Consider the following 54,776-nt stretch of genomic DNA (forward strand, 5'->3'; position numbering starts at 1 on the left):
GGCCGTCGGTGTTGTCGGCGTCGGTGTCGTCTCTGACGGCGTTGGTGTCGTCTCTGACGGCGTTGGTGTCGTCTCTGACGGCGTCGGTGTCGTCTCTGACGGCGTCGGTGTTGTCATCGACGGCGACGTTGCCGTTGCTGTTTCAGTTGGTGGTGGTGTCGGCGGACAAATTGTCGGTACAGGAATAACGGCAAAGAAGAAGAATCCCGGTAATCCCGGCACTAATGGCGCCGCAATGTTAACAGGGCTGCCCGGCTGTGTACCAAATCCGCGGGCGTGAGCATTCTCTCCCGGGTTAATTTCAGTACAGGCACCATCAATAATCAGGCCGTTCTTGGCTTTGATTTTGATATGATCAGCGGTGATAACCATCGAACCCACACAACCAATGGCTAACTCACCACCGGATGTCAGTGCAAATGCACCACCAACACCCATCTGCATCGCACCACCCGTTGTAATCGAGTGGTAACCACCGACGTTAGTGGAATGCGCACCACCGACGTTGATGGCATAAGCACCACCGACGTTCAATGAGCTGGCTGCGGCAATATTAACGGCGTGTGCAGCACCAAAGTTACCTAAATAGGCGCCACCGATAACAACCGTGTCGGACATACCAACAACCCGGTTTGATAACCCGACAACATCCTGACTGTAGTTTGCACCCACAATCTCACTGCGGTTTGCACCGACCATGTTGCTCTTGTTAACGCCCACCGTTTCGCTGCGGTTCACCCCGATGGTAGAATCCGAGTTCACGCCGATTGTCTGACTGTGGTTAACCCCGATAAGCTGGGTTTCATTCAGTTTTGTCACGCGTGACATATTACGTTCGGCTTGTTCCCAGTACTCTTCGAGTCCCGGTTTATCGTCGAAACGGATACCGTTATAGTTGGTTTTGCCCCCGCCGATGGTCCGGCTGATCAAACCACTTTGTGTGCGGTTTGCCGGCAAATCCCATGGTGGCGGTGTCACGTTGTTATACAGACTGCCGATGATCATCGGACGATCAGGATCTCCGTGCAGGAAGTCAACAATCACCTCCTGACCAACGCGCGGAATATAAATCCCGCCGTAATTATCCCCGGCCCATGACTGACCTACACGGATCCAGCAGGAGTCCGCATCGGTGTTATCACCATAGCGATCCCACAGGAAACGGACTTTTACGCGGCCGAATTCATCTGTCCAGACCGTTTCACCTTTAGGACCCACAATCAATGCAGTCTGCGGACCATGAGTGACCGGTTTGCCAATTGTCTGCGGCGGACGATACACTTTTGTTGTCGGCTGAACGACAAAACTGGTGTAGATACTGAAGCCGTCGCTGTCCGTCTGCTGATTAATTTCTGTTGCACGCAACTGATTAGAAATAACCAGATATTCACGGTTTGCTTTCGACTGCGGGAAATTTGACATGGTAAATGTCGTACCACAGACCACAGAGCGGATTTCACCGGAACCGGTTGAACGGGCACCAAGACAACCTTGTTCTTCACTGCGCACACGCGCCAGGAATTCACCCATACCCGGATCATCATAGTCACCCGGCCATTGGTACATTTCAAAGTTGTTATAGTTAGTTTTACGCGGCTTTTTATCCAGTGCGGAAATATCTGCACGGGATTTTTTAAAGTCATAATCCGATGTCAGCCATTGCCCCGAGGTAATTGTTTCCTGAGCATGGAACTGATCAATATATTCCTGACCATCTTTCGGTTTATCTGATTCATAGCGCAGCGTATGGTAGGCCGGGCTGATGGTGCGTTTATGAGCACCGACGTGGTCAACCAGCACCAGGCGGTTTTTCATATCGTCATGTTCAAAGAACCAGTAAATACCCCACTCTTCCATCAGACGCTGGATGAAATCAAAGTCCGTTTCACCATACTGAACCTGGAAATCGAGCGGCGGATACATCGCCGACAAGCGCTTTTCAATCGGGAAGTGATAGGTTGATAACACTTCATCAATAATATCGACGACTGATTTCTGCTGATAAATTTTATAGTCAGACGTCAGTGTGGTCAGGTTGAGCCAGGGGCGTACGATAAACTCATACATTGCCTGATTTTCATCCCGGCCGACAAAACGGGCCCGCTCGACAAGACCTGAGATCTCACGATGACCTTTACCGGCTCCGCGCTCAGTGTCCAGCCCGTTACCATCAAGTTCGATGGTGACTGTCATCTGCTGACCGATAAATTTCTTCAGATCCAGATTTGCCGCGGTCTGCCACGGAATGTTCGGGTTTGCGGGCGTTTTCGCAACCACCTTATACTGATACAACGTTGAAAGGGCTTCCTCGCCCTCAAACGTCGATATTGCTAATCCCGGCTCACCCAGTAAGTTGGGCATTGCCGAGCAATGCAAGGTTAATGTTCGAGGCATATTCACACCTAATTGGTTTGATACAAATCAAATTTGTATTAAGCTCATAATTAAACGGAGACATCCATGTTTCTGATGTCTATTTTGACTGAGTCTAAAATGTTTCCCTGCCGATTCAGACGCCATAGCCAGGCAGAGTCAAAAGACTTAATACAATAAGGCCAATTCATCCATGGCATCGCGCTAACCCCTCCATTGTCATTGATATTACAATCCAGATAAGTCGTCTCAGATATAAGTACGTCCAGGTTGTTCTTAAACTGAAACTGTGACTTTAAGAGTACTGACTCCCATAACGGCGAGTAATATCGTTGCAGCGACGTAACCCAACTTCTTAATTTCTTTTCGTCTATCACAGTGTTTTCATTTTCGATATGAAATGCTATTATTCTGGAACACCAAAAAATAACATTAGATATATTACTCAAATTCTTAATCATCCATTTATCTGAAGTCTTTGTGTACAGAACAACGCATTTCCCATCGTCGAGAAAGCTGAAAGCACCAAGATAAAATGTGTCTTTCTTTACTGATGCCGGTACAACAAAACACCACGGAAAATGTTCAGCAATCACTTTACTATTCAGTGAATGATTTATATTCAAATGGCTGCATTGCCGGATAACACGCTGAATCACGTGATTACTCTTCCGTATTTTTTTTTCCGGAACTATTTCCTAAGCCTGAGAAAATTATTTTTATTTTCATAATGAGCAGCCATTTATCAATATAAAGAAATTGCTCCAATAATTAATAGGAAAAGTCCACAATTAAATAAGTGGACGAACAGTCTTAATTATAAATACCTATTATTAAATAGAAGTCGGACATTTAAATTTCTTTAACATTGTATTAATCGGCTTTCCTTTATAGTTCAATCCATTGATATTTATGCTGACCTTCTGATCACCAAACTTATAAACCATTACCTGTTTAGCGGCTGATGTCATTTTCTGCTCACTGGCCATATCCATCCAGCGTAATAACGACCACTCTCCCATGAGTACCCGCTCATCACTATTATCGGCATTATCGGCGGAAACGGCATTCATCGTAATCGTATTTTCAGAATCCGCCTCAGGCCATTTAAATGATTTTGGCCAGACCGGCCCGTGTTTGTACGTAAGATTCGTACCATTAATATTCATGCCAAACTGCAATATTCTCGGCGACAGGGCCGGAATACTTGCGGTAAAACTAAATGATATGTTTTCACTCATCCCATTACGAAAAAAAGCTTTTTTGATCTCCTGGGCCTGCTCGAAAAAACGCAGAACCTCCTTATCTTCATTTCCGCGGAGATCTTCGCGCTTATAGCGCCATGGTGAAGTCGTGGTATCAACCAGCTTCACCATATTCTCTTTAAAATAGGCATCAACGATGCCGTTCGGCCCGAAAAAGACTTCGAACTCCTCAAGACTGACTTCCTCTTCGCTGCTCGCAAAGGGATAGCTCCCCTGAAAAGAGGCGACACACATGTCGCCTAATTCAAGTTTTACTGCTTCATTACTCTGCGCGGTAAACTGCTGGCTGAGCTTTGTTGATATCCCGCCCAGCAGCGGCATGATTATCGCTTTAAGCGGTGCCGGCCAGAGCCTGGACTCCGCTTTCAACCGTTTTTCAGCTTCTGACGGAAATGGCAGCGCACTTCCGTCTTCCATGGTTGATTCTTTAATAACCAGATAGTTATGCTGGTCGCCTAACATGTTGATAATTTTAATTAATCCGTTATCACTGCCCTGACCGGCCTGCATCACCCGGTTGCCCGGTTTTGGTGATGTATCCAGGTTAACTAACCGGTGCAGCGCGGCAAACCGGCGATCCACATTGTCATACAGGATCTTTTTCTCACGCTGTGATAACGCATCTTTTACTGTTTTAATATCTTTCAGGTTACGGGCAACCGATCCCATTCGTCCGGTAGTCAGATTTCTGCCTGCCTGAGTCTGGGAAAGATCCGGCATTTCGGATTCCTGTTTTGCAAAATCAACCGATACCGCAGTCTCATGCGCAATCTGCGTCATCATGTCAATCAGCGGAGAATCCGGTGAGCTGAGGATTTGCAACGCATACATATCAAACGTTGTATCGTTTCCCACCGCCCCGTCCGGGACCAGTTTTTTTTAACTGGATCCCGTTAAGGAACTGATTCCACGTTGCCACATATTCCTGAAGATAGAGCTTCAGAACGGCTTCTTCGGTTTCCGTCATATAGAAGCCGTCCAGTTGCTTAATCTCAACTTTACGGCCTTCGTTTTTTTGTCCGGTGATCCAACTATCCTCAGACTGGATAGTTTTCACATACTCTGTCAGTTTTTTTTTTAAAAACCTGATGATAACCGGCATTGGTAAAAATGCCGGGAATACCATTAACTGCGAGTGTTTCATCGCTGACTTCCAGAATACTGCCTAACTGATCACCACTAAGCTTATACAAGGTTATGTTCTCAGGCGCCTCTGTCATCGCCTGTTCTTTAACCTTTTGATACAGGCGGGAGGCTAACGGCTTTTTTTGCAGAACCACACGGGCTGCCGCAACAAGACGGTCATTAATCTCTGAGTTGTACTGATTCCATTTCGGATCGTTAAACAATTCTTCCAGATGAGAAACAAAGACAATGGTCTGACCATAATTCTCAATCATATGCGTTGTCTGTGCTTCTTCTGTCAGTGATTTAATCAGGTAATCTTTATCAAATTTCCCTTCACCGTGCAGAATCAGATACGTTTTAAGCTTATCGTAAATAATGTCCTGATTATCAGTCGTCACCGCATCAAACAGGGACTTCTCTGTCATTTTTTCCAGAGAGAAAAGCAGCCAGCGTTGCAGGAAATACTGATAAATCTTGTCCGATTCTTCCTGAATATCAAACCCGACATACAGTCCGTAACGATAAGAGAGACGCGGATCTTTAAAGTCAAACACACCCAGAACCGGAATATCCTGCGTCAGTGACAACATCTTCGCCAACAGACCGTCGCTGTTCGTTTCCAGATACTCATCCACGACTGTCGATACCTGTTCGACTTTCTCGTTAGCTTCATCCAGATAGACACGGTTATTATGATAACTGTTCACCAGTGCATAACATAACCAGATAGTCAGCAGGATACACAACAGATGTCCGGCAAGCGTCTGGAAACGGTACTTCGCGGTCAGTGCCAGGTTATAGCGCACCAGATTGCGATCACGGATAAAGTTATCAAATAACTGTTTCAGGAAGAAATGCTTGCCGTTAACGGTTTCCTGAACCAGACGATCTTCCGTATCCTCAGCCTTATCGGTAATAAATTCTTTACCTTCCAGGCTGCTTGCCATGTCACGCCATTTCTGAACAATGGTGTGCGGATTAAGCAGTGACTGCATTGTTGACTGCGTGCTGCTGGCAAAATAGATACCGCGCAGTGACGTGAATTTCTGCGTGTCATCATAGCGGGACGGCGAGAAAACATTCTGACCGAACTCCGTGATGGCATCCGCCAGTAAACGGAAATCCTGTGGCAGCTGATACATGCGTTTACGCGTGGTGACATCATATTCATCCAGCATACGCGCGGTCATGTCTTTATCGAGGCGGCTCTCCAGTGCAGATAACTCATTGCGCAGGACATCGCGGATCTCGACAATAGCATCAGATTTCTTCTTCTTCTCACCGAACGGCAGTGTGAAGCCCCAGATCTGATCACGTTCTTCGAGTGTCAGAGACCGGAAATATTCATCAAAACCGGACACCATATCCATTTTGGTGATCAGCACATACACCGGGAAGCGGACACCTAACTCGTGGCGCAGCAGATCCAGCTGTGTTCTGAATTTTGACGATAATGCATACAGCTCTTTTTTTATCTCTGCCCATCAGGTCAGTGACAGGAATTGTCACAACCACACCGTTGAGTGATTTCAGCGGACGGTTTTTCTTGATGGCTTTAACTAAGGCATCCCACTCACCGCTGTTTTCATCAAGTTCATTGATGTATTTACCGGAAGTATCAACAAAAATAGCTTCGTTGGTAAACCAGCATTCACAGTTTGTAGTCGGGGTGCTCTCTTTAGAGACACGCAGCAATTGTTCCGGCAGCGGGAATTCCTGACCCGATGACAGGATAGCGGTGGTTTTCCCTGCGTCCTTCGGACCCAGCATCATGTACCACGGCAGGTCGTAAACTACTTTCTTGGGACGCCAGAAATGGCTCCAGCGGGAAATTTTGCGACCGGTGTATGCGACATACCGTGCGGCGTTGTTAATGATAGCAACAACTTCGCGGTAGCGTTCCACCCGGACTGCGTCGTCTTTTCTGCCTTTAAAGAAGCGATCCAGTTTTTCCGGATTGAAGCGCAGCATGGAGATAAGCAGCCAGACGCAATACAGCAGCGTCGCCAGCGTGATAACCCCGATGACAATCAGACGCGGAGTCGTCTCCTCAAAAGGATAGGACTCGCCGAGTAACAGATAGGGTGAGAAAACCCAGAATGTGACGCAGACCGTCAGTACCCCGAGCAGGAAACACGGAACACGGCACCATAGCCCGACAAATATGACAGCCAACAGCACGATATACGTTATCCGTGATGTGCTGTCTTCAAGCGGACGGATTTCTCCGTAGCCGAATGTCGGTCCCAGGTACCATATAATGGCGGCTAATAACAAAAAGAAGAGAAAAATCAGGACTCTTTTTGTAAACCGTAGTGCAAATGTTCTATTCCAGAATGACATTTTTAAAACTCACAGATAGGTAACATAAACTTCAACACGCCGGTTCAGCGCACGCCCCTGCTCATCTTTATTACTGCTGACAGGTTGTGAAGCCCCCATGCCTTTTGTCTGAATGTTCTGAGGAAGGATCCCGGTCTGCACAAAGAACTGACCCACAGATTCTGCCCGTTTCAGTGACAATTCTTCATTACTCGCAAACTTCGCCCGTCCGATAGGAACTGAGTCAGTATGGCCTGAAATAACCACTTTACCGTCGACGCGTTTCACTTCATCAGCCACGCGAACAAGGATACTGTCCATTTCAGGTTTAACTTCCTGTTTCCCTGAAAGGAACATGGCATCACCACGGAACGTCACAATACTTTGCGGACCTGTTTCATCCACGGTGACCAACCCTTTGGCTATCTCATCTTTGAGCAGAATAGCCAGCCGCATCCGTGGTACAGCAATTGCCAGCTGAGTATGTTTCAATTCGCCGCGTTTGAGCGAGGCGACCCGGTCATTAAATTCACCGAGATCAACCATCAGCCAGTATTTGAAGAGAGCAAACAGACTGATCAGAATAAAGCCGCTGATAATCATTGAGATACGAACAGGTAAATAAACCCGGCGCACTTCATTATCATCCTGGGTCACTGTCGCATTCGGCGATAAGGCCGCCGGTACAGAGTCTCTGGTGCTCTGCTGTAATGAAAGCAGGCGCTGACGGATTTTATTCAGCTGACGATCGCCGTTTTCAATAATACTGTAGCGACCTTCAAACCCGAGACCGAGAATACGGGAAAGGATATCCAGTACATCCGTGTATTCCTGCGGGTTCATGGATAAGCGACCAATCAGCAGGAAAAATTTATTCCCCCCGTCGTTATCCCCTTCAAAGTGGTTAAGAAGGTTACTCTGAGACCAGCCGGAGGCCAGACCCCAGGCTTTTGAGTGAACAGATTCATCGATTGCGGTACAAATGGCATAACGGATAATCGCCATTTTCTGCCACGCAATACTCACGGCATCACACACCGCCGTAAAGGTGGCAATTTCGTTCTTCAGGCTTTTTTTAAGAATTTCCACCTGTTTCAGATCAGAGACCTGATCGGGCAGTTCACTGAGCGCCCGTAATAATGGCTGCACAGCTTCAAGTAACGGATCTTCTGCCCGGCTTACACGCTGAATCCGGGCCTGGATGCTTTCACTTTTAATTGCAAGATCACGGTAATCGATCGCTTCCGCGCCCATGCCCAGCGGATCACTGTCCAGCGGGGCAAAGAAACTACCGTCATCATGCAAAAAAGCCCCCATCGACTGGGGGGTCTGCTCTTCCTGATTATCCGTTAATGCGCCGTCAGACCCTTTTTTGGTCTGATCCGGATCATCACCGTAATTGTCATTAAACAGATTCATTAATCCCTCACGCCCCAAAGCTCAAGCCGTATCCCCGGGAAGTCCCCGGCAACGTGAAGGGCAAGGGATCCACTGTTGAGAATATTTTCCCAGTAAGGCCCCTGCTTCATCAGTTCAAAATACAGATACCCGGAGGTATAGGGTATTTGTCTTGGTGGTACAGGCAGGTTACGTAAAATCAGGCCCGGCAGGTGAGAACGCACCAGTTCCTGGAGTTTATGCGGCGAACTGATCTTCGTCTGTGCCACAAACTGATGCTGCATAACATCCAGCGGTAACTGAGATGATGCGGCCAGTACCAGGTTGGAGAATCCACGCAATTCGCTCGGAATAACCGATGCAGTCCAGACACCATGCTCCTGGCGTACCAGCGGAATACTCTGACCGGAACGCACCAGCATCTGATTGAGCAGACCATGAACTTCATCCACTAACGGGCGGATAGAGGCATATAAATTGGCATGATCATAACCCGGGGCAACATTCGGCCGGCGGGTTTTTGCCCGCAGGAATGTGGATAATTCACCCGCAAACTTAGCCAGTTCTTCATAAATAATGATGGGTGCCGTTTCCGGAATATGACGCAGATGGTTTAAAATCGGCTCATATTTATTGAAAATCTGTAATAACAGATAATCCACAACTTCCGCACTGGCGCTGGCTTTACCATCACTGGATGCCAGACGGGATGCCAGCATATCCGCACGCATTTTTACCAGACCGTTTAAGTGGGTTATCCACTCCATCAGCAGGTAGTTTGCAGCGTAGCCGGTTACCGGAGGGATATGGTCTTCAAAGTGAAGCAACACGCTGCCGTCAGGCTGAATCGCTTTAACTTTTGCCAACGCAATACCAATCCATGATTCCGTCATTTCTGTTTCCGCCATCAGGCGTAAACGCATGCGCGCCAGCTGGATCGGTTTCGGTCCCTGGCGTACGGAGTTGGTATCATTAATCTCTTCTTCAAATGAATTGAAACGCGCTAATGAACTTGCATCAAATTCATCAAAAATAGTTTCATCACTGTTATCAAGACGCAGCGGTACAGCCAGATATATCATCTTTCCGAGATGCTCGGCTGTAATGGTTAAGGGTTCCGGTTGCTCATCATGACCGGGGATCCCGAATGGTGTACCATCCGGAAAAACGCCCTGCCCTGAACGTAAGACTAACTTGCCATAAGACAGCGCCTCACGGTCAATCTCGTATTGTGCAAAACCCCAGAAGAATGGACTAATGGTCGCTGCACGTTTATGAGCAATATATTCAAAATAACGTTCTTGCTGTTGGAATAGCTGAGGGCGCAGGAACAGTCCCTCACTCCATACGACTTTATTTGTTCTCACAACTCATCCATTCTCTTTGATTGACACAACTGAATTTGAAAATAAGACTTTAATTTCATGTTCAGGCTCGGTAAATAAAATGTATTTTTCAGTCCATGTTGCACCGCGCAGATTATCCAGCGAATAAACAGTGCTCCATTTGGCATTACTGATATCTTTATAAGCAGCAATTATTCCGATATAGGGATAATCTGAATTAATCTTGTAATCTATCGTTTTTGTTTCACCCGGCCTGATGATATATTCCAAAATAAGCATTTCATTTTCAGGGTTAGGCTTGTTTTTATATAAATACGTCAAATAGTCCGTACTTAAAAATGATTGTTTAGATTTAACAGCATAAACAAATATATTCAGTGGCGATGGTAACCGGTTTTTACTTTTATTAATTTCAGCACTGGCCACTAAAGTAATCTTGAGTTCTGACGCTGATTTAGCTTCAGACGGAGTTGATCTGGCAAAATTTAAAATACTGCACCCTGTTAATAACAACGATATCACAAGGACACACAAAATATTTACTACTTTAAAATCGGTATGTTTCATGACTGTATTAATCGACATATAACCATGCCTGGCATTATTGAAAATGCTTATATGTATAAATAACTAAGAGTGTGTAATAGTATTGTCCGCCATGTTAAATTGCAAACAATTAAATATGTATTAAACCGAGAGTTGGGAATAAAAACCTGCCATCCGAAAATGGCAGGTTTTAATTCAATATAAAATGTTATCAGCCAATCAGGTTAGCTTTAACATCGTAGGTTGCTGCGATAGTACCAGATTTGTTACCATCAGCATTCTGAATTACATATTCCTGAGTCATCTTAGTGAAAGAGAATTTAACCACTTCACGAGGACGGCTTTCATCTTCAACAGAACCCTGCATCGCAACATCGGTAACGATAACATCAGTAAATTTGATGATCAGGTATTCCAGTGGGGTACCACCCGCTTTACGAACGGTAAATTGGATGTCTTTGATGTGTTTACCAGATAAGCAGTAGCTCAGCAGGTTTGGACTTGCACGGTCGGTGTAGTGAACAAATGTGAAATCTTCCACAGTTGCTTTACCAGAACCACCACCTGAACCACTGTGCATGTTGGACTGCTGGTTAACACCCCAGCGCCATGACAGAACTTCAATTTCATCCTTGTGTGCGTGATCCAGTGCTTCACCGTCGATGCCTGCGATTCTTAAAAACATATCTTGAGCCATCTGTATTTCCTCTTATTAATGCATTAATCAAATTAACTTTGATAGGTAATCACGCCCTGTGATTACCGCTTTTGTTGTGCCGGATATTGAATCTGATATCCTTATGAATCTCACCGGCAACTAACTGCTATTCCCTTTGTGAAGCGAGAGAATTTTTCTTACCGATGCGGTTACGCAGCACCTTTCAGTGATGGTAATTTCGCAACCATACGTAAAGATACAGTCAGACCTTCCAGCTGGAAGTGCGGACGCAGGAAGAATTTAGCCTGGTAGTAACCAGGGTTACCTTCAACATCTTCAACAACCACTTCAGCCGCAGCCAGCGGACGGCGTGCTTTCGTTTCCTGAGAAGAGTTAGCAGGATCCCCGTCAACGTAGTTCATCAGCCAGTCATTCAGCCATTTCTGCATATCATCACGCTCTTTGAACGAACCGATCTTGTCGCGGACGATACATTTCAGATAATGCGCGAAGCGGGAGCAGGCAAACATGTATGGCAGACGCGCAGACAGGTTGGCATTTGCAGTTGCATCCGGATCATAATATTCAGCCGGTTTTTGCAGAGACTGTGCGCCGATAAACGCTGCATAGTCTGTGTTTTTACGGTGAATTAACGGAATGAAACCGTTTTTGGACAGTTCAGCTTCACGACGGTCAGAAATTGCGATCTCTGTAGGACATTTCATGTCCACGCCGCCATCATCACTCGGGAATGTATGGCAAGGCAGGTTCTCAACAACACCACCACTTTCCACACCGCGGATCAGGGTACACCAGCCGAACTGCTTGAATGAACGGTTGATATTGACAGCCATCGCGTATGCCGCGTTTGACCATGAATATTTGCTGTGATCTGCACCATCAGTGGTTTCTTCGAAATCGAATTCTTCAACCGGGTTGGTACGGATGCCGTATGGCAGGCGGGCCAGGAAGCGTGGCATTGCCAGACCGATATAACGGGCATCTTCAGACTGGCGCAGGGAGTTCCATGCTGCGTATTCCAGGTTCTGGGTAAAGATTTTAGTCAGGTCACGCGGGTTAGACAGTTCCTGCCATGAATCCATCTGCATGACAGAAGGAGATGCACCGGTAATGAACGGCACGTGTGCAGAGGCAGCAACTTTCGCGATTGAACCCAGCAGATCAACATCAGGCGGAGTATGATCAAAGAAGTAGTCAGCAACCAGGCAGCCATACGGCTCGCCACCTAACTGGCCATATTCTTCTTCATAAACCTGCTTGAACAGCGGGCTTTGATCCCATGCAACGCCTTTATAGCGCTTCATGTTACGACGCAGTTCATCTTTAGAGATGTCCATGAAACGTAATTTCAGTTTCTCGTCGGTTTCAGTATTGTTGACCAGATAATGCAGGCCGCGCCATGCGCTTTCCAACTGCTGGAATTCTTTATGGTGCAGGATCAGATTGATCTGCTCTGACATTTTCAGGTCGATTTCGGCAATGATTGACTCGATATTTTTATACGCGTCATACGAAATCGTGATTGAGTTGGCTAATGCTTGTTCAGCCAGTGTTTTAACTGCGTTCTGTACCGCAGTTTTAGACTGTTCAGTCTTTGATTTAAACTCCTGTGCTAACAGTGAGCTGAAATCACTTTTTTCCTGAGTCTGCGTCGCTTTAGCGCCCGCATTTTTTCTGATTATTTTGAGCTAACATATTTCTGGCACCCTACAATTCTTAATCGTCCTGAGACGGATCTGCAACTTTGTCTTCACGCTTTGGTGCAGACGCCAAGGTTTTCAGCAGTTCTTTATCCTGCAGAATTTGCATGATCAGACCTTCCGCTCCTGCTTTACCATCCATGTAAGTTTGCAGGTTAGTTAACTGAGTGCGTGCTTCAAGCAGCTCAGCCAGCGGTTCGATTTTGCGGGCGATTGCATCCGGTGCAAAATCATCCATGCTTTCAAACGTAATATCGACCATCAGCTGACCGTCACCGGTTAAGGTATTTGGTACAGCAAAAGCAACACGAGGCTTCATGCTCTTCATGCGGTCATCAAAATTATCGATATCAATACTCAGGAATTTTCTGTCTGTAACAGGCGGAAGCGGTTCTAAAGGCTTACCAGATAAATCCGCTAATACGCCCATGACAAATGGCAATTCAATTTTTTTCTCACTACCGTAAATCTCGACATCATATTCAATTTGCACGCGCGGAGCGCGGTTTCTTGCAATGAACTTCTGAGCACTACCGTTATTAATTCGCATACCGTGATTCTCTTATTTTGTTTAATTTGATTAGTAAGAATACTAATATTACTTCACTCAAATTAGCCGATTTCATTAGCCATAATAAACAGCTGACTTTTGATAGAAGGCGTATTTACATATTAAACGTTATTAACGCAGATATACTAAGATAAATCCGTTTGTTATGAACAAAATATATTCATAACAAACTTTTAGGATTATTTGTAATTTAAATCTATTATAGCTGAAGAACGAACCGTACCCGGCGTAACAACATTATTTCCTTCAGAAAAATAACTTACTGAGTAGTAATGTGTAACTTTAACAGAGGTTGCCGGTATAATGTATTTTTGGAAACTTTGTTCATTATCAATGACCATCTGATCATTATCCTCTTCTTTACGAATACGGAGCTGAACTTTTTTGGCCGATAAATTATCATCTTCAGTTTTCAGATTACCGGTATTCGCATCAGCGTTACCACCTGAATTCCTGAGAATTAACTCAATAACTGAATCTGCGGGACAATTATCCAGTGCTATCGAAAACCGGGTTTTACCCGCTTCTTTACCCGTTTCCTTTAAATTTAATACCGATATTTTTGGTAAATTAACAATGCCGTCTTTAGAACCACCATCCACACTTATTTTACATGTGGATTCTAAATACGTACCTGTGAATTCGACCGGAATCTGACAATTATTATCACATATTTTTTTATTTGCGGCATATGTAAATTTTCCTAAAACCGCCGTAAGTAAAACAATTAGTATTGATAAATATTTTACTTTGCTGAATTTAACAATATTTAAATACATTTGACCTCCAGCTGAGTAATTCCATCCTGTGCAGATGCTATTTGTGATGCAACCGAAGCATCAGGATTAATATGACATTCTCCCACAGATGCTGATTTCACCTGAAGAGCACCGGAAGCGCCATCCCAGCCACGGATATATGCCATTCCTGCCTGGCCAATAATAGTCAGATATTCACCGTCACTGCCATGAACATTCGTACCAATCGGCAGGAATTCACCGTTTTTATCTCTGACAATTAATACTACAGGCTTACCGGCAATTGTTTTTATCTTAATCTGTACCGCAGCACCGGAGCGTGGAACGACGGTGGATATATCATCCAGCACATCAACATCCGCTTCCATATTGCGGGTATTCAATGCGACCTGGTTTTCACGGTATGCGGTCAGATTAGGCACGATTGCATACCCTCTGCTGTCAATTTTGGTTCCGTAACCGTTCAGGAACTTAGCGCCTTCAGCCCCGTCGGCCTGAACAATGGCAAATGCAGAGCCACCCAGTGACGGACCCAGTGTTACGCCACCTTCATGAGCCACAATACTGCCGTTTGCGGTCAGGGATAACTGACGGTTAGAACGACTGTCCATTGATGCGGTTGAACCTAACGCAGCGACAGACGTGTTATAGCTGGCAGACGCTGTCAGGCTGTCAGCCTCACTACCGGAATCAAAGTTTGTTCTGCCCCCGAAACTATAAGACAGTTCATTTTCTTCCCCCTGATAACCGGATACAGAAGACTGAAATCCTGTTTTACCATCAGCATTACGCACAGCAGACAGATATAAATTACTAAACAACGGTTTTACACCATAAGACTGAGGCAACGGAATATTGACGTTCGCCATATAAGTATCGTCATAGGTGTCATACGCTGTTTTTGTTCGTTGATACACCAGAGAATATGAAAAATATTTCATCATCTGGTTATAACCCAATGATACTTGTGTACCTGCCGGACGATCGCCCCAATAGTCAAAATAACTTGCAGCCATATTTACAGCAGCACCATCCCAGATAGGTTGGTTCAGGTTAATTGAAAACTGATTTTTGGCGCGGGTTCCGATAGCGTAATAGTTATTTTTATATTCGTCAGGTCCCGGAGTGTAGTTATCTAACGCTTTAATACCACCGCGCTGATTCCAGTACATCGCATCACGGAAAGTGTAATACCCTTCTGTCGAATAGCGGTAAGTGGAGAGCATCAGGTTTGTATTTGTGGCGTTGAATAATTTACTGTAGTTAATACGGAAACTGTCCCCGGACTTAATAGCATCGCCGAAGTCACTGCGGGCATGAGTCATATCAAGGGAAATACCACCAAGCGGTGTATTCAGGGCATTACCAATCACGACTGCATGATATTTTTCGGCTAACTGAAAACCCGTGTAAACAGATAAAAAGTTATTTATACCGTAGGCATATTCACCCTGCGCAATTTTAGGTGAACCATCAGTACCGGATTCATTTAATACACCAAGTTGTATGGCATATGATGAAACACCCGGATACATCATCATTGGTGGTGCAGAGAAAACGACGTCCTGTAATTTTTCCCGGCCATCAGCTTCAATGATAACCATCTGAATGTTACCGGAGTAAGATAGCGCACCAAAATCAGATAATTCAAACGGTCCCGGCGTTACCGTCGTTTCATATATTGTATGCCCGCCCTGTTTTAAAATAACGCGTGCGTTACTTTCCGCAATACCTGATATAACCGGCTTGTAGCTGCTAAGTGAATCAGGCAACATCTGCATATCGGAATTCAGTATCGCCCCGCGCAGATTATAAGACTCAAAAACCCGGCTGCTGGTATAAACATCCCCCAACGTCAAACGACTTTTCAGCGGTGTAATATCAGTTTCCGCATAGGTCATTACATTTTTGGTTTTATTTTCACCGTTTGATGTCCAGGATGAGTTACTGCGGTTACGAAACCGCCACTCTCCGATGTTCAGCCCCAGAGTCCAGTTCAGGTTGGCACTATAATCAGTATCGGACTCTCCGTCAGTCTTGGAACGGTTGGCGTAGGCATTCACATTATAATCAATAAACATGGTCGTGACCCCTGCATCCCACCGGGAAGGATCAACATACCCCTCGGATCCTTTAGGCATATTTGCCTGGGGGAGCGTCAGAACCAATTCAAGATCAGCCGTATTATAATACGCTTTCCCATACGCAACATAATGCGTTATCGGGTAACACTCAGCCGCCCCCGCTGCGGTATTTTCAGCAGACCCCTTAAGCCGTGCATCGGTGATAATACCTAACTCACTAATTTGTGAAGCCGAAAAACAGGCCTGTGCCTGCTTTCCGCCGGATTCCGCTTTAAATGAGATACTCTGCTTCCCTCTGTCTATCTCATTAGCAAGTACTGTGACGGTATAAATACCTTCAGGTACCGGATTTCCATATGCGTATTCAGCGAGATCGACACTCATCCCCTGAATAAAGCCTGCGTTATAATTAACACCTGCATTATCCACAGCGCTTTCCGGTGATGAGTTACCTGTTTCTCCAAAAACAACAACGGGAAAAAATAGTAAACTCATGACTATTTTTTGCTTACTAATCATGCAATACCCCTCTGTACGCAGTCACAATCCATGAATAACTGCGAAATAAATCCATTTATTTTGCTTTTACAGCGGTGAACCCGGGTCCGGTACCTTTAATTAATTTGATATCAGTTGGTGAGCCATAGTCATTAAGAATGCTGCAATTAATTTCAGAAACTGTGCCGGATAGCGCTGAAGCGCCATAAAACTCTACTGATGAACCGGGTGCTACCATATCAGCTGTATCTGAATTTACTTTAACGACTGTTCCCCCGACATTCACCATCATTTCTGAAAAATTGGCGTAATAAGGAGTCGGATTCGTTACTTTAATTCCGGTTCCTTTTTGAGGATTATTTACCTGCTCTAACACAAGCTTATCTGCCTGCTCAATAACATTAGATTTTAATAAAGCGGCAGGACGGTAAAATAATTTAATGCGTGTTTTAAACGCAATATCCAGACGGGGACCTTCAGCGCCGGGATTCTCGGGCGGAATTTCCAGAAGATTAAAATAAAATATCGATTCTTTATCCTGTGGCAATACCATTCCATTATAAATCAACCGGATACTTTGGCCTTTATTCGGTTCAATACGACTGACCGGCGGCGTTACAACGAATGGGATATCTTTATTGTTGATATCATTAATTTTGATACCATCATCTACCCAAACCTGAACCAATGCAGGGGCTGTCATGCTCTTGTTATTTAATCTGACAACCTGATCTTTATTGTCTCCGATAAATATAATCCGGGTTCCTGTAATAGTAACCGAACTCATTGCAGTACTGCTCACCAGCAGAAACAGTAAAACCGATTTCATTAAATTTAAAAACATAATTTATCCGTTATTCCGTTAACTAAAATATAGAGCTACAGATGTAGCTCTATGATATATAGCTAGTGAATATTATTATTTATAAGCTAAAGTATACATTGTTGTTGCTGTAACAGGACCCGGGGTAGTAGCACCAACCGCGTAGTAACCACCTTCATAGGCTAATACCGCTTTCTTGTCAGCAGTCTTGAAATACTGGCCTGTACCACCAATTTGAATCATATCATCATCTTTAGTTGCACCGACTTTGTTACGGATAGCAATCCGGACGTTCTGAGAACCGGTAGCACTTTGATTCAGCAGGAAACCGGTAGTCTGGTCAACAGAACCAAATCCATTACCTTCGAAGTGTGCAGCAACTTCTTTAACGGTATCAGAACATTTTTCCACCTTAATGGTGAAACGAGTCCAACCACCTTTATCGCCGGCTTTACCGATGATATTAGTAGACAGTTTTGGTAAAGTAACAGTTTGATTTTCATCACCTGCAACAATACTACAAGTCTCATCAGTTAATTCACCAATGAATTTAACAGTACCTCTTTCAACAGCGGTAGCATCTGCTGCCGCAAATGCGTTAGAACCAGCAAACAGTGCACCTGTTACTAATAATGCTAACTTAATTTTGTTCATATCTATATCCTTAATATATGATTAACTCACTTCATTGCTTTTATGTAAAACGGAATACCTGACATTACTCTGATGTCACGATAAAGCCGTTTTGGTTATCACTACTCAAACTAATCTTTTGAATAGGCGATTCTGAGTTCCGGTTTAAAATATATAAACCGATTTTTGGTAAAATATGCTGTTCAATAAAACGGATCAGAATACGCGCGCCCGTTTCCGCAACTGAACATTGGCTGATAATGGAATTAACCACGTCATCGTTATATTCAAATGCGGCACCGTGGTGGGCAAACAGACGTTGACCAATACGATCCATATGGATACGGACAATGCGACCTAATGACTCATCCTGTAACGGATAATATGGCACGACACTCAGGCGACCCAGGAACGCGGCCGGGAATACTTTCAGCAATTCCGGCTGAAGCGCGGTACGCATTCCGTTAAGATCCGGCGCGGTGTCAGGATCGGCATTCAGACTTGAAATCAAATCACTACCGGTATTACTGGTCAGTAAAATTACGGTATTTTTAAAATCAATCACACGCCCTTCACCATCTTCCATACGCCCTTTATCAAAGACCTGGAAGAATAATTCATGAACATCCGGATGCGCTTTTTCCACTTCATCCAGCAACACAACACTATAAGGTTTTCTGCGGACGGCTTCTGTTAACACACCGCCTTCACCATAACCGACATAGCCCGGAGGTGAACCTTTCAGAGAAGAAACGGTATGTGCTTCCTGATACTCACTCATATTGATGGTGATAATATTTTGTTCGCCACCATAGAGTTGCTCTGCGATAGCCAGAGCCGTTTCTGTTTTACCGACACCGGAAGGACCGACCAGCATAAATACGCCGATGGGTTTCTGCGGATCTGCCAGCCCTGCGCGGGAAGTCTGGATAGACTCACTGATAATATCCAGTCCGTGCTTCTGACCGATAACGCGCTCTGCCAGGTGGTTAGGTAATTCCAGTACCGCATTTAATTCATCTTTCATCATCCGGCCGACAGGAATACCCGTCCAGTCCGCGACGATAGCAGCAACAACGGAGGCATTGACTTCAGCCTGAATCACCGCATCCTCGCGCTGATTACACTGAATACCTTCAAGCTCACTTTCTAAATCTGCCAGCTGCTTTTGTAATTCTGCCAACTGCTCTTTATCACTGAGAACAACGGCTTCTGTTACAGTCTCAGTTTCCGCCAGTGCAACATCACCATCAGTTTCAGCAACCACAGGAGTTTCCTGAGTAACAGCTGCCGGTTCTTCAGTTCGTTCGCCACTGATTAATGCCTGAATCTGACTGCGGATTTCCACAATCGCGGCAACCGTTGATTTTTCTTTCAGCCAGCGGTCTTCCATTTCCTGAGCAAGAACAGATTGTTCTTTAATATCATCGCGGAGTGACTCCAGCGTACTGTTCTCTTCACGACCGAAATGCAGGGCTTTTTCTGCCAGCGATAATTCAGATGATGCTGTTTGTGTTTTGTATTTCAGTTCCTGCAAATCTCTCGGCGCGACATTTTGTGCAACCGCAACACGGGCGCAGGCAGTATCGAGCAGACTTATAGCTTTGTCCGGCAACTGACGGGCAGGAATATAACGGTGGGATAAACGCACCGCTGACTGAAGTGCTTCTTCCATGATCCAGACACCGTGATGTTTCTCCAGCATCGGAACCAGACCACGTAACATCGCGACACTCTTCGCTTCAGACGGTTCTTCAACCTGTAATACCTGAAAACGGCGGGTCAGCGCGGGATCTTTTTCAATGTGACGCTTAAACTCACTCCAGGTGGTTGCACCGATAGTTCTCAGTTTGCCGCGCGCAAGAGCCGGTTTCAGTAAGTTTGCAGCATCACCGGTTCCGCTGTTACCACCGGCACCAACGAGTGTGTGAACTTCATCAACAAACAAAATGACCGGGTTCGGAGAAGACATTGCTTCTTCCAGAACCGCTTTCAGGCGGGACTCGAATTCACCTTTCATACTCGCACCCGCAGAGAGTGCGACGATGTCCAGGTTCAGCAGGCGAACTTTTACCAGTGCCGGAGGTACATCACCGGCGGCAATGGCCAGCGCCATCCCTTCAACTAATGCTGTTTTACCGACACCAGCTTCACCAGTCAGTAACGGGTTGTTCTGACGGCGGCGCAGCAGAATATCAATCATTGTATTGATTTCATGCTCACGGCCGATAACCGGGTCAATTTTGCCTTCACGGGCGAGTGCAGTCAGGTCGGTCGTATACTGAGCCAGGGTTGCTTTACCTGATTCACCGCCCATTGCATTGCTGGCCTCTCCCGGAATACTGTTTTTACCACCCAGTTCACTGTCATCTGTCGCACTTTGATCAGCTTCCGGTGAATCTTTTGTGATAAAAGCCAGGTCTGCCGCAAGAATATCCAGCGGGATTTTGTCAAATACAGGGGAGATGGCGGACAACGCACGACGCAGCTCCATTGTAGTCAGACAGGCGAGTAATAAATGACTGCTGCGGATGGCATTTTCTGAATATTCCAGACTTGCACATACCCACGCACGTTCGATAGCCATTTCAATATGATATGAAAAATCAGAAATAGAGCTGGCACCACTCGGCAAACGAATTAACGCCTGCTCCAGTCCTTTTTCCAATAACTGGACATCGAGCTGGAAGTGACGGGCAATCTGCCGGACATCACTCTGCTCTTGTTGCCACAGCTGAATCATCCAGTGAACGAGTTCAACGTATGGGTTACCTTTTAATTTACATAGTGTCGTTGCACTTTCGATACTACGGAAAAGTGTGGTATCGAGTTTGCCAAATAGACTCTGTCTGCTGAAAGCCACAATTATTACCTAATCAAGTGTTGTTTATACTAATAATTCATCCCTAACAGGATGCACGATTTATAAAACATATTATGTTCCTGAATTCTTAAATCGTTAATTCGCATAAATAACTACTTCTTAAATATACGACAAAACATCAGAGAACATATAAGTATCCGTTACCCGATTACGGAAACGTCATATTATAATAAAAACAAATATTGTTACTTAGCAATAAGACTTTCACCTAAGTTTTCTCTTACGGCTTTCACCCTGGTAACAAATCTTCATTTTTATATGTACTACACTATATCTTGAGGTTTACTACGCGTCTTTTATATAATGAGGTTATTACGCGCCATAAAAAAAATACAACTGTCCGTACGAATAAACTTACTAATTTGGACAATTCCTAAGACATAACGAAACAAATATGAAAATCGTCGTTTAAACAGACAAAAATAATAATAAAAAACAAACAAAATTAACAGGTTAAATCACCACCGCTCACTTATCCTGCAGTGAATACCAAATGCGTAATTCACGCAATAAAAAAACTAATTTAGATTAAATAGCAATTAATGGTAAGATAAAATCAATTAGATGAAACGATGATACAAATTATCACACACGGTTACAATAAACGAATATCAATATACGCACTCTACCCCATGACTTTCATTACTTAATAAGCTTAAATTCACAGGCGGGGACGGGAATGACATTACAGAATCATATAGTCAAATGAATATCATATATTCAAGTAATGACCATATAATGTTCATAGATATTGTGATTTATTTTATCTATCACATAATTGCCGTGTAGCAGGGTAATAACACGGTAATGCAGACTTATCTGATATCGATTAAAACACCCTCGTTTTATTTTGTTCAGGAGTTTACTTCAGCGTCTTTTTTTTTATATTTATAGTCTTTTATAATTTGAAAGGTGGATCACCGCCTTTATTACTCATTTTTTTTTCAGAGGTATATCCGTGGATCAGAAATTTCTTGATTTTTACAATCGGGAACTGACGTTTATGAAAGAAATGTCCGGTGAATTTGCGGAGAAACATCCGAAAATTGCCGGGCGTCTGGGCATGAATGGTATCGAAGTTGCTGATCCTTATGTAGAACGACTTATCGAAGCATTCTGTTTTATTTCCGCCCGTTCACAAGTGAAGCTGGACGCGGAATTTCCGAAATTTACGCAGCGTTTTCTGGATGTTATTTATCCGAATTACAACGCACAAACCCCTTCGATGGGTGTTGTCCGGCTTCATCCGAATACAAAAGAAGGTGACCTTTCAAATGGTTACCATGTGCCGAAAAATTGTCAGATGTTTACCCGTTTATTACCGGGAGAGCAGTCCCGCTGTGAGTTCCGTAACAGTCAGGAGCTGACATTATGGCCAATCGAAATTGAAGATGTCCGCCTGACATCTATTCCGCCTGATATTTCCAGTCTGGAAAAATACCGTATCTCTTATTCACGCCTGAAAGGCGCGCTGCGGATCAAACTGAAACTTGATGGCGATAATCTGTTTTCCCAACTGGAAAATCTGGACAGTCTCCCTTTCTATATTGACGGGGACGAGCGCGTAGTTTCACATATATTTGAACTGATCCACGCACATTACGTTGCCATGATAATCCGGACCGGCGGCAGTGAAAAACAGGATACGACGATTGTTAACGGCGGCATTACCTTTGAAGGTCTTAAGCCGGATCAGGCGCTGTTACCGGTTCAGTGGAATATGTTCCAGGGCCATAACCTGATACAGGAATATTTTGCCTGTCGTCAGCGTTTTTATTTCTTCACGCTCAATCATTTGCGCGAAGCAATGCGTAACAATAATACCAATGAAGCAGAAATTATTATTCTGCTGGACCGTTTCCCGCAGGATCTTATCAGTCACATTGATAAAGACCGCTTCCTGTTATTTTGCACTCCGGTCATTAACCTGTTTCCCAAGCGAATCGATAAAATTGAAATCAACCGGGCATTAAACGACTTCCACGTTGTACCGGATCGCAGCCGCCCGATGGATTATGAAGTTTTTTCGATCAGTAAGGTGATGGGGCAACAGGCAGAAAACAGCAGCGAAGTTATCTTTAATCCTATTTATCAGACCCGGCATTGTGATTCCGGTAACTTCGGGCGTTATTTCTCACTGCGCCGGGAAACCAGGGCCAGCGGCAGCGCCCGCCGTAAATATGAAACACTGACGCCGTATATCGGCACTGAAGTGTTTATCTCTCTGGTGGATCAGCAGGAAGCACCATTTGATGACGATATTCGTTATCTCTCCGTGGAAGCACTTGTAACCAACCGGGATCTCCCCCGTCTGATTGACCGGGGCAATGAATACGATTTAACACTGTCTGATTCCGTACCGGTTTACGGTGCAAATTTCCTGTCACAGCCAAGCCCCCCTCACCCGCCGTTTGCACAGGGTGAATCGGCCTGGCGCCTGATCCGCCAGCTCAGTTTTAACTATCTGCCGCTGCACGATATGGATCACAGCCAGGGCGGAGAATCGCTGCGTAACCTGCTGCGCCTGTTTGTCAGCCCGGCTGATCAGGAATCAATGACACAAATAGACAGCCTGGTCGGCAGCAAAACTAAACCGGTCATCCGGCGACTGCCGGGAAATGAGCTTCTGGTATACGGACGCGGCGTTCAGTGCGTACTGACAGTGGACGAAGTCGGATTCTCCGGGTTAAGTCCTTATTTATTCGGGTTAGTGATGGAAAATTATTTATCCCGCCATGCGGCAATTAATGTCTTTACTGAGACTGAGCTGCACTCAATGCAGCGCGGGCTGGTCGCCAAGTGGGCACCACGTCCGGGTAAGCGCGGGATCTTATAATGAGCCATTTGCACCATAATATGTTAAGCGAACTTTCGCACTGGTATGACGAAGCCGAGCCGTGGAACAGTGGTTTCGTCAGCCTGATGCGGGCGGTTGCGGCAAAATATCCGGATATGCCGGCTATCGGAACCGCAGACCGCCCCCAGCAAGAGCCTTACCGTCTGGGGCAAACCCCCAATATGGTGTTTGCCCCGCGCGAAATTGCAAAGATTACCCATGAAGATAACCTGTGCCACGTTGATCTCTTCAGTTTAGGGATCTGGGGTCCTCAGGGGGCAATGCCGATAAACTTTACCGAGCAGGCATTTATCCGCATGGAGCACCAGGACACCCTGCTTCGTGACTTCGTTAATATCTTTCATCACCGGGCGCTCTCGCTGTTTTACCGCAGTTGGTTTGTTTCACAGGATGTCGCCACACTCGATCGCAAAGATGATGAGAAGTTCTCTTTTTATATCGGATCACTCATCGGGCTGGTGCCGGATGAAATCTGTGACTCGGTTCTGCCGACACACGCCAGGCTCTCCTCGTCATCTCACCTGATCCGTGAAGCACGCAACCCCGAGGGGCTTGTCGGTGCATTGGAATACTATTTCGGGATAAAGGTCGGGCTGAAAGAATTTACCAAGCAATGGATTTTTCTGGAAACCTCAGACCAGACAAAAATAGGGGATTTAAGCTCCTCCTTACTGTTATCGGAAGGTGCCATTTTAGGCAATACCGTTCAGGACCGGCAGCATAAATTCAGTCTGGTTCTGGGTCCGTTAACATTAGAACAATATATGCGCTTCAGTTTATGGGGTGAGGATCTGCCAATCCTTAAAGAGTGGGTCCGCAACTTTATTGGTTTCGAATATGCCTGGGATGTCCAGTTAGTACTGGCGCCGGATGCAATACCACAGGCGAACCTTGATGGCAGCCACCAGTTAGGGTATGCCGCATGGCTTCCCCGTGAAAAACAGGATGAACCTATTTCGGGGATGAGTTTTGACCCCGAAACGCACCTTAACTGATTACTGATTTTCAACAGATAATGGAATATGACCGTGAGCGAAGAACTGCAATCTACTTTTCAGTCCGATTTTTATAAAGACGTACTCAAACCGCTGCCGGGGAAATTCGTCTGCGGTGAAGGTATTGAATATGACCCGTTATTCATCACATTGCAGTCCAAAATGGCACCAAAACTCGGTGCCGAGTATGGTGATTTCGTCGAAACGACCGAACCGGTTAACTGGCGTGAAATCGAAAATGACTGCCTTGAGCTTCTGACGAAAAGTAAACATGTTCGCCTGATTATTCTGTTAATTCGTTCACGCAGCCGTCAGATAGGTCTTTTTGCCCTGGAAGAAGGTCTGATGGCGATGTATCAGTTGCTGAAAGATTTTCCCAATGAAGTTCATCCCCAGCTTTACGATGAAGGGGAATTTGAGCCGTTTATGCGGGCAAATGCCATTTCTGAGCTGGATGATATCGATGGCTTTCTGCTCGATTTCCGCCAGCTCACACTGCCGAAAATTAACGGACTTCAGCTGACAGTTAAAGAAATTGAACGCGCCTTTGCTATCCCGAAAGACGAAAATTCCTTAGCGGAAGAGAGTGTCGTCGGGATACTGAATGAATGGCGTACCAAAAATGATAAAACACTGGCATCACTGAATAATGCGGCATTCATCCTGGATGCGATTAAAAAACTGGCCCGCGAAACCTTAGAAAATGAAACACCGACACTGCCGGTACTGACATTAATACTGGCACTGTTTAATAAAGATCTGACCCACAGCGGTAATAAATCAGCCGCTGCTGCTGCGGTGGCTGAAAGTGAAAACTCGATGTCTGCTTTAGTCTTTTCTGATGAGTCGCCGGACAAAGACCGCAGTAATCAACCCGAAGATTCTGTCAGCACAACCACAGAAACAGTTGTTGATGGTGATACAACAACGGTGACAACCGAACGCATTGTCTACCGTGAAAAAGGGATCAATACCCGGCAGGATGCCCTGGAAAGGATCCGCGAAGCGCGTGCATGGTTTCAGCAAACCGAACCCGGTAACCCGATTATTTTGCTGCTGACCTATGCCGAAGGAGCGGCAGGAAAAAATTTCGTTGAACTCAGTAAATTATTCCCTGCTGACATGCTTGCTATTTTAGATATTAACAAGGAAATGTAATGAAACTAAAATTACTCGTGGTATTAGCGGCAATGGGAATGGCGAAATTCAGCCTGGCTGCATGTATCCTTGGTACGGATACGCCTAATTACGTGAAGGAAACCCTGACAGTCACTCAGGTTGGTGGTCCTATTGAATTATCATCCATGGAACCTGTAAATCCACTAGCTCCGTTTGCAACGTTATACTCAAGCACGACCTCCAAACATGCGCAATATTCATGCCTCCTTCCGGCCGGTGAAAAAGTATCACGGGTAAGACCAATAACAAACGGCAGCCTTGTACTCTATGGTCCTGCAAATCCGCCTATTTATAAAACAAAAGTCCCGGGTATTGGTGTCCGTTTTCAGTACGGAGCGGGTCGTGACCTTCCTGAACCATTCGATTACTACAATACCCTGCCAAATAAGGACGGTAACATTCTTGTTAACTATGGACCCGCCACTATGGCGGCGATGTTCTATAAAATGGGAAAAATTGAACTGGATAAAGTGCCGGCCTCCTATCAGGAAACAGTGCTTTTACTTGGCAGCATGCATGTCGGTCATGGCCAGATTATGGATATAACTTTTCTGGATTATGCAATCGGGGATGTATTCCTGGTTAGTACACCCGTTTGTTCCGTAGATAAACCTATTAATATTGATTACGGCATTGTCACTGAAGAACAAACAAAAATAGGTTTTAGCAAACCACTTAATTTTGGTATGACCTGTCATTCTGACTACGGTGCTTATAAAGCAATCGCCTCTATCCGTTCTGACGATATGAGTAATGACAGTAAAAGCATTCGTGTTACTGACTCAAATAATAATAAAGATTCTCTTATGATTGAGATAAAAGATGCAAGTAATAACCTGGTAAAAGTTGATGGTTCCGTAAAGTTAGAATCCGCTCCGGCTCTTTCCGGTCAGCGTGCTGAATATAAATGGAACGCAGTATTAAAGCGCAGAGGTGGTTCTCCTGCTCCTGCAAAAGGTAACTTTAACGCCAGTGCAATCATTACTCTTGATATTATGTAGAGTGAAAATATTATGAATAATACAATATTTGTCAGTATCGCCAGTTACAGAGATAAAGAGTTAATTCCGACTATAAAAAATATGGTTGAAAAAGCGGATCATCCGGAACAGTTATTTATCTCTGTTTGCTGGCAGGTTGAAGAACCTGATTTTTCTATTTTTATGGATATTGGTGCTCTGGAAACGGATTATCAAAGCGATAATCCGGATGTTATTCGCCTGAATTATCAGGGAGCAACGCTGAATATCCATTTCATCCAGATTTATCAGGCAAAAGGTGCTTGCTGGGCCAGACATTGCTGTGAACTGTACTATACAAATGAGCATTATTTCCTACAGATAGATTCTCATTGCCGGTTTACTGAAAACTGGGATACAGAAATTATCAGCTATTATTTGTCATTAAAACAACACACAAATAAACCTGTTGTTACCGGTTATCCGCCTCATTATTCACCTGCAACTGAAGAGGCAGAAGAAGTCCGGGGAGAAGGTTGTTCCCGTATGGTATTTAACGCCTTTAATGATAATGATATTCCCTCATTTCTTCCTATAGGGCTGCTTGACCGCACGCAACATACCCGCGGATGTTTTCTGGCAGGTGGCTTTACTTTCTCGTCAGGCTCATTTGTCCTTGATGTACCTAATGATCCGCAAATCTTTTTTCTTGGTGAAGAAATTGCGATGTCCGCAAGGGCATATACGCACGGATACGATCTTTATTATCCACATAAAATTTTTCTCTGGCATTTCTACAACCGTGAAGGCTGTGACAGGATCTGGGGAGATCACACGGAAGAGAAAAAAGAAACTAAAAAAATTGAAAAAGCCTGGTGGGAACGGGATGCGATTTCTAAAAACCGCGTGCGTAAGTTATTAAAAATAAAAGATGATGAAGAAATCGAACTGGGGAAATACTGCCTTGGTAATGAGCGTCCTCTTGAAGATTATGAATACCTGACGGGGATCTGTTTCAGTGAACAGCTACTGATAAATGAACTACTCGGTGTTATCAAACCTTGTTACTTTGATGAAAAACCAGTTTCCCGGAGTGAGTGGCTCAACTCACTCTACAGCCCTTACTACTCTGCTCTTGATATTAACAAAACAGATATTCCTGAAAATAATGAAAAAATTGATTACTGGTCTTTAGGCGTCTTTACTGAAAATGACGAATTACTGGCCATGCAACGTCTGACGCCGGAACAATTGAATGAGCAGGTCACAAAAGATAAACCTGATGCCTATTGTTTCAAAATAAAACTGAAAGAAAAACCGCGTTCTCTCCCGAAAAAAATCAGACTGGCGCCTTTTTTTGGCCATTCCGGCTGGGGTGAAACACTGGAGAAACCATGGTAAGCAGCCAGGATGTCTTTAATAAAATAATGAGTATCGATGCTCTTATTGATTTAGAGTCAATTATTCCCTCATTATCGGAATTACAACTTAATTTATCCACGTCTGTCCAACAGTTCCGGGATTGCCTGGAACTGGAGGACCCCTATTTTGAGCATTCAGAAGATTTTTGCCGGCTACTTTGTCTGTATCTGGATACCATTATCCTGAAATACACGGACAGCCAGCAATTATCCTGGGCGCCCTATCTGCTGGAAAATTATTTTTACGGTTTCGATCGTGAACCATTTGATGTCGTGCAGCAACTCACTTTTTTTTCAACCATAAAACGCAATGCTATTTTTTTGCCGGCTTATCAGATGGCTCTCAGGCTTGCTAAATTTGCGGCTTATAGTGTAAATCTAAAACCAGTGCTGCCCCTTTTTGAGCCGCGTCTGCCCAAACCACCGGTTATTAAAATTATTCCGCCACAGCCACCGGAAGCCGCAGAAGAAATAGCCTATCCTGAGCCGGTTGCTTACCGGACAGTCAATCTGCCGCTTATTTTTACCGCTGAAATCCTTTGCCTGATATTTATTCTGATTTTTGTCTGGCTTTATATTCGTGATACTTTGGATATGCTGATTTAAATGAAAACTTTCGCTTCATTAAAAAAAATGGCTGATAATTTTATTCAGCATCATTGCACTTATCATGGCCGGTATGGCCTTTTATGATAAATCAAACCTGTTTATCTGGCTGAGTGGATTATGCGGCACATTATTTATGTTCACTGTTATTTATTCAATCCGGATAAATGAACATGATGAGGTGATAGTTCACCAGGAAGATGACGTTAATGAAGCGCCGGAAATTGTATTTATCCTTGGCCCTTATGCCAGAACCTGGTTTAGTCAGCAGGATGATGATGATACTCTGAGATTTGATAATAAAATCATCTGGATGCTGATTAATAAACCAGATGATTTACACAAACAGGTCTCCGCGATTAAACAGCAGCATACCCATTTTCAGCTCAGTGCTGTTTTTCCGGTACTTCCGGATGGTCATGATACTGATGCTATGCTATTAAACAAAATACGCGGCTGGACAAATTCATTTTCACAAAATCAATTTGAACATAAAATACCCTGCACCTTAATTTTATATTCCCGTCTCAGCAGCCAGCGATTTGCTCATGACCCGGATAAAGCTATCTGGTTAGGTCAGTTTAATATTTACAATACGGAACCTAAAGTATTACGCAAAGAAGTCACTTCCCTGCGACAAGATCTCGCCGCTGTCTATCAGCAACCTCACGCAGTGGCAGCGCAACATCGCAATGCGATGGCATTATCGACACTAAACTGGCTGGAAGATGCCGGAATTCTGCCGGAAATCGAGACATTATTCAGCGAAAGTATTCTCGATTTTACCAATCTGCTATTTTCTGATTACGGAAATGGCCCGACCCGGCACGGTGCCTGGTCCCGCTGGGTTCAGAAAAAATTTGCTGTTTTACCACGAATTTCCGCTTACCTGACGCTGCCGCCGCTGCCGGTAAATACCGGTGAAGCACCGGTTAAAGTAAGGAAAAAAACCGTTGAAATGACACCGGTACCTTATCAGACGCTGCGCTATTCACTCCTGATTGTCCCGCTGCTGATTGCTGGTGCAATGGTCAGTACACTGCTCTGGTCACTTAATTTTCATGTACAGAGAAATGAAACCGTTAATACATTGGTACAGCAATTTGATGTTACTCCGCCAAATGCATTACAGCAGCGGGTTGAAATAATTCAGCAGATGAAAAAAATTATCTCAGGCTATAGACAATCATGAAACGCCCTATTTCTTTGTAATTGAACTTGCACAGCCTGAAATATTTACTGAAAAACTGGATAAATCAATTGCAGAATTTTCCCGTAGCCCGCTCTATATCGCTCATGATAAAAATATTGTTTTTGATATCGGCAGTTCAAAATTAAAACGGGAAAGTACAGAATATCTGATGCCGGTTCTGCAATTTATTAAGCAAAATCCGGAACTGAAAATTTTAATTGAAGGCTACACCGATAATACCGGTAATGATAAAAATAACATTAATTTGTCACTGAACCGGGCAGAACAAGTCAGACACTGGTTACAGGAATCGTCCGGACTACCGGAATCACATTTTGTGACCCACGGTCTGGGTGCCCAAAACCCGATAGCAGATAATGATTCTCAGGATGGACGGGATCAAAACCGCCGTGTTGAAATCAAAATTTATCAGGAAAATCGCTAGTCATATCTTTTGAGGATTATTATTTATGAGTAAAAGTAACGAATACATTATTCCTGAAGGCAGTTTTATTACGTCTACGCCTAACCTGGATAATACATTAAATATTTTGATTTACCGGGACCCGACACTAAATGAATATAATATTGTCGTACACCGGGCTTTTTTAGATGAAGATGAAACTGTTGAAGAATTTTGTGAAAATGAAGTAAAAACCTTCACCAGAAATCTGGCCGGATTTAAAGAAGAAGGGAAAATGATCACCCATGAATTAGGGCCGATGAAATTAAAAGTTGTTCAGATTGCTAACAGCTATCTGGATGAAGGTGAGCGCTTACAGCAGGTACAATCTATGATTAAGCTGCCTTACCACAGAGATAATAATCCGAATAATAACCGGGTCATTATTTTTACGCTGAACCGAAAAGGTGAGTTTACAGAATATCAACGTAAGCATTATGTTCGTGTCCTGAACAGCTTTGCACCAAACTCGACAACCGGATTATTAGGTTAATATAACCCCCTATAGCTAATATAGGGGGTATTCCTTCTCATTTTACTCTCTCACATTTCGTCAATAGTTCTGCTGAAATAACTCACCCGGTCTGTTGTGTAGCCTTCAATATCACTCATATCAACCAGCTGATATCCGACACAGGGATAAATCGCAAACCAGTTATCCCTCCACATCATGTGATGCCAAAAAAATATCCAGACTACATTTATACCGACTGACTCCCTCATTCATTTTTTCGATAGAGACACCAAATACATCAATGATTTCATCGTAATAATGCTGATTAACAATATAACTATTAGAAAGATAAGAGCAGGATATTTTATAAAAACAACCATGCTGTTGTTCGATATTAAAATAACTTCCTGACAGAAAACCGGCATCCCAGTCAATTGATGTCAGACTGCTGAAAAAATAATTAATCCTGTCATGAGACTCTTCATCATCATTAAAGATCATATCATCTTCTAAAATAAGAACATTTTGCCAGTTATTCTCTTTCGCCATCGTCAGTACAGCAACATGAGACATAACACAACCCAGCGCCCCCTCATCGCGTTCTATTGCTTCAAAGCGAATTATTTTCTCCGGAGGAACCGCCATTTTTTTCAGCTGAAATTCAATACTTTCCCGTCTGTCTGTACGTTTTGCCAAATTGATATAAACGATTTTATCGACAAAGCTCCAGTTAACTTTAATCATCCGTGATCCCCAAAACTTTCGTATCATATTATGAATACAACTCAACTATAAATACAATTAAGATAGATAGGTATATTTACTTGCGCAAATATACACCCTGTCTTATAACGCAATTATTTCGAGTTAGTGATGTTTCATCATATTTCAACAACCACTCATAATGTGTATTCATGAATAAATGCACGATGATAGCTAAGTGCATTGAACACCATATATACACAGTAAATCTTAAAATCAAAAAACAATATTAAATCTCTCATAATTTATATTTGTTTTTTTAGTGGATTAATCTGTTATGTTTTATATTTACTGAATAAACATAGACCTTAGTAATAAATATTAACAAATTATTACCAATCATTACTTACTATAATTAATTAACACTTTATTTATTTCAAATGTATTATTAGCACTTGGTTATATTTGGCATAAGTTAAATTATTATAATTTTATTTATATAAATCAGTTTATCTTTATCTCAATACCCATTAAAAAAAAACAGCTGCGGGTTTCCCGGCAGCTGTTTTTATGTTCTCTGATACTATCAGAACATTATTTTTTCTTTGTAAAATCAATCACCATACGGCCGGTAAACTTACCCTGTGCCATTTCTTCAAAAATGGTATTGATATCTTCCAGCGGACGCAATGCCACCTTCGGCACGACTTTTCCTTCAGCGCCGAAACGGAATGCTTCTTTCAGATCTTCACGCGTGCCCACCAGCGAGCCAACCACTTCGATACCATCCAGTACCAGACGCGGAATACTCAGATCCATAGTTTCAACCGGCAGACCTACTGCAACAACACGTCCGGCAGCACGAACGCTGGCAATCGCTGAATTGAATGCTGATTTTGCCACCGCAGTCACAACCGCAGCATGCACGCCACCGAGGTCTTTTTGGATGATTTCATCCACATTGTCCGTTTTCGGATTCAGTACCAGGTCAGCACCCATCTCTTTCGCCAGTTCAAGCTGCTTGTCATTCACATCAATGGCAACCACTTTGGCATTAAACACATTTTTAGCGTATTGCAGCGCAAGGTTACCCAGACCGCCAAGACCATAAATTGCCAGCCACTGACCCGGTTTAATACCGGAGACTTTAATCGCTTTATAGGTTGTCACACCTGCGCAGGTAATACTGCTGGCAGCCGCTGATTCCAGACCATCCGGCACTTTTACCGAATAATCGGCGGTCACAATACACTCTTCCGCCATCGCACCATCGACGGTATAACCGGCATTTTTCACTTCACGGCAGAATGTTTCTTTGCCGCTGTTACAATACTCACAGTGACCACATCCGCGGAAGAACCAGGCGACACTGGCGCGATCCCCGACTTTCAGTGATGTCACACCTTCACCGATTTCTGTCACCACGCCAATCCCCTCATGTCCGAGGACAACACCGGAGACATCACCAAAATCAGCATTTTTCACATGCAGGTCTGTGTGACACACACCACAGCATTCCATTTTTAATAAGGCTTCACCATATTTCAGCGGACGTAATTTTTTTTTCTTTTATTTCCACTGTTTTATTTTTTGCGACGACAGCAGCTTTCATAGTTCACCTCAATAATGAAACAACTCCCATGTTATGTTCATAAACATAACGACCATTAACTGTTTCAGTGTAACCTGTAATAAGAAGCAATACTGTACTAAGAATGCCAATAATGTGAAGTGTTATTAATATAACAAACTATATTCAGACAATTATACCTGAGGACCGCACCACCGGGTATAATGGCGCCGGTAACGGCTCACGCAGTTCATTTTTCATTACCCCGAAACGGGCATCGCCACTGTTCCAGTCACTGACAGCCTGTTGTAATGACAGAGAATTATAGCCGGCAAAATTCCACCACAGCATAATTTTTTCCTGTACCGGCGTGCCCCCCAGTAATAATATCCTGGTCCCTTTCATCAGTGTCAGAGTGAGTGAGGATAACCCTTCGCCAAGGTAAACTAATTCATTTGTCGTATAAATTTCATCACGGTAAGTTAATTGCCCTTCCAGAATAAATACACCGTATTCAAAATCAGGACGGGTATCCAGAGTGGTTTGAGCCGACTGTTGTGCCTGTAAATCCATACCAACCAACGCAGAGAAAAGCAGTACCGGAGAGCGTCTGTCGCCATATTCCCCGGCAAGCAATGTAAAACTGACCTGATCCGCATTCCAGACAGGTAAATCCGGATAGTGATCAAACCTGGGTGGCATTGCACTCTCAGCAGGCGGCAGAGCAATCCACAGTTGTGCTGCGTGCAGACGCGGATGTCGTCCGGCGGAATCTTCGGTATGCGTGATCCCATATCCGGCGGTCATCAGATTGACCTGCCCCGGGCGGATAATCTGTTCTGAACCCAGGCTGTCACGGTGCAATATTTCACCCTCCAGCATCCAGGTAAAGGTCTGCAAACCGGTATGCGGGTGCGGGCCGACTTTCATTCCGTCCTCACCTTTGAATACCGCAGGACCTGCATGATCAAGAAAGCACCAGGCACCAATCAGCCGCCGGTCTTTCACCGGTAATGCGCGGGAAACCGGCACACCGCCGACCTCTTTAATACGCGCGCGCAGGCGCTGAGGCAAAACCCCGTGTCTGTCTGTCATTGTGTTACCTGTTTGTTCCGGTGAAATAATGCCGTCAGTATACCTGACTGTTACCCGGAGGTATCAGCAGGACCTTAGTATACGCAAGATAAATAAAAGGAAGCCCCCCGCGTGTCATGATATGACCACGCGGGGGTATAGTGGTATATGGGAGCGTTATCGCTCGCGCAGAGCCTCATTTGCCCGGTTCAGCGGTTTCACCAGATAACGGAGAATCGATTTACTGCCGGTTTTAATGTCTACTTCCGCAACCATCCCCGGGAAAATCTGAAACTCTTTACCGGCTTTATTAATCAGCGCATCCTTGCTTGTCCGGATAAGTATCCGGTAATAAACATGATCACGCTGAATTTCATCCTGGAGGGTATCCGGTGAAATCAGTATCACCTCACCTTCCAGTCCGCCGTAAATAGCATAATCATACGCCGTGATTTTTACCAGAGCAGCGTCATTCAGGCGGATATGCGCGATATCCTGCGGTGAGATTTTCGCTTCCACAATCAGCTGATCATCCAGCGGGATAATATCCATGATTTTTCCGCCCGGCGCGATAACCCCGCCGATGGTATTCACTTCAATGTTTTTCACAATCCCACGTACCGGCGAAACAACTTTTGCACGCTGCAATGAATCATCACGTGCACGCATAATAGACTCCAGCTCTTCCAGCTCTTTATTGGACTCCGCAAGCTGTTCACGCGCATTCACCACATATTCATTATGCAGTTCCTGTTTTTTGCTATCCAGCTCGGAAATAGTCCGCTTCAGGCGGATCAGTTCCACTTCACTTGACGCACCGGATTTTACCAGGCGTTGCAGGATCATCTCTTCGCGGCGGTAAAGTTGCAGGGAATCATTAACACCTTTGATTGATTGTCCCAGCCGCTCTTTGCGTGATTTATACAGCCGCTGCTCTGCTTGTACCAGCGCGGTATCCTTTTTAACCATATCCGGGATAACAAATTCACTGCCGGATACTTCGGCATTCAGACGGGCGGACTTAATCAGATTGGCTTTATAGCGGCTGCGGCTCTCATCCAGAGAAGACTCAAAGCGGGTTTCATCCAGATACGCGATAGCCTGCCCTTTTTCAACAATTGCCCCTTCGCGGACTTCCAGTGAAGAGAGAATACCGCCTTCAAGAGACTGAACAACCTGCTCACGGGACGACGGAATAATTTTCCCCTGTCCCTTGGTAATTTCATCCACGTCCGACAACGCGGCCCAGATAAGTAAAATAATAAAAAAGCCTAAAATAACCAGTATCAGGCGAACCAGACGGGGCAGGCTCGGCTCATGCTGACCACCATAGAAAAACGGGACTCCGCGCAGGTTTGTTTCAGGCACCGGGGCAGCACCCTGAGTTTTCGTTTTTTTCATCTCAGTTTCCTGCCTTAGCCGGTGTCGTTGTACCGGACATCAGGTTCTTGAGAACCTCGTCACGGGCACCATCAAGCGCAATTCGTCCGTTATTCATCACAATAATCCGATCAACCAGTTGCAGAACACTTGTCCGGTGCGTGGTAACCACCAGCGTTTTATCCTGCGCCCATGTTTTCAATCCGCTGATAAGGCGCTGTTCCGCGATTTCATCCAGTGCGGATGTTGGTTCATCCAGCAGTACAATATTCGGATTTGTCAAAATAGTACGGGCAAGCAGAACGGCCTGGCGCTGTCCGCTGGACATCCCGAGCCCCCCTTCCCATAACACCCGGCTCAGCCCCTGCGGACTGCTGCTGACCAAATCCGCCACACCGGCAATCTGTAGCGCATTAATAATTTCTGCATCATCTGCTTTCGGCGCACCCAGCGTCATATTATCGCGCAGTGTGCCGTGTAACAGACGGGAATTTGCGCCGAGATAACCAATATCACGGCGCACATCATAAGGATCTATTGCTGATAAATTCACATCATCCAGGCGGATTTGCCCGGCTATCGGGTCTAATAACCCGCTCAGCGCATACAGCAGCGTCGATTTCCCGGAGCCGTTACGCCCGAGAATGGCAATTTTTTCACCCGGTTTAATTGTCAGTGAACCAATTGTCAGTACCGGATTTGCCTGCACATCATAAGTTACCGCGACATTTTCAAATTCATAATGTCCGGTCAGTGACGGCTTATGAATAAGTTTTGTGCCGTACTGGGCATCAACCGGTTTTTCCATCAGCTCATTCAGGCTTTTTAATGAGACTTTCGTTGATTGCCAGCGCGCCAGCAGACCGGAGATTTGCGCCATCGGTGCCATCATCCGGGAACTGAGAATAGAGGCCCCGAGCAGTGCGCCGGTGGTTATCGCTCCGTCCATCACAAGGAATGCCCCGCACAATACGGTCACGGCAAACACCAGGGTCTGTACTGTCTGGCTCCAGGTCATCAGCCCCTGAGTGATAAATTTCACTTTCAGGTTTGTATCACCCACTTTCTCATTCAGGTAGTTCCACTCCTGCTGAAAACGGGGCTCTGCACGGTGAAATTTAATGTCTTCCGCACACTGAACCGCTTCAATCAAAGAGGCATTACGCAGTGTGCTTTCCCGCATCGCTTCATTGGCAAGCACGCCCAGCTTAGGCTGAAGCAGCAGACCCGGCAGGATCATAACAAACAGCGCCACCAGCGGAACCAGAGCCAGGGGACCGGCGATCAACCATAGAATAACCAGGAATAAAAAGAAGAAAGGTAAATCAGATGCCGCTGTTACCGTTGTGGAGGTAATGGTTTCGCGGACATTTTCCAGCTCCCGTAACTGGGAAACAAAAGTCCCGGTTGAGCGCATGCGCTCTTTCATGCGGATACGTAACGCATGACCGAACACCGTATCGGTAATTTTCAGATCCGCCCGTTTACCGATAAGGTCAATCAGCCGTACCCGCATTATCCGCATCGTAAATTCAAACCCCATCGCAATCAGCACACCAATAAAGAGCACCAGCAGAGTGGGAATTGATTTTCCGGGAATAACCCGGTCATAGACCTGCATAGAGAAGATAATCGAACTCAGTGCCAGAACGTTAGCCAGCAACGCGGCAATCAGTACGGACACAAAATATTTGCGATCGCGCAGGACAATATCCCAGAACCAGCTTTTCTTAAACGGCTTGATATAATCATCCACGCGCGCATCCGGTACATTTCTTTCCGGTCGCGCCAGGATAACATCCCCGCCCTGAGTCAGTTTCAGTAACTCATCCAGCGCAATATGATTCTTTTTCTGTCCGCCGTGCAATAACTCCACCTGAACACGCCCGTCGGCAGAGATACTCTCTGCATACAGTGCCTGCCCGTCCGGCAGTGCCACAATAAAAGGCAGATACCAGGGATTGAGCATCTCTTTGGTCAGCGGCACCCAGTCAAGTGTCAGACCAATATTGCGGGCGATGCGCTGAAGCTCGTTTTTTTGTCCGGTTCCGCTGCTGTATGTAAAATTGACTCTGGCATTCTCTTCCGAGACCGGTAAACGATAATGACGGGCAGCCAGGAGCAGCGCCTGCAACCACGTTTCATTATATTCACTCTGTTGTTGCTCTGAAATCACTGGAGACTCCGTAGGGATTCATTGGATAATTGTAAGCTTTCGCGGAACCGCCCTAACTGAGAGGAACAACTGATGCTGGTTGCTAAGTAATCATATCTTGCCGCCGCATAATCGCGCCGTGACTGATGCCATTCCTGATCCGCATTCAGCAAATCGATAATACTGCGCTGACCCAGAGCAACGTATTGCTCCTGATACAGGCGGGTGACATCCTTGAGGGAGAGGTTTCGTGAAGCCAGTAATTTCATCCGTTCTTCCAGTTCATTAAGCCGGATTTGCTGGTTGCGCCAGTTATTCTCAACAATATTCTGTGTATGACGAATTTCTGAATTGGCTGCATTTTCCTGATAGACCGCCATGCGCTGCTTCGAATTACTGGTATAGAAATTCGACAGCGGCACATTAACGGTCAGCTCAACACTGTGATCTTCGCGCCCGTAACGATCAGTATCTTTTGCATCAAAACGCTGCTGATAAGTGCCCTGTAATCCGATACTTGGCATGGCTTCACGTTTGGCAACTTCGCGGTCACTTTGTGCGATAGTCAGCCCTGCCCTGGCAACCAACACCACCGGAACCGCATTAAAATCAATATTTTGTGCATAGCACTGCTGGCTATATAAAGATGAATCAATCGGCTGCCCTGATAACAGGCTGACGGACTCACCGGTCATCCGGTTCAGATTGAGGATCTGGTTTTCATGTTCAAGCTTCAGGGTATTAAGCTGGAGTTGTGCGGTATCCAGGCGGGCTTCCGCCTGAACCAAATCAGCGCGGGACGCAGCACCTGCGGCGGTCCGCTCACGGGCAAGGTCGGTAATGTGACGTACTGAGCCCAGTTGTTCCTCTGCCAGCACGATATATTCCTGATAGCGTTTGATATCGAGATACAGCATCGCCGTTTTCTCTGCCACTTCATCCGCATTTACAAACACTCGCAGCATAGACTGATCACTGCGTGCGACTAAGGAATCTATCTGTGATGAGACTTTGCCGAACGAATAGAGCAACTGGCTGACACTCGCTGTTGCCACATAACCTTTGTCGCTGTTATTCAGGCTGCGGGAAATCCCTGCCCCCGGTTGCGGATAATATTCGGTTTCTTTCTGATATACCGCTTCCAACTGAGCACGGTATTGGTTAACCAGTCCGGACAAACCGGCATCCCAGTCTAACGATTTGATAACGGCGTCCTGCAATGTCATCCCGCCGGGCATACTGTCCTGCCCGGCAACAGCCGGAACAGTTGCGGTAGCGGAGGCATTAACCGGCCGTGACTTAGGCATATTATTCATAATGGATCGCTGGCGGATAATTTCGCTCTCCGATGCCACCGGATCCCCTGTCAGCGGAACCAATGGTGCCACCAACGGTACGTCATCCTGTTTCGCGGTAACCACACGGGCAGGTGAAACAGCCCGGCGATTCGGTTTTTCCGGCAAGGTGGTTATTTTAGGGGGTGTTTTCACCGGCCGCTGCTCTTCACCGCTGTCCCCGGTCAGTTCGGGTTCCCGTTCAACTTCCTGTGCTGCTTTATAACCAAATGCGCCGAATGAGACTGCCGCAGAAACCGGATGTATACAAACACCGGTAATAATGGCGACCACAGAAAGGTTGCGTACAAACCAATTTACTTTCACTGCTCAGACCTTTTATGCTGACGAATACCGGTGAATACATAAAAATGAAAACAAAACAGATCCTGATACAGTCAGACTGTGACAGGTAAACGCATTTCCGGCCGGAATAATTATGATTATCAGTCTCCTGACTATTCTGAGAAGAAAGAAAGCCAACAGACTGATGAATAGCCCGGAGATGTTGCAGGCGCACCATAACCTTGTCCGCACAATAATGCAGAGTGCAATATCCTGCTCCGGGAAAATTACTGAATAGCGGGTAGCTTATCAAAAAGCCGCAGGGATTTTCCGGCGATAGTGATAACATAAAATGTTAATGGCAGGTTGAATAACCTATAATTCAACCTGTAAACAAAAATATATTTTGTAAATGGTTTTTTTATTATTCTGAACACGATAATTTCACTTAGTTATTTAAATGTAGTGTTATTTTAAATAACATTAATGCAAAAATAACATTACAATACAAAGTCATCATTATGTGATGAATAATTGAGTAAACTCAGCACTCATCACATAACGACGGGTTAATATACCGAAAATAAAATCAGCGACCGCAATAATATTTCGCTGCATTATGAGCATCTGTATTTGGAAAAACCGACACTTTTTCAAGATTATCGATATTGTAATTATCTAGTTTAAGCTTGCGGCTGTAGATAACATTATTATTCATCAGATAGGTCTTAGATAGCTGATAGCCACTGAAGTCGCTACAATCCATCACCCAGGTGTCGACCACCCGGTTAAAATAAATTCCGCTTGGCTTACCCGCTTTCTTAAACTCAACTTTTTTATCACCAATTCCCTGAGTCATAAAAGAAAACTGAATTTTCCGGTCTGAGTTCTCTTTAGGAAAAACTTGTGTAAAAAAAAAGGCTGAATTCATTTTTACTGTCACGGATACCGGAGTCTGTCCACTCAGTATTAAGCAGACTGATCGTATTCAGATTGGCAACCGGGTTTGGTGCAATTTCTGAATTAACCGGTTCCGGTACATTAATCTGCTCCGGTACATCAGCCTGTACAGGTACAGGTTTAAGAAACCTCTCAGCTGAGGCAAAAAAAACTGACTGCCGTTAATGACAATAAAAGCACACTACGTCGCATCACTATACTTACTCTGTTCATAAGCGTTAATATCCATATATTATAACTTCCGTCGTCTGACAGAATAGTGTGAAAAAAATGAAGTTCGTCCGACCTGAAATATCAGAGTGATACTATTAATAAAAGATCAACCTGACCATTGTATTATATAGCTATGTATTTTTCACTCTCTGCAAAGGGAATTAATATCACATTTAACATCACAATGAACAACAATATGGATAAAGTAACGTGTTAATAATTAATAGAACAACAAACACATTATTACTTTATTAAGTATCAGAGAAAACAAACAAGTGTAATAACTTATATTAATTTAATTAAAAAAATTATTAGTTTATATATCAATAATACGTATTACTATTTTATGTTTAAATCGATTACCCGGTCTGCCGACTCAATGGTTGACTCGCGATGAGCAATAATCACGCGGGTTATCGGTAACCGGCGGATAGCCTGGTTAACATAGGATTCACTCTCTTTATCCAGCGCACTCGTAGCTTCATCCATAAACAGAATTCGCGGCTTACGGTACAGGGCGCGGGCGATGAATACCCGCTGTTTTTGCCCGCCGGACAAACCTTCGCCCAGTTCACCTATCAGCGTTTCATAGCCCATCGGCATCTGCGTGATAACATCATGAATAAAGGCCGCCTGCGCACAGGCTATCATCAGTGGCTCATCCGGGTTTTCGGTAAAGCCGCAGATATTTTCACGGATAGAGCCGGAGAACAGTTTGTCATCCTGCATAACGCAGGCGATCATTTTATGATAATTATTCACACCGAGCTGGCGGATATCAATATTATCGAGAAAGACCTTGCCCTCTGTCGGCTCAAACAGCCCGCACAGCACTTTCATCAGTGTTGTTTTCCCTGAACCGGATGCACCGACAATCGCCACACTCTCTCCGGGCTGTATCGCCAGATTAATATTGCGAAAAATCGGCGGGGACTGGCTGTCATAACTGTAAGCCAGATCGTTGGTTTCCAGCCCGGCGGCTTTCATCTGCGGCTCATACGGGATATCCGGCTTTTTATTTTCCGGTTCATTCAGCGCGATATCAGAAATACGCTCGTTGTGCAGGCTCATCATCCGCAGTTGCAACAGGAATTCAATAACAGACGAGGCACGCGCAGAAAATTGTTCCCGGTAAGCACCAAACGCCACAAACATCCCGATAGTCATCGCATTATCAATCACCAGACTGACACCGACCCATAAAATAGCTATCTGGTCACACGCCATAACAAAGGTATTGACCCCGCCGAACAGCATATTCATTTTTGTCAGACGAATTCCGGTATTGATGGAATCCACTTTCAGATTCAGCCAGTGATTACCCCGGCGCTCACTCATTCCCTGGGTTTTCACTGTAGTGATGCCGTAGAGGGACTCCATAAAATACGATCCAGCCCGGGCATTTTTAATCAGGGATTCTTCTGAGAGCCGGCGGTAATAACCATAAGTCACCAGCCGCATAACGATATAAATTCCTGTAAATGCAAGAACAATCCAGGTCAGATATCCGCCGTAGAGGAGCATCATCAGAAACACGCCGATCAGCATAATACCGTCCATGATCGCCCCGACCACACTGGTGGTAAAGGTGGATTGCAGCACATCAAGAGACGCAAACCGGGAATGAATGTCCCCGAGCTTTCTTCGCTCAAAATAACTCAGCGGCAGACGCAACAGGTGGGTGAACAGCCCGGATTGCCACTGGACATTAATAACCGTCCCCATCACCAGTGTCGACCACGCCCGGCACATACTGACGGCGGCGCGCAGCAGAATAAAGAAAATAAGTCCGGTACAAATAAGAGAGAGCAGCCCTTTTTCCCCCGCCGGTATCGCGTGATCCATCACCAGTTGCGTTCCCGCCGGCATAATCAGCCCGATAGCTTCAATCACCACCGAAAACGCAAAGATTTTCAGCAGGGCTTTTTTCAGCCCGTGAATGTTACCGACAAGCTTGCGCAGACTCAGTTTATTGACCACTTCCTGCCTGGTAAAGGTACTGCCGGGCCAGGCCTCCAGCGCAACCCCGGTGAAATTGCGGGACATCTCCTCCCTCCCCGCAATGCGGCGGCCGTATGCAGGGTCGTGCAGGATAAAACGATTTCCTTTTATTTTTACCAGCACCAGAAAGTGGTTGAAATCCCAGTGTAAAATACAAGGCAGACGCAGATTAGCCAGGTCATCCATATCCAGTGACAACGCACGGGTCGTCATACCCAGCTCTGAGGCAATACCGGTCAGTCCGGCCAGTGTTGCACCACGGGCTGACAAATTAAACTGCCGGCGCAGAGAGATAAGGTCGATACTTTTACCGTAATGCGCACAAATCATTGCCAGACTGGCAAGCCCGCATTCAGAGGACTCAGTCTGGTGGATAACCGGAACACGGCTGAGGAGCGTAATATCAAGCTTTTCAATGATACTTTTGATGGATAAACGGCTCATACGGCTCCCCTGTCAGCTGACAAACCGGGAGAAATAACAGTGTCTTCTGAGGGTGTCACCGGCTCAGAGGCACTTTGTTTCATGTTATAAAAAGGCGACACCATCCACTGATAAATTTTCCGTTTTTCCAGAAAAAATGTCGTTTGTACTTTCATTCCGTTTTGCAGGCTCAGTTCACGCCCGTCATAAGTGATCCGTTCCTTTTCCGGATGCACGATGACTTTGTAATAAGGAACTGACTGAACCTGATAATCTTTCGGCGCCCCCGCATACGTCATCATTTCCTGCGGGGAAGCGGGTGCCGTGGAAATAACGTGGATCACCGCAGCAAACAGCCCGAATTTTTCAGCCGGAAACGCGTCATAGCGGATATTGACGGCATCACCGACTCTCAGCCAGGGCAGAGCATCATCCGGAACCCAGAGCACCAGCCGGTACCGGCTGGCATCTTCCGGTAAAATCTGCAGCAATGTGTCACCGGGATTGACCATCTGACCAACCGTCACGCCCAGAGAATCCACCCGTCCGTCCGTCAGTGCCCGCACAACAATTTCGCTGCCGGCATCATTATTTACCTGCTCTTTTTGTAACTCAAACCGCTGTAATTCCATCTGATAAATCCGGTTATCAAATTCGGCGGCCTGACTGAATATCTGCCCTTCCAGAGCGGTAATCTGCAGGGCATTTTGTTCATTTTGTCCGCCCAGTCCCAGCAAACTGTTTTGTTGTGAGTAATAAAGTGCAACCTGATTAAGCCACTGGTCTTTATTTATCAGCCCTTTTTCCCGGTAGCCGCGATAATTATCCATATTCTGTTTCATAATACGGATCCCTTCTTCGGCCCGATTAATAATACCGACAGAACGGGCATGGGCATCAATATAGAGATTTTTTTGTTTCTCCAGTGCGGCCAGTGTGGTCTGTTTATTTTCGTCAAGGCGGGCTATCATGTCTGTGATACGTTGTAACTGATTTTGTATTTCACGCCGCTGGTTGTCACTCACCACGCCGCTGGTTGTCGCTCTGTTAATATCAATAATATAAATGGGATCATTTTTTTTTAACAGACTGTCCTTCGCGGACATATTGCTGCGTAATAAATCCCTGTACACCTGCATAAACGGTGACGGCGCGCGGGTAAGTGGAAACCTCGCCGATGGCATTCACCTGGCGGGTGTAAGAGCCTGAAATAATGAAGGTCAGAAAAGAGAGCAAGAATACCGCACAGAGAACAGTAATTATCCAAAGCGGAATACCGGGTAATAACAGGGCTTTTCCCTGCCATTTCATTTTTCTGTTATTAAGTGCTTCCTGCCGGAACAATATCGGCCTCTGCCTGTCGGCATCAGGTTATTCAGATATTTAGTATTAGCAGAAAAAATAAAAAAATGGGATCTCATAAAATAATGAGACCCCATAATTTATGATATTGACCAGAACAGAGTCAATACAATTAATCAGTAGTATAGATTAACCAAGCAGCTTTTTAAATAAGCCACCAACACCAGGAAGTGCAGTTAAGCGGGATTCAATTTTATCCCCGATGCTTCCGCCGATTTGTGAACCCAGATCTTTACCTAAGCCCGCATATTTTTCTGCGATATTAATCGTTCCCAGAACTGGTAATTTTGTGAATGCCTGAAATGCAGCATCACCCGCTTTACTGCCAAAACCAACTAAAGCATCTTTAATAAAACCAGCACCAGATGCATTTTCAACTTCCTGAAGATTTAATTCTCTCATTTTCAAATATCCCTTTTATTGTTAGTTAAGTGGCATCATTCATATCTGAGCCTGTACTTATTTTAAATGAAACTATAACTAATAATGAATAGAGGAAAATACGTAACGAAGAAATACACAGAGTTATCTTATTTTTATCCACCATGCATCCATATCGTTTTTTTATGATAATACATTCTTTATTTATCATGAAGATAGAGATGTAAAATATATTTCACATTGTTTCAGGATGTATATTTAAGCCTAAGAAACAATAACTACGTATTGATGGGTAATACTTAATTTATTGTAAAGATTTCACTCCTTTCGTCATAAATAAAATGTCTGTTCACAATATAACCAGAACCAATGACAATGCAGGAATTAAAATGTGAATAGATAAAAACAAATGTATAATGTTCAAACCAAATGGCCGGTTCAATTAAATAAAAAACATAACTAATAAATTATTCTTAACGATTTAATGCAGCCTGATTTATAGTATAAACCTACATAATACAGACTATTCTTATGCAAATAAGGTTATAATAAAAAATCCTCCGGGGTAATAACCACAGAGGATTTTATTATGATCATTATTCTGACATTGCAATATTATTTAATTACATCATTGCCTATTTACAAATACCACCGAGGTCGACAAAACTGCCTAATTTATCTTCAATCACACCACCAATCATTGAACCAACACGCCCTCCCACTTCTTTACCCAGCCCCGGATAGGCATCAGCAAGACTGACGGTACCGACAAGAGGCAGATCAACCGTCAGATAAGGACCGAGAAGCTCATATCCCCAGCCACCAATCTTTTTACCAAGCTCGGTAATCGTATCCTGAACACAACCTGCACCGGAAACCTGTGTAATTTCAGCGTAATTTAGTTCTTTCATGATTATTCCCTTTTATTAAAAATAAAATATGACTTAAATAATATAATGGTTATAAATATAGATATTATCACCGAGAATACTTTCCCAATAGAAACTAAATATCTAGTTTATAAAACATTAATTACTCGTTAAATATATTACTGATTATTTTTATACTTAGGTAAATCAATATAAATTATATAGGCATCTATAAATATAAAGGCTACAGTGTAATTATCAGGATGAGAATGAATAAAGAAATCATACGATATTATATAATGCCATAAATAAAAATAGGAGTTCATTTAATAATGAGCTCCCTTAAACTATATTATTGAACTAAAGATCAATGATTTTATGGCACTGAATAAATTAACCGAAAATGCCTTTAAATAACCCACCAATGATAGGAAGTCCACTTAAATTAGTTTCAATTTTGTTACCAATACTTCCACCGATCTGAGAACCTACATCTTTACCTAATCCGGGAAATTTGGTAGCAATGTTAATTGAACCTAAAATAGGAACATTAACATTCATGTGTTCACCAAATTGTTTAAATGCAAAATCACCAATTTTCCCGCCAAGGTTACTGAATCCATCCTTGATAAAACCAGCACCAGAAATAGTTTCAATTTCATTAACACTTAATTCTTTCATGTATAAACATCCCTTTTATTTATTGTTTAATAATTACACGGTACGATCCGGACTGCTCTGGGGTTATTTTAAATGAATTATCTAACATTAATAATAGGTAAAAAAAACGTAATCCAAACATCAGCATATCAACCATCCTATTGCAGACAATTAATCAAGCAACACCGATGACATTAAAAACCCTTACCTATCAACATGGTAAAGTTAAAATTATTTTCTTTTTATTTTAACAATAAATAAGCTCGTGAATTTATAATTATCATAACGGGTGGTTATTTTACTTACACAGTGAAGTTTTTGTAATTAATTAAGGGAGTGACCCGTTATTTTAATATCTTGTTATGAACATTTACTAATAATATTAATTTATGATGCCCAGCAATAATCAATACCTTTGATGAATAAGAAAATACTGCTGATATCATTAATAAAGAAAAAACCATTAAATATACTTAACCACGATAGACATTGCTACTTAGCTGTAAATAACAAGAAAACAAGATGATTCTTATGCCTGAATTACAGGTTACGCCGGGATTAATCATGTTTACTGATATTCAGATAACCAACAACACCACCGACATATACCCTTATTCATTCAAACTACAGGTTCGTTGACGGTGCTCAACCAGCAGGGTCACATAGTTTATAACTTACAATTAATATGATTGCATGACAATTCATGCAATCATATTGAATATCAGGCAGGATTAATAAAGCTGAAGTTGCTGAATATCGGTAATATCAACAGAGAGCGGCATTGCCTCCGTATACAGAGCATAAGATAACACCCCATTATCATGGCTGATGTCTGTTTCCTGCTGATGTTCTTTCTGTTGCTCATCAGAAAAAGAAGCCAATAGTGTATTGATATCGTTACCCTGAATTCCTGCATTAAGTAATTCCGGAACAGACAATAACTGAATATCCTCAGTCATATCACTCTGCCCGTTCGTTTCCGGATGCTGTTTATCTGACATCAGCAGTACTTTACCAATGAGCCCTTCGGCTGACGACAATGACTGAAAGTCATGCACAGTACTGTCATCCGCCAGTGCCGCGGCCTTACCGGAGATAGTGATATCGTCACTGTTACCTGCGATTTTACTGGTATTACCGGCAGCATCAGTCTGGCGGACCTGAATAGTACCGCGCTCATAATCACCATGGGTCAGCGTAAAGTTATCACCCTGACCTTTCAGCCAACTCTTGCCGCCATCAACTGAGTATTCCCAGCCTGCTTCTTTTTCCAGTCCGGTAAGAATGATTTTCCCGCCGTTAAGCGTCTGTCCCGGAGCAGATGGTGCAACGGTATCAATAATAACTTTATCGAATTTACTCACCTGGCTGGCATTTCCGTTATCATCAAAATAACGCACCTGAACCTGATGGGGATCATAAGTCCCGTCTTTAAGCGTAAATGCGGTTTGTGAGCCTTTACTCCAGGTTTTTCCGCCATCTGCAGAGTACTCCCAGCGCTTCGCATCCGTCATTTCTTTCACAATAATTTTGCCGTTGGCTGTAATATTATCGTGATCAGAAATCCCGGTATCGGCTTCCAGCGATAAAACTGCACCTTTTGATGGCGTATGCCCACCGGTGACCGTCATTTTCGCGCCTTCATTTCCCTGCTTGTCTGTGCTGCTGAGTGTCCCGGTTTCTCCGGATTTAAACGGATTAGGCTCTGCAACCCAGGTACCGTCCGCTTTTACCTCAACTTTTTGCAGCAGATTGCCTTTTTTATCTTTAATCAAAATATAGCTGTCAGCATCCCCTGTTCCGGATAGCTTGAGTGCGCTGTTTTCCTTAATCTCAGGAGAGGTCGGCGGTAATTTGACACCACTTTCAACCGCAATATCACCCGTCACATTTCCGGCAAGATCCTTGCCGAGCATGGTGCCTTTGCTGTTTTCAGAGAACGGATTAGGCTCAATTTTCCAGTTTCCGTCTTCATCAACGCGGGCTTTTCCGATGATCTTTTTATTATCATCTTTAAAAATGATCCCGGTTCCCGGTTCCCCGGTGCCTGACAGGTGTGTACTGTTGTTTTCCGTAATGACCGGATTTTTCGGTGGTGTATGGTCGCCACTGTCAAATTCAGTGCTTTTACTGTTCGCAGAGCCGTCTTCCGACGCGGTTATTGTGCCTTTCTGACCATCACCCAGCGGGTTTTTATCAAATTTCCATTCGCCTTTTTCATTGGTTTTGGTTGTACCTATGACTTCGCCCTGCGCATCTTTCAGGGTGATCGTACTGCCGGGCGTGGCTTTTCCGCTCAGTCCTTTGCTGTTATTGGTATCAATAACCGGTGAGGGTAATGCCGCATCGCCCTGCCCGGTGAGTGTCTGTTTTGCACTTTCCCGCCCGGCACCATTGATAACATGAATGGTTCCGCTCTCTCCCTTTGCAAACGGGTTAGAGGCAAAATGCCATTTACCGGTTGCATCCGACATAGTCGAGGCAATGAGCTTGCCATTAGCATCCATAATAATAATTTTACTGTTTTCAGGTCCGATACCACTGAGTGACTCACCGTTTTCCTGCACTGATGGCCCGAGTGGCAAGGCATTATCACCGACACGAATGCTGACTGGTGCACTGTCATTCCCGGCAGGATCCCGCGCAATCACGTCGACCAATGCCCCGTCCGGTAACGGGTCTTTAATAAACCAGGTGCCATCCGGTTTGACTGTTGCATTTATTGCCACCGGTTTTCCGGCATAATTAACAATAACACGGACGCTGCAACCTTTCTCGACCGTCCCCGTCATCGTGAATTCATCATTCTGAGTGATAACCGGAACATCCGGCAGGCTCTGTTTGCCGCCGGTAATATCCTGATGAGCGCTCTCTGTGCCGTTTTCACCTTTGGCATAAATTTTACCGGCTTCCCCTTCTTTTAAAGGGTTTGCGCCGTTAATTGCCCAGTTTCCGTCTTTATCAACTTTGGTTGTGGCAACCTGTTTACCGCGACTGTCCAGCACGATGACGGTACTGCCCGCAGTCCCGGTTCCGGTCAGTCCGCGCCCGTTGTTGTAATCCACTTTCGGGGCATCCGGTGCTTTACCGGAGTTATCATCACCGCCGGATTTTCCGGAACTGCCGCCGCTGTTATGTGCCAGCGCGATACCACCGCCTATCCCCAAAGCACCGAGTAACAGCCAGCCGGCATCCACTTCCGGTATACCCGATTCCCAGCTGAAGTTATCACCGGCAACTTCGGCCTGGGTCAGCGTAACCGTCGAGCTGCTGCTGAGAGTATCAGCAGACAGGCCGGATTCGGCCTGATAAATAACCGCGCCACCGTTTGTGGTTTCGGCCAGGATATCCCCTTTATAAAGGTAATAATCCTTAATAATAATGTCCGGCTCATCTTTATCCGGATCTGTATAAATCCAGAGATCGCTGCCCGCGCGGCTGACATTAATTGAATCCGGCAACTGACCGGTTCCTTCATCCGTTAAGAGGTAATCAGTATCTGCCTGCGCCTGAATGACCAGAGTTGCGGCTTGTGCTTTACGTCCGCCCAGACCCGGTACGACAGAGTCATTTATCTGCACCAGGGGTTTATCCCCTGTTCCGATATTCATGACTGATTTCGAAATATTAGTGGCCAGGGTTGTTTTGTGGGTCGTTTTGTTTACTAATCCGACTGAAATGCTCAAGTCTCACCTCTGAAAATACTGACGTTTTCCGCGTTAGCCGCCAAAAATGTTAAATACGAAAAAGAGCCGGGGGTTATCCCCCGGCTCCGATCACTCATAATATCTGTCAGAATACGATCTGGTGGTTAGCCAGCAGCATTGCCAGGTCAACCTTATCCGCATCGACATTATCAAAATGAAGATCCGCAATTTTCACTGAATTATATTCCCCGCCTTTACCATCACGGTCTAAAAGCAGTGAACCATTTTCCAGTTTCAGGTAATCCGTGATAGTGGCATCTGTTATCACCGCTTTACCATTAACGTATTTCGCAACGTTATCAAACGAGCCGCCTTTATAACCGACAAGCAGGTCACCGATGTTCACAATATCTGCGTTGGCGGTCGCTTCTACCGTACCTACCCAGAATTTATTGATCTGATCCACACCATGACCGCCTGTATCATTATCAGCTAACAGACGATACATAATCGTATCCTGTCCGCCGGCCCCCAGATGGAAGGTGTTATTGCCCGCGCCGCCGTCAAAGAAGTTATCAGATGAGTTAGAGTAGAATGTGTCATCCCCTTCACCACCACGAACGCCTTCAATATTGGAGAATTTCTGGTTACCGTAACCGGTATTCTGATAATCCGTTTCGCGCAGATCGACGGTGATATTTGTTTTTCCGGCCAGTTTGAAGTCAACGATATCAATACCGCCTTTATCACTCCACTGACGCGCACCATTCACCAGATAACTACCACCACCGCCTTCATAGGCATTTTCACCCAGAGTTGCGAAGAACGTATCGTTATAGCCGGTACCGACCACACCGTTACCGATGTTGGCATTACTTGCTGAATTACCTGATTCAGCCGTCAGAACATAGGAATCCCAGTTCTTACCGGTGGTCAGCCCGCCCCAACTGGCATTGACGTTGGCGATGGAGAAATCACCGACATGACTTTCAGCTCCGATATTCTGCTGGACACCATTCACGTTACGCAACAGAACCGCATTATAAGTTTCATCGGCTTTAAGTCCGTAGAAACTAAGTAAACCGGTACTGTTACTGGTCTGGTTACCCGCCTGGTGGTTAATCACCTGTGTGGCGACCAGATTACCGTTGGAGTCATACAGTTTCACTGTATTACCAAAGAAGGCATTAATCCCCTCGTGATCGAGGATCTTAATGTGCATTGCCGTGCCTTCTTTCAGCTTGTTTGTGTTCTTAATGAACGTTGCACCTTCTGTTCCGGTAAATACCAGCAGATCCTGGCGACCGTCCCAGTCAATATCAATATTGAGCAGACCGGTATAACCATTACCTTTTGAAGATGCGCCTGAACCGGCATCAGACGACTGAAGAACAGTTTTATCAAACAGAGTGGTTTGCCCTGTTGATTTATTCAGATGTAAAGCAACTTCCTGCGTTGGTTTGATTGGACGTCCGTTACCGGCAAGACGGGGGATAGTGACCACATCCGTTTTGCCATCCATATTCCAGTCAACACTCAGTGCTCCGCCCACATCTCCCTGATCTTTAAAGTTAAAGGCACCTTTAGCCTGTCCGAGACTCCCGATAGCCGTATCCTGCGCCAGATTCCCTTTACCGTCATTGAACAGGATTACACTGTTCATATTGAGTTTGCCTTCCTCAACACCCGCAGAACCAACAAACATATCAAGCCAGCCATCACCGTTAAAGTCAGCCCACACCATGGACTGTCCGTTAAATGAACTGCTGTTTAATTCTCCGACAACACCTGTTTTACCGGTATTAGGATCATCAATACCCGTCAGGATTTGTTTGACACTAAAGCCGCCGTCACCTTTGTTGGAAAGAACAACCAAACGTCCGTTTTGCTTGGATTTAACTGACGGATCGTCCGTTAAATATGTTGGCGTCGCCTTATCTTCACCGCCATGAACCAAATCAACACAGCCATCATTATTAAGATCTACGCTGGATACCACTTTATCCGGTGTTGACTGACCTGACTGACCATATTTAATAAAGTTAGGATCATTTTTAACACCGTTTTCTGTACCGGAAACATACGCAGCATCTTTCTGGAACTGACCATTATTGTTCCAGATCAACTGTGTATTATATCCACCCCCTGCATTTGCATCATCAGGAGTTCTGTCTCCATACAAAATGTCCACATAACCATCACCGGTTTTGTCATAGAGCGCAGTCCCCCCCCCACCAGGAAAATACGTTTGCTGATGTTGAACCTGAACCACTGTACTTAGGATCTACACCATCACGTTTTGAGCTATCCCCCATAGTCGTAGCATAGTACTCACTATTGACTGCATTATTCTCAGTGCTGGAAATATTGTATTGGCCCGGCATATATCTGAATATCTGCTGACCATCCGAATACTCAGAGTCCAGACCGACAATATCCATATAACCGTCACGGTCAAAATCCACAAAGGACATCGAACCGTATACCCCTTTCTTACCATTGGAATTCAGAGTATTCGTTTTAAACGACGAGGTATTGGTGATATCTGTACCATTTTGATCCAACACGTTCATATTGGAGAAGATACGCCATGCACCATTTTCGCCGATAGTCATGCCCGTTGCTTTATTCGCCGCATCATTACTTGGCGGAATAGTCGGTGCCTCCGGCTCTTTCGCGATATGAATTTCGTTCAGTGTTTTATCCTGAACCACAATACTGTTATCGCTATTCAGCAGTTTGGCGACGACATCATAACTTTTGTTTACACTTAACCCCGAATTTACCGGTAATTTGACATACCAGGTATTATTCAGAGGATCCACAACCACGGCACCGTCAAGTGATGAATAGGTTTTACCGTTAATGGTAACTTCCAGATGCTCATCATCATAGATTTGGAAGCCGACAGACCCGGAAATAATCGGATGGGTATCCAGTGTATTGACTTCATTGACTTTAATCTCAAGGTCAACATTCAGAGTGAAGTCATCAGAATGCTTACCCAGACCCGCGCCGTTAGTGACAACCGCTTCAAATTTAGGTGATGAGCCGTTTACCAGGCGGTGTGCTTCCGGTACAAAGAAGGACCAGTTTTTATCTGCATCCATTGTCGCCGTACCCATCAGCACTTCTTTACCGCTGCCGACCGCTCCTTTTGTGGTGTCATAAACCAGAACGGATTCACGTTCTTTCAGTTCCTTCGATACTTTACCAAACAGCTCAGGGTTACGGTCATCGGTAGTAGTTCCGTTACCGAATGGTCCCTGTTCATTACCAACATGGTCGTTATATCCGGCAATAGTGGCCAGTGCTTCAGGAATAGAAGTATCCAGATTAATATCATATTCATCAGATACTCCCGGTACACCCGCCAGCGTTTCAACAACCGCTTTCCAGTTATAATGACCATCATTAGTCAGCAAGCCGGTATACTGCCAGGTCAGATCATTATTGACCGTCATAGTGCCGACTTTGACATCATTCAGGTAAAGTACCAGAACCTGATTCGCTTTCAGTGCTGCACTGACAGTACCGTGCAGTTCAGGGGTTGTATCATTGGTATAACCCCCTTTGGCAATATTCCCCTCGAACGGTTTTACATCATCAAGTACTGAGATGATTTTGACTGTCTGATCCGGTACGGTGGTATCAACGTTAATAACGTATTTACCGGACTCCGCTCCTGTATTACCCGCCTTATCAACAACCAGAGCGATATAGCTGTACTTACCGTCGTTAGTCAGCGCATCAGTAAATGTCCAGGTGGTTCCGATAACTTTTGCATAATCAAGGAATACGCCGTCACGGAACACAGCAACCATTTCGGTATTACTCAGCGCCTGGCTGACAGTACCGTTCAGAGTTGGTGTTTTATCATCGGTATAACCGTTGTTATCGACTTTACCGGTTAGCGGTTTCACATCATCCATCACCTCAGTGATAGTCACTGTTTGTGTTGGTGATGTGGTGTCCATGGTAATGGTGTATTTATCCGATACCTTGCCGAGGTTGCCCGCCGCATCTTCCGCATAGGCGGTGTAGACGTAGGTGGTACCGTCTGTCAGCCCGTTATCGGTATAGCTCCAGCTCAGTCCGTCTTTCGCTACGGTCGCGGTACCGACTTTGCTGTCGCCACGGTAGATGGACACCGTTTCACCCGCACCCAACTTGCTGTTCAGGGTACCGTGCAGCGTCGGGGTATCATCATTGGTGAAGCCGCCGTTTTTCACGCTGCCGGTCTGCGGATCTTTATCATCAATAATATCGGTGATAGTGACCAGCTGACCCGGTGGCGTGGTGTCCATGGTAATGGTGTAGTTATCGGATACCTTACCGAGATTGCCCGCCGCATCTTCCGCGTAGGCGGTGTAGATGTAGGTGGTACCGTCTGTCAGCCCGTTATCGGTATAACTCCAGCTCAGTCCGTCTTCCGCCACCGTCGCGGTACCGGCTTTGCTGTCACCACGGTAGATTGACACCGTTTCACCCGCACCCAGCTTGCTGTTCAGGGTACCGTGCAGCGTCGGGGTATCATCATTGGTGAAGCCGCCGTTTTTCACGCTGCCGGTCTGCGGATCTTTATCATCAATAATATCGGTGATAGTGACCAGCTGACCCGGTGGC

39 protein-coding genes and 2 pseudogenes are annotated in these 54,776 nt (G+C 44.8%); 10 read left to right on the forward strand and 31 right to left on the reverse strand.

Going from position 1 to position 54,776, the window contains the following annotated elements; translation table 11 throughout:
* The 16 genes from AYY16_RS09370 to tssH all read right to left on the reverse strand — a co-directional run.
* Positions 1 to 2,394, reverse strand: a 2,394-nt coding sequence (locus AYY16_RS09370; RefSeq protein ID WP_156664982.1) for a type VI secretion system Vgr family protein, incomplete at its 3' end; no start/stop codon positions are given.
* A gap of 812 nt (positions 2,395 to 3,206) precedes the next feature.
* Complete coding sequence (locus tag AYY16_RS09380; RefSeq protein ID WP_156664983.1) at positions 3,207 to 4,493, reverse strand: type VI secretion IcmF C-terminal domain-containing protein; 1,287 nt, start codon at positions 4,491 to 4,493, stop codon at positions 3,207 to 3,209.
* The gene (locus AYY16_RS09385; protein WP_067365469.1) at positions 4,471 to 4,695 is read right to left on the reverse strand and encodes an ImcF-related family protein; all 225 of its coding nucleotides are present in this window, start codon (positions 4,693 to 4,695) and stop codon (positions 4,471 to 4,473) included. Before AYY16_RS09385 ends, AYY16_RS09380 begins: the two co-directional genes overlap by 23 nt.
* Positions 4,676 to 6,229, reverse strand: coding sequence for a type VI secretion protein IcmF/TssM N-terminal domain-containing protein (locus tag AYY16_RS09390; protein WP_328585670.1), 1,554 nt, complete (start codon positions 6,227 to 6,229; stop codon positions 4,676 to 4,678). The genes AYY16_RS09385 and AYY16_RS09390 overlap by 20 nt, the downstream gene beginning before the upstream one ends.
* Entirely contained in the window at positions 6,114 to 7,109 is a 996-nt protein-coding gene (locus tag AYY16_RS09395) for a type VI secretion protein IcmF/TssM N-terminal domain-containing protein (RefSeq protein ID WP_082970677.1), read from the reverse strand. The genes AYY16_RS09390 and AYY16_RS09395 overlap by 116 nt, the downstream gene beginning before the upstream one ends.
* Before the next feature lie 9 nt (positions 7,110 to 7,118).
* Positions 7,119 to 8,507 (reverse strand): type VI secretion system protein TssL, long form, encoded by a 1,389-nt coding sequence (gene tssL / locus AYY16_RS09400; RefSeq protein ID WP_082970678.1) that lies wholly within the window; start codon positions 8,505 to 8,507, stop codon positions 7,119 to 7,121.
* Positions 8,507 to 9,853 carry a type VI secretion system baseplate subunit TssK gene (gene tssK / locus AYY16_RS09405; protein ID WP_067365478.1) on the reverse strand — a complete coding sequence of 449 codons (1,347 nt, stop codon included), beginning with the start codon at positions 9,851 to 9,853 and terminating at the stop codon, positions 8,507 to 8,509. Before tssK ends, tssL begins: the two co-directional genes overlap by 1 nt.
* A gap of 3 nt (positions 9,854 to 9,856) precedes the next feature.
* Positions 9,857 to 10,417, reverse strand: a complete 561-nt coding sequence (gene tssJ / locus AYY16_RS09410; protein WP_067365481.1) for a type VI secretion system lipoprotein TssJ — start codon at positions 10,415 to 10,417, stop codon at positions 9,857 to 9,859.
* Between the two features lie 172 nt (positions 10,418 to 10,589).
* Positions 10,590 to 11,075: an Hcp family type VI secretion system effector gene (locus AYY16_RS09415; RefSeq protein ID WP_067365484.1), complete on the reverse strand. Its 486-nt coding sequence runs from the start codon at positions 11,073 to 11,075 to the stop codon at positions 10,590 to 10,592.
* A 170-nt stretch (positions 11,076 to 11,245) separates the two neighbouring features.
* A complete protein-coding gene (gene tssC / locus AYY16_RS09420) occupies positions 11,246 to 12,739 on the reverse strand; it encodes a type VI secretion system contractile sheath large subunit (protein ID WP_067365487.1) in 1,494 nt (497 codons plus the stop codon).
* Positions 12,740 to 12,773: 34 nt separating this feature from the next.
* Positions 12,774 to 13,307: a type VI secretion system contractile sheath small subunit gene (gene tssB, locus AYY16_RS09425; protein ID WP_067365490.1), complete on the reverse strand. Its 534-nt coding sequence runs from the start codon at positions 13,305 to 13,307 to the stop codon at positions 12,774 to 12,776.
* Positions 13,308 to 13,507: 200 nt separating this feature from the next.
* Positions 13,508 to 14,107 carry a fimbrial protein gene (locus AYY16_RS09430; RefSeq protein ID WP_067365492.1) on the reverse strand — a complete coding sequence of 200 codons (600 nt, stop codon included), beginning with the start codon at positions 14,105 to 14,107 and terminating at the stop codon, positions 13,508 to 13,510.
* A complete protein-coding gene (locus AYY16_RS09435) occupies positions 14,098 to 16,599 on the reverse strand; it encodes a fimbria/pilus outer membrane usher protein (RefSeq protein WP_067365495.1) in 2,502 nt (833 codons plus the stop codon). Before AYY16_RS09435 ends, AYY16_RS09430 begins: the two co-directional genes overlap by 10 nt.
* A gap of 145 nt (positions 16,600 to 16,744) precedes the next feature.
* Positions 16,745 to 17,512, reverse strand: coding sequence for a fimbrial biogenesis chaperone (locus AYY16_RS09440; protein ID WP_067365497.1), 768 nt, complete (start codon positions 17,510 to 17,512; stop codon positions 16,745 to 16,747).
* A gap of 75 nt (positions 17,513 to 17,587) precedes the next feature.
* Entirely contained in the window at positions 17,588 to 18,145 is a 558-nt protein-coding gene (locus tag AYY16_RS09445; RefSeq protein ID WP_082970680.1) for a fimbrial protein, read from the reverse strand.
* A gap of 64 nt (positions 18,146 to 18,209) precedes the next feature.
* Positions 18,210 to 20,987 (reverse strand): type VI secretion system ATPase TssH, encoded by a 2,778-nt coding sequence (tssH, locus tag AYY16_RS09450; RefSeq protein WP_067365500.1) that lies wholly within the window; start codon positions 20,985 to 20,987, stop codon positions 18,210 to 18,212.
* 979 nt (positions 20,988 to 21,966) lie between these two features.
* Between tssH and tssF the strand changes: the two genes are divergently transcribed.
* From tssF to AYY16_RS09495, 9 genes are all read left to right on the forward strand, one after another.
* The gene (tssF, locus tag AYY16_RS09455) at positions 21,967 to 23,844 is read left to right on the forward strand and encodes a type VI secretion system baseplate subunit TssF (protein ID WP_067365502.1); all 1,878 of its coding nucleotides are present in this window, start codon (positions 21,967 to 21,969) and stop codon (positions 23,842 to 23,844) included.
* Positions 23,844 to 24,860 (forward strand): type VI secretion system baseplate subunit TssG, encoded by a 1,017-nt coding sequence (gene tssG / locus AYY16_RS09460; RefSeq protein WP_067365504.1) that lies wholly within the window; start codon positions 23,844 to 23,846, stop codon positions 24,858 to 24,860. The genes tssF and tssG overlap by 1 nt, the downstream gene beginning before the upstream one ends.
* A 33-nt stretch (positions 24,861 to 24,893) precedes the next feature.
* Positions 24,894 to 26,018 (forward strand): type VI secretion system protein TssA, encoded by a 1,125-nt coding sequence (locus AYY16_RS09465; RefSeq protein WP_162271052.1) that lies wholly within the window; start codon positions 24,894 to 24,896, stop codon positions 26,016 to 26,018.
* Complete coding sequence (locus AYY16_RS09470) at positions 26,018 to 27,040, forward strand: fimbrial protein (RefSeq protein WP_067365510.1); 1,023 nt, start codon at positions 26,018 to 26,020, stop codon at positions 27,038 to 27,040. Before AYY16_RS09465 ends, AYY16_RS09470 begins: the two co-directional genes overlap by 1 nt.
* A gap of 12 nt (positions 27,041 to 27,052) precedes the next feature.
* Positions 27,053 to 28,399, forward strand: a complete 1,347-nt coding sequence (locus AYY16_RS09475) for a GlcNAc-transferase family protein (protein WP_067365513.1) — start codon at positions 27,053 to 27,055, stop codon at positions 28,397 to 28,399.
* Complete coding sequence (locus AYY16_RS09480) at positions 28,393 to 29,025, forward strand: hypothetical protein (protein ID WP_067365516.1); 633 nt, start codon at positions 28,393 to 28,395, stop codon at positions 29,023 to 29,025. The genes AYY16_RS09475 and AYY16_RS09480 overlap by 7 nt, the downstream gene beginning before the upstream one ends.
* A 64-nt stretch (positions 29,026 to 29,089) precedes the next feature.
* Entirely contained in the window at positions 29,090 to 30,217 is a 1,128-nt protein-coding gene (locus tag AYY16_RS09485; protein WP_067365519.1) for a hypothetical protein, read from the forward strand.
* 127 nt (positions 30,218 to 30,344) lie between these two features.
* On the forward strand, positions 30,345 to 30,662 hold the full coding sequence (locus AYY16_RS21020) for an OmpA family protein (protein WP_268874140.1): 318 nt from the start codon (positions 30,345 to 30,347) through the stop codon (positions 30,660 to 30,662).
* A gap of 25 nt (positions 30,663 to 30,687) precedes the next feature.
* The gene (locus AYY16_RS09495) at positions 30,688 to 31,173 is read left to right on the forward strand and encodes a DcrB-related protein (RefSeq protein WP_067365525.1); all 486 of its coding nucleotides are present in this window, start codon (positions 30,688 to 30,690) and stop codon (positions 31,171 to 31,173) included.
* Positions 31,174 to 31,335: 162 nt separating this feature from the next.
* Here AYY16_RS09495 and AYY16_RS09500 read toward each other — a convergent pair whose 3' ends face one another.
* The 6 genes and pseudogenes from AYY16_RS09500 to AYY16_RS09525 all read right to left on the reverse strand — a co-directional run bounded on the left by AYY16_RS09500 (position 31,336) and on the right by AYY16_RS09525 (position 39,676).
* On the reverse strand, positions 31,336 to 31,878 hold the full coding sequence (locus AYY16_RS09500; RefSeq protein ID WP_235846266.1) for a glycosyltransferase family 25 protein: 543 nt from the start codon (positions 31,876 to 31,878) through the stop codon (positions 31,336 to 31,338).
* 552 nt (positions 31,879 to 32,430) lie between these two features.
* Positions 32,431 to 33,448: pseudogene (gene adhP / locus AYY16_RS09505) on the reverse strand (alcohol dehydrogenase AdhP).
* A 144-nt stretch (positions 33,449 to 33,592) separates the two neighbouring features.
* Complete coding sequence (locus AYY16_RS09510) at positions 33,593 to 34,501, reverse strand: pirin family protein (protein WP_067365532.1); 909 nt, start codon at positions 34,499 to 34,501, stop codon at positions 33,593 to 33,595.
* A 156-nt stretch (positions 34,502 to 34,657) separates the two neighbouring features.
* Positions 34,658 to 35,881, reverse strand: coding sequence for an HlyD family type I secretion periplasmic adaptor subunit (locus AYY16_RS09515; RefSeq protein WP_082970682.1), 1,224 nt, complete (start codon positions 35,879 to 35,881; stop codon positions 34,658 to 34,660).
* A 1-nt stretch (position 35,882) separates the two neighbouring features.
* Positions 35,883 to 38,036, reverse strand: coding sequence for a type I secretion system permease/ATPase (locus tag AYY16_RS09520; protein WP_223861189.1), 2,154 nt, complete (start codon positions 38,034 to 38,036; stop codon positions 35,883 to 35,885).
* Positions 38,033 to 39,676: a TolC family protein gene (locus AYY16_RS09525; protein WP_067365535.1), complete on the reverse strand. Its 1,644-nt coding sequence runs from the start codon at positions 39,674 to 39,676 to the stop codon at positions 38,033 to 38,035. The genes AYY16_RS09520 and AYY16_RS09525 overlap by 4 nt, the downstream gene beginning before the upstream one ends.
* 112 nt (positions 39,677 to 39,788) lie before the next feature.
* Between AYY16_RS09525 and AYY16_RS20245 the strand changes: the two genes are divergently transcribed.
* Positions 39,789 to 39,932, forward strand: coding sequence for a hypothetical protein (locus AYY16_RS20245; protein WP_156664984.1), 144 nt, complete (start codon positions 39,789 to 39,791; stop codon positions 39,930 to 39,932).
* Between the two features lie 291 nt (positions 39,933 to 40,223).
* On the opposite strand, the gene AYY16_RS09530 is transcribed toward AYY16_RS20245, so the two are convergent.
* The 9 genes and pseudogenes from AYY16_RS09530 to AYY16_RS20440 all read right to left on the reverse strand — a co-directional run.
* Positions 40,224 to 40,577, reverse strand: coding sequence for a hypothetical protein (locus AYY16_RS09530; protein ID WP_156664985.1), 354 nt, complete (start codon positions 40,575 to 40,577; stop codon positions 40,224 to 40,226).
* A 569-nt stretch (positions 40,578 to 41,146) separates the two neighbouring features.
* A complete protein-coding gene (locus tag AYY16_RS09535) occupies positions 41,147 to 43,252 on the reverse strand; it encodes a peptidase domain-containing ABC transporter (RefSeq protein ID WP_067365541.1) in 2,106 nt (701 codons plus the stop codon).
* Positions 43,249 to 44,575: pseudogene (locus AYY16_RS09540) on the reverse strand (HlyD family secretion protein). The gene AYY16_RS09535 and the pseudogene AYY16_RS09540 overlap by 4 nt, the downstream one beginning before the upstream one ends.
* 147 nt (positions 44,576 to 44,722) lie before the next feature.
* Positions 44,723 to 44,995, reverse strand: a complete 273-nt coding sequence (locus tag AYY16_RS09545) for a hypothetical protein (protein ID WP_067365544.1) — start codon at positions 44,993 to 44,995, stop codon at positions 44,723 to 44,725.
* 614 nt (positions 44,996 to 45,609) lie between these two features.
* Positions 45,610 to 45,885, reverse strand: coding sequence for a hypothetical protein (locus tag AYY16_RS09550; RefSeq protein WP_067365546.1), 276 nt, complete (start codon positions 45,883 to 45,885; stop codon positions 45,610 to 45,612).
* Between the two features lie 351 nt (positions 45,886 to 46,236).
* Complete coding sequence (locus tag AYY16_RS09555; RefSeq protein WP_067365549.1) at positions 46,237 to 46,524, reverse strand: hypothetical protein; 288 nt, start codon at positions 46,522 to 46,524, stop codon at positions 46,237 to 46,239.
* 710 nt (positions 46,525 to 47,234) lie between these two features.
* Positions 47,235 to 50,114: an Ig-like domain-containing protein gene (locus tag AYY16_RS09560; RefSeq protein WP_150384833.1), complete on the reverse strand. Its 2,880-nt coding sequence runs from the start codon at positions 50,112 to 50,114 to the stop codon at positions 47,235 to 47,237.
* A 181-nt stretch (positions 50,115 to 50,295) separates the two neighbouring features.
* Positions 50,296 to 52,341: an FG-GAP-like repeat-containing protein gene (locus tag AYY16_RS09565; protein ID WP_067365555.1), complete on the reverse strand. Its 2,046-nt coding sequence runs from the start codon at positions 52,339 to 52,341 to the stop codon at positions 50,296 to 50,298.
* Between the two features lie 19 nt (positions 52,342 to 52,360).
* Positions 52,361 to 54,776: Ig-like domain-containing protein (locus AYY16_RS20440; protein WP_208020732.1), on the reverse strand; the 2,416-nt coding region annotated here is incomplete at its 5' end.

The organism is Morganella psychrotolerans (genome assembly GCF_001676155.1).
GTDB lineage: Bacteria > Pseudomonadota > Gammaproteobacteria > Enterobacterales > Enterobacteriaceae > Morganella > Morganella psychrotolerans.

Coding starts and splice junctions, on each gene's coding strand:
- AYY16_RS09500 (WP_235846266.1), bottom strand. CDS start 31,878: ATGATTAAAGTTAACTGGAGCTTTGTCGATAAAATCGTTTATATCAAT.
- AYY16_RS09445 (WP_082970680.1), bottom strand. CDS start 18,145: ATGAACAAAATTAAGTTAGCATTATTAGTAACAGGTGCACTGTTTGCT.
- AYY16_RS09475 (WP_067365513.1), top strand. CDS start 27,053: ATGAATAATACAATATTTGTCAGTATCGCCAGTTACAGAGATAAAGAG.
- AYY16_RS09480 (WP_067365516.1), top strand. CDS start 28,393: ATGGTAAGCAGCCAGGATGTCTTTAATAAAATAATGAGTATCGATGCT.
- AYY16_RS09395 (WP_082970677.1), bottom strand. CDS start 7,109: ATGTCATTCTGGAATAGAACATTTGCACTACGGTTTACAAAAAGAGTC.
- AYY16_RS09430 (WP_067365492.1), bottom strand. CDS start 14,107: ATGTATTTAAATATTGTTAAATTCAGCAAAGTAAAATATTTATCAATA.
- AYY16_RS09560 (WP_150384833.1), bottom strand. CDS start 50,114: ATGAATATCGGAACAGGGGATAAACCCCTGGTGCAGATAAATGACTCT.
- AYY16_RS09485 (WP_067365519.1), top strand. CDS start 29,090: ATGGCCGGTATGGCCTTTTATGATAAATCAAACCTGTTTATCTGGCTG.
- AYY16_RS09470 (WP_067365510.1), top strand. CDS start 26,018: ATGAAACTAAAATTACTCGTGGTATTAGCGGCAATGGGAATGGCGAAA.
- AYY16_RS09495 (WP_067365525.1), top strand. CDS start 30,688: ATGAGTAAAAGTAACGAATACATTATTCCTGAAGGCAGTTTTATTACG.
- AYY16_RS09510 (WP_067365532.1), bottom strand. CDS start 34,501: ATGACAGACAGACACGGGGTTTTGCCTCAGCGCCTGCGCGCGCGTATT.
- tssJ (WP_067365481.1), bottom strand. CDS start 10,417: ATGTCGATTAATACAGTCATGAAACATACCGATTTTAAAGTAGTAAAT.
- AYY16_RS09545 (WP_067365544.1), bottom strand. CDS start 44,995: ATGAGAGAATTAAATCTTCAGGAAGTTGAAAATGCATCTGGTGCTGGT.
- tssG (WP_067365504.1), top strand. CDS start 23,844: ATGAGCCATTTGCACCATAATATGTTAAGCGAACTTTCGCACTGGTAT.
- AYY16_RS09440 (WP_067365497.1), bottom strand. CDS start 17,512: ATGTTTTTAAATTTAATGAAATCGGTTTTACTGTTTCTGCTGGTGAGC.
- AYY16_RS20245 (WP_156664984.1), top strand. CDS start 39,789: ATGATTATCAGTCTCCTGACTATTCTGAGAAGAAAGAAAGCCAACAGA.
- tssB (WP_067365490.1), bottom strand. CDS start 13,307: ATGCGAATTAATAACGGTAGTGCTCAGAAGTTCATTGCAAGAAACCGC.
- AYY16_RS09415 (WP_067365484.1), bottom strand. CDS start 11,075: ATGGCTCAAGATATGTTTTTAAGAATCGCAGGCATCGACGGTGAAGCA.
- AYY16_RS09515 (WP_082970682.1), bottom strand. CDS start 35,881: ATGAAAAAAACGAAAACTCAGGGTGCTGCCCCGGTGCCTGAAACAAAC.
- AYY16_RS09555 (WP_067365549.1), bottom strand. CDS start 46,524: ATGAAAGAATTAAGTGTTAATGAAATTGAAACTATTTCTGGTGCTGGT.
- AYY16_RS09535 (WP_067365541.1), bottom strand. CDS start 43,252: ATGAGCCGTTTATCCATCAAAAGTATCATTGAAAAGCTTGATATTACG.
- tssL (WP_082970678.1), bottom strand. CDS start 8,507: ATGAATCTGTTTAATGACAATTACGGTGATGATCCGGATCAGACCAAA.
- AYY16_RS09550 (WP_067365546.1), bottom strand. CDS start 45,885: ATGAAAGAACTAAATTACGCTGAAATTACACAGGTTTCCGGTGCAGGT.